Origin of the sequence: Escherichia sp. KTE96, assembly GCF_000408525.1 — a bacterium.
GTDB classification, from domain to species: domain Bacteria; phylum Pseudomonadota; class Gammaproteobacteria; order Enterobacterales; family Enterobacteriaceae; genus Escherichia; species Escherichia marmotae.
In genome coordinates, this window is sequence record NZ_KE137147.1 from 246233 (window position 1) to 303903 (window position 57671).

The following is a 57671-nucleotide window of genomic DNA, read 5'->3' on the forward strand; positions in this document are numbered from 1 at the left end:
CTATACCAAAATCCCAACCTGGATCATGCAGGGCTACGCCACATTAGCGGATGAGGCTGTTGAGCAAATGCGTGAAATTGGCGTTACGCCAACTCACGTCCTGCTGCAGGCTGGCGTCGGCGCAATGGCCGGCGGCGTGCTGGGATATCTGGTGGATGTCTATAGTCCTCAAAATCTGCACAGCATCATTGTTGAACCTGACAAAGCTGACTGTATTTATCGCTCTGGCGTCAAAGGCGACATCGTTAACGTTGGCGGCGATATGGCCACCATCATGGCGGGCCTGGCCTGCGGCGAACCGAATCCGCTGGGTTGGGAAATCTTACGTAACTGTGCCACCCAATTCATCTCCTGCCAGGACAGCGTTGCCGCATTAGGTATGCGCGTGCTGGGTAATCCCTACGGCAACGATCCGCGCATCATCTCCGGTGAATCTGGCGCTGTCGGTTTAGGCGTTCTTGCGGCTGTTCATTATCACCCGCAACGTCAAAGTCTGATGGAAAAACTGGCGCTGAACAAAGATGCCGTGGTGCTGGTTATCAGCACTGAAGGCGACACTGACGTGAAGCACTACCGCGAAGTTGTCTGGGAAGGCAAACACTCTGTAGCACCATAATCACCCTATTGGAAATAGCTCCCCGCCAAACGGGGAGTCAAAAATCTGGAGAAAAATAATGGCTAAGAATATTCCATTCAAACTGATTCTTGAAAAAGCAAAAGATTACCAGGCAGACATGACCCGCTTCCTGCGCGATATGGTTGCGATTCCCAGCGAAAGTTGCGATGAAAAACGCGTAGTGCATCGTATTAAAGAAGAGATGGAAAAAGTAGGTTTCGATAAAGTTGAAATCGACCCGATGGGCAACGTTCTCGGTTATATCGGCCACGGCCCGCGTCTGGTTGCAATGGATGCTCACATCGACACCGTCGGTATTGGCAACATCAAAAACTGGGAATTCGACCCGTACGAAGGTATGGAAACTGATGAACTGATCGGCGGTCGCGGTACTTCTGACCAGGAAGGCGGCATGGCGTCTATGGTTTATGCCGGTAAAATCATCAAAGATCTGGGGCTGGAAGATGAATACACCCTGCTGGTAACGGGGACAGTGCAGGAAGAAGACTGCGACGGTCTGTGCTGGCAGTACATTATTGAACAATCCGGTATTCGTCCGGAATTTGTGGTCAGTACTGAACCGACCGACTGCCAGGTCTACCGTGGTCAACGCGGTCGTATGGAAATCCGTGTTGATGTTCAGGGTGTTAGCTGCCACGGTTCTGCACCAGAACGCGGAGATAACGCCATTTTCAAAATGGGCCCAATTCTTGGCGAATTACAAGAACTGTCCCAACGTCTGGGCTATGACGAATTTCTCGGTAAAGGTACGCTGACCGTTTCCGAAATCTTCTTTACCTCCCCAAGTCGTTGCGCTGTCGCAGACAGTTGCGCAGTTTCTATTGACCGTCGTCTGACCTGGGGCGAAACATGGGAAGGTGCACTGGATGAAATCCGCGCGCTGCCTGCGGTACAGAAAGCCAACGCAGTCGTTTCTATGTACAACTACGACCGTCCGTCCTGGACTGGTCTGGTTTACCCAACCGAATGCTACTTCCCGACCTGGAAAGTAGAAGAAGATCACTTCACCGTTAAAGCGCTGGTGAATGCCTACGAAGGGCTGTTCGGCAAAGCACCGGTCGTTGATAAGTGGACATTCTCAACTAACGGCGTCTCCATCATGGGCCGTCACGGTATTCCGGTTATCGGCTTTGGCCCCGGTAAAGAACCTGAAGCGCACGCGCCAAACGAAAAAACCTGGAAATCTCACCTGGTAACCTGTGCCGCTATGTATGCGGCAATCCCATTAAGCTGGCTGGCAACCGAATAATTATTCATCACTTATTCCCCTCCGGTTCGCCGGAGGGTTTCTGGAGTTTGCTATGCGTGTATTGATCAAAAACGGCACTGTTGTTAACGCTGATGGGCAAGCAAAGCAGGATTTGCTGATTGAAAGCGGGATTGTTCGCCAGTTAGGTAACGATATTTCGCCGCAGCTCCCTTATGAAGAAATTGATGCCACTGGCTGTTACGTTTTCCCAGGCGGCGTGGATGTCCATACGCATTTTAATATTGATGTCGGCATTGCGCGCAGTTGTGATGATTTTTTTACCGGCACCCGCGCGGCTGCGTGTGGCGGTACAACAACCATTATTGACCATATGGGATTTGGCCCAAACGGCTGCCGGTTACGCCATCAACTGGAAGTTTATCGTGGTTATGCCGCCCATAAAGCGGTCATCGACTACAGCTTTCACGGTGTTATCCAGCATATCAATCACGCTATCCTCGATGAAATTCCGATGATGGTCGAAGAAGGGCTGACTAGTTTTAAACTCTATTTAACCTATCAATACAAACTCAACGATGACGAAGTGTTACAGGCGTTACGCCGTTTGAATGAGTCCGGCGCGCTAACCACCGTACACCCGGAAAATGATGCTGCTATCGCCAGTAAGCGGGCGGAGTTTATCGCTGCCGGGCTAACCGCGCCGCGCTATCACGCATTGAGTCGACCGCTGGAGTGCGAAGCGGAAGCCATCGCCCGAATGATCAACCTGGCAAAACTTGCCGGTAACGTACCGCTCTATATCGTCCACCTGTCTAACGGCTTAGGCCTGGATTATCTGCGCCTTGCCCGCGCGAACCGCCAGCCTGTCTGGGTTGAAACTTGTCCGCAATATCTTCTGCTCGACGAACGTAGTTATGACGCAGAAGACGGCATGAAATTTATTCTTAGCCCACCGCTACGCAACGTTCGCGAGCAGGACAAGCTGTGGTGCGGCATCAGCGATGGTGCGATTGACGTGGTGGCGACCGATCACTGCACCTTCTCAATGGCTCAGCGCCAGCAGATTTCAAAAGGCGATTTCAGCCGTTGCCCAAATGGCTTACCCGGCGTGGAAAATCGCATGCAGTTACTGTTCTCCAGCGGCGTAATGAGCGGTCGTATTTCACCGGAGCGTTTTGTCGAATTAACCAGCGCGATGCCTTCACGACTGTTTGGTCTGTGGCCACAAAAAGGGTTACTGGCACCCGGTTCAGATGGCGACGTGGTGATTATCGACCCCAATAAACGCCAGCAAATTCACCATCGTCATCTTCATGACAACGCCGACTACTCTCCCTGGGAAGGATTTACCTGCCAGGGTGCAATTGTCAGAACCCTATCCCGTGGTGAAACGATTTTCTGTGACGGCACCTTTACAGGCAAAGCCGGACGGGGACGTTTCCTGCGACGCAAACCGTTTGTCCCTCCCGTGTTCTAACCACTGCCAGGGATCTATACACAATCAAGAATGATGAGTGAGGAAAAATGAGTAAGAAAATTGTTCTCGCCCTGGGCGGGAATGCGCTGGGCGATGATCTGGCCGGACAAATGAAAGCGGTAAAAATTACGTCTCAGGCAATTGTTGATTTAATTGCCCAGGGGCATGAAGTTATCGTCACTCATGGTAATGGGCCACAGGTGGGCATGATTAACCAGGCATTCGAAGCTGCCGCAAAAACGGAAGCGCATTCGCCTATGCTGCCGATGTCTGTCTGTGTCGCCTTAAGCCAGGGATATATTGGTTACGATCTGCAAAACGCCTTACGGGAAGAACTGCTTTCTCGTGGCATTAATAAACCCGTTGCAACGCTGGTTACCCAAGTTGAAGTCGACGCTAACGATCCGGCATTCCTCAATCCGACCAAACCGATCGGCTCATTCTTTACCGAGCAGGAAGCAGAACAACTGACAAAACAGGGTTACACCCTGAAAGAAGATGCGGGTCGTGGCTATCGTCGTGTCGTCGCTTCGCCAAAACCAGTTGATATTATTGAAAAAGAGACGGTAAAAGCTCTGGTAGATGCCGGACAGGTCGTAATCACCGTTGGCGGTGGCGGTATTCCGGTGATTCGTGAAGGTAACCATCTGCGCGGTGCCAGCGCGGTTATCGATAAAGACTGGGCCAGCTCCCGTTTAGCAGAAATGATCGATGCCGATATGCTGATCATTCTTACTGCGGTAGAGAAAGTAGCAATTAATTTTGGTAAAGAGAATGAACAGTGGCTCGACCGCCTGTCATTGGCCGATGCAGAACGCTTTATTGATGAGGGGCATTTTGCTAAAGGTTCGATGCTGCCGAAAGTGGAAGCCGCCGCGTCATTTGCTCGCTCTCGCGCAGGCCGCGAAGCGCTGATTACCGTGTTAAGCAAAGCGAAAGAAGGGATTGAAGGTAAAACCGGAACGGTGATTTGCCAGTAAGTTAAAGGCCGGGTGGCGATGCCATCCGGCCGTTTTCATTTAAGCCACTTCCAGTACTTCTTTCGTCGCTTTAACGCCCTGGTGCATCAACATCATTAACGCCTCAAGTACACCACCACCAATCGCCCGGGCTTTATCAGAAACGCTGGTGAAATCAGCCGTTTCGCCACGAGGGTCGATATCACCGATTTTAAAACCGCCGACGACAGCCAGCCCATCGTTCAGCAAGCCTCTCACCATACCGGCCAACGGCGCTTTAATTTCATGATCGCCAACACAGGCAATAACATCACCCTCTTCTACCAGATCGCCTAATTTCACATTCGAGCGCATGATACCCGCCGCCGGAGCGCGAATAACCCGCCGGGTGGTATGCCCCATAATATTACCTGGAACACCGGTATTCTCCTGCGCACAACCGGAGTAGATCACCTGTCCCAGCCAGTGCCCACGGTTTGTTTCAATAACCGCATGGCAATCTTTTCCTGCGGTAAAACCAGGCCCGAGCGCAATTGTTACCGGTGCCATGTCCACACGCGTACCCAAATTCTGTTTCGCCAGAATGGCATCTACCACGCACAGCGGTTTCAGTTCATCAAGCAGCGAACAGGAAGGGTCCACCATTACCGGGATATATCCTCGCTCAGTCAGTTTCATCGCCTCCGCAGGGGTCGAAGCCAAATGAGCAGTAACACCTTCAACTGTCATTTCACCGTCGAACACGGCCTGGGCAAACGCTACGGTACAACGAATCACCGTCGGCTTTTCAACTTCCAGCATGATCACTTTAAAACCCGCATGATACAGACGTAACGCCACTCCACTGGCAATGTCTCCCGCGCCACGAATCACCACCAGTTGATGCCCGGAAGGATGCGAAGGTTTCATCATCAACCCGCCCGGCGCGTTATTTTTCACCTGTAATATTTCTGCCAACACGCTGATGGCGATCTCCTGCGGCGTTTCCGCACCAATGTTATAACCAACTGGTGCATGTAAACGGGCAATATGTTCTTCAGCCACGCCTTTCTCACGCAATTGACGCAGGAAAAGCTGAACCTTGCGGCGACTTGCCAGTAACCCCAACCATGCAATGGGCTGTTCAATGAGTTTATCGAGAGCTTCACGATCCTGATTATTCGTGGCAATGAGAACAAAATTATCAGGTCGAATTTCCAGCGCCTCTACCGCTGCACCAAACGAATCGGCATGTAGAAGCGTGGTTGCTGGCGGGAAAAGTTCAGGATTGAGGCTCTCGCGATAAATATCGGCAACAGCAATATCAAACCCTAATAGCGCAGCACTCTGGGCAATCGCCCGGTTAACATGCCCCGCGCCGATCAACACCAGACGTGGCCGCATACCATGCACGCTGATAAACACTGACATTGCGCCTCCACAGTCTGATCCGACGGCATCCGCGCCGTTACGGGCCATTCGTCCATGAAATAATCGCGGCTTACGTTCCTGCAATGCCTGTAGCGACTCTTCAATCACCTTACGCTCAACCATTCCTCCACCAATCGTACCAACGATGGAACCATCGGCACGCACTAACATTTGTGCAGAATGGCGGGGAGTAGAGCCTCGGCTATCCACAATTTGCGCCATAGCAAACGGACAATTTTGATCTTCGAGTTTTGCAGCCTCTGTGAAAATATTCATACCAACCTCAATCGATATCCTTTCAGTAACCCGGAATACCCAGGTCGCTAATTCACAAATCTGCGCGCGATTGCAGGATACTCTTGTATATCGCCCAGCCAGATTGCCTCTACGTCGTGGTGTTGCAGTGGTTTGAGTAGTTCGCTTTGCGCAATCGCATTCTCACATTGAGAAAAACGGTTAATAAACCAGACCCGCCGACACCCTGATGGCACGTTTTTAAACGCACCTTGCGGATGGCGAACCAGGGCAACAAGATCGCTAAGTTGCAAGGTCGCCCCCGGCGTCAGGCCAGTAATGTCGGCAAACTGCGGCCAGCGATGGACATTTTCCGCGCCAACTTTTGCGCCTAAAACATGCCCCCCCATCACAGCAATCACGCAACAACTGCTTCGTGGTATGCAAGGTTCGTGCTCATCCGGCGCTTTTAACGGCATTCCACGCGAGCCATCAGCCTCAATGAGAATTACGTCACATTCCGACCGTTGCGCCAGTGCATCAATGGCATCTGGCGAAAATCCCTGTGCTTTCCCCTGTATCGCTTTCCAACGATGAAAACAAAATAAAATGGGAGATGTGAGAGACGCATGAGGAAGTGTTGCAGGATCACGGCAAAAAACTACAGGCCAATGAGAAACTGGCATAAACATATGCGTAGTCGTAGTAATTAACACACGTCTGCCACTAGCCCGGAGTACCTCTGCCAGCCCAAAAAGCAGACTGGTTTTCCCCCCTGCGCCAACAACTGAAATCACAGCAGGACGTTTCTGCACGTCTAAGTCAATGAATAACGCTGATGGGTCAATTATACTTTTCACAAATCTTTATAGTCCTCTCAGGGATAAATTAACCCCACAAATTCATTAACCAGGAAGTAACGTAATCCCCAGACGTTATTACCCAATATAAATAATGGAACGACTATGCCAGCTATCGACTGTATAATTACCGCTGCCGGATTATCATCAAGAATGGGACAATGGAAAATGATGTTACCCTGGCAGCAAGGAACAATTCTTGATGCAAGTATCAAAAATGCGTTGCAGTTTTGTAGCCGAATTATTTTAGTCACAGGTTTTCGCGCCAATGAACTGCATCATCGCTACGCACATACTGCCAATATTACTCTTATTTATAATCCAGATTATGAGCAGGGTTTACTGACCTCGGTGAAGGCAGCGGCCCACGAAGTGCAAACAGAGCATTGCTTTATTACCCATGGTGACATGCCAACTCTAAATAGAGATATTTTCCTAAAAATCTGGCAGTTACGTAACAGCGGCGCAATACTCCCGCTACACAATGGTATCCCTGGCCATCCCATTTTAATCTCAAAATCGAGCCTGATGCAGGCAATACAACGCCCCAATGTAATCAATATGCGTCAGGCATTACGCATGGGTGAACATTATTCCGTCGAGATGGAAAATGAAGAAATAATTTTAGATATTGATACTCCGGATGACTTTATTAATGCGCAAAAATGGCATACTTAATTTTAGAAAATCAAGCTAAACGATTGCGTTCAAATATTTAACCCACCCTCCACTCCTTTATCATAATGATAAGGAACCACTGTTTTTGAGAAATGAGAAAAGATGATAAAAGCCATAAGAATAATAACGTTCAGGAGTGATTTTAATTCTCATTTGGCACCTGTGAGATCATTCACAAAAAACCATTAAGTTTCGAGGCGCTTCACATTTTTTTATATTTCCGGGCAAACCGGGCAAGAGTGGTGCGATTGTTGCTCTATCCCCTTAAACCACCGGATTTATCAATACCGGTCACTCAATGATATCTGTATAAGCTAAGGAGAGGGTTATGGGGGATATTATGCGTCCCATTCCGTTTGAGGAACTTTTGACGCGCATATTTGATGAGTACCAACAACAACGCTCAATCTTTGGTATTCCCGAACAACAGTTTTACTCACCCGTAAAAGGTAAATCTGTTAGCGTCTTCGGTGAAACCTGTGCTACCCCCGTCGGCCCAGCCGCCGGACCGCACACACAGCTCGCGCAAAACATCGTCACCTCCTGGCTGACCGGCGGACGATTCATCGAACTAAAAACTGTACAAATTCTTGACCGTCTGGAGCTGGAAAAACCCTGTATCGATGCCGAAGACGAGTGTTTTAACACCGAATGGTCTACCGAATTCACTCTGCTTAAAGCGTGGGATGAATACCTTAAAGCCTGGTTTGCCTTGCATCTGCTTGAAGCCCTGTTCCAGCCTTCAGAATCAGGCAAGTCGTTCATCTTTAATATGAGCGTCGGTTACAACCTCGACGGTATTAAGCAGCCGCCAATGCAGCAGTTCATCGATAATATGATGGACGCATCTGACCATCCGAAATTCGCTCAATACCGCGATACGCTTAATAAACTGCTTCAGGATGACGCGTTTTTGGCTCGTCACGATTTGCAGGATAAACGCGAACATTTACAGGCATTACCGGCACGCATCCCCACCAGCATGGTACAAGGCGTTACTCTCTCCACCATGCACGGTTGCCCTCCGCATGAAATCGAAGCCATTTGCCGCTACATGCTGGAAGAAAAAGAGCTGAATACCTTTGTAAAACTCAACCCAACTTTATTAGGTTACGCTCGTGTTCGCGAGATTCTCGATAGCTGCGGCTTCGATTACATCGGCTTAAAAGAAGAATCATTTGATCATGATCTCAAGCTGGCGCAGGCACTGGAAATGCTGGAACGCCTGATGGCGCTGGCAAAAGAGAAATCACTCGGCTTTGGCGTCAAACTGACTAACACCCTCGGCACCATCAACAATAAAGGCGCACTGCCTGGTGAAGAGATGTATATGTCGGGTCGCGCGCTGTTCCCACTCTCTATCAATGTTGCAGCCGTTCTGTCTCGTGCCTTTGACGGCAAACTGCCAATTTCTTACTCCGGTGGTGCGAGCCAACTGACGATCCGCGATATTTTCGATACCGGTATTCGCCCGATCACTATGGCAACCGACCTGCTGAAACCTGGCGGCTATCTGCGTTTAAGCGCCTGTATGCGCGAACTGGAAGGGTCAGACGCCTGGGGGCTTAACCACGTTGACGTTGAACGACTGAGCAAGCTGGCAGCAGATGCATTAACCATGGAATACACTCAAAAACACTGGAAGCCAGAAGAGCGTATTGAAGTGGCAGAAGATCTACCGCTGACCGATTGCTACGTTGCTCCATGTGTCACTGCCTGTGCCATCAAACAAGATATTCCGGAATACATTCGACTGTTGGGCGAACATCGCTATGCCGATGCGCTGGAACTCATCTACCAACGTAATGCGCTGCCCGCCATTACCGGCCACATTTGCGATCATCAGTGCCAGTACAACTGTACCCGCCTCGATTACGACAGCGCACTGAATATCCGCGAACTGAAAAAAGTCGCCCTGGAAAAAGGCTGGGATGAGTATAAGCAACGCTGGCACAAACCTGCCGGTTCCGGTTCACGTCATCCGGTTGCCGTGATTGGCGCGGGTCCAGCAGGTCTGGCTGCCGGTTACTTCCTTGCCAGAGCGGGTCATCCGGTTACGTTATTTGAACGCGAAGCCAACGCAGGCGGCGTGGTGAAAAATATCATTCCTCAGTTCCGTATTCCGGCAGAGTTAATTCAGCACGATATCGATTTTGTTGCCGATCACGGTGTGAAATTTGAGTATGGCTGCTCACCGGAACTGACCGTCGAGCAGTTAAAGAATCAGGGCTACCACTACGTTCTGATTGCTACCGGCACCGATAAAAACAGCGGTGTGAAACTGGCAGGCGACAACCAGAATATCTGGAAATCACTCCCCTTCCTGCGCGAGTACAATAAAGGTACGGCGCTCAACCTTGGCAAACATGTAGTGGTTGTCGGTGCGGGCAACACCGCAATGGACTGCGCGCGAGCAGCGTTACGCGTTCCGGGCGTAGAAAAAGCAACTGTGGTTTACCGTCGTTCACTGCAAGAGATGCCCGCGTGGCGCGAAGAGTATGAAGAAGCGTTGCACGATGGCGTGGAGTTCCGTTTCCTGAACAATCCGCAACGTTTCGATGCTGATGGCACCTTAACATTGCGCGTCATGTCACTTGGCGAACCTGATGAGAAAGGTCGCCGCCGTCCGGTTGAAACCAACGAAACGGTAACGCTGCATGTAGACAGCCTGATTACTGCCATTGGCGAACAGCAGGATACCGAAGCCCTGAATGCGATGGGTGTGCCACTGGACAAAAACGGCTGGCCTGACGTCGACCATAACGGCGAAACCCGTCTGACTGACGTCTTTATGATCGGTGACGTACAACGCGGGCCGTCCTCGATCGTTGCCGCTGTCAGCACCGCTCGTCGGGCAGCCGATGCCATCCTTAGCCGGGAAAATATCCGTTCCCACCAGCGCGATAAATACTGGAACAACGTTAACCCGGCAGAAATCTACCAACGTAAAGGCGACATCTCTGTCACCCTGGTGAACAGCGATGATCGTGACGCATTTGTCGCTCAGGAATCCGCGCGCTGCCTTGAATGTAACTACGTTTGCAGCAAGTGTGTGGATGTCTGCCCGAACCGCGCCAACATCTCAATTGCGGTTCCTGGCTTCCAGAACCGTTTCCAGACGCTGCACCTTGATGCCTACTGCAACGAATGCGGTAACTGTGCTCAGTTCTGTCCATGGAACGGTAAACCGTACAAAGACAAAATCACCGTCTTCAGTCTGTCGCAAGACTTTGATAACAGCAGCAACCCTGGCTTCCTGGTGGAAGATGATCGGGTAAGCGTACGTCTAAATAACCAAAGCTGGGTGTTGAACATTAATAGCGAAGGCCAGTTCAACAACGTACCGCCAGAGCTGAACGATATGTGCCGCATTATCAGCCATATTCACCAGCATCATCATTATCTGCTGGGCCGCGTGGAGGTGTAATCATGTTGATTCTGAAGAATGTCACTGCAGTACAGCTACACCCGGCGAAAGTGCAGGAAGGCGTCGATATCGCCATCGAAAATGATGTCATTATCGCTATCGGCAACGCCCTGACACACCGCTACCCTGAAGCCAGCTACAAAGAGATGCATGGCCGGATTGTGATGCCAGGGATCGTATGCTCGCACAACCATTTTTACTCGGGGCTTTCCCGCGGAATTATGGCGAATATTGCCCCCTGCCCGGACTTCATCTCAACGCTAAAAAATCTCTGGTGGCGACTCGATCGCGCCCTTGATGAAGAGTCGCTCTATTACAGCGGGCTGATTTGTTCACTGGAAGCGATTAAGAGCGGATGTACATCGGTTATCGATCACCATGCCTCTCCGGCTTATATCGGCGGATCGCTCTCGACGTTGCGCAACGCATTTCTAAAAGTTGGTCTACGTGCGGTGACCTGTTTTGAAACAACAGATCGTAATAACGGTATTAAAGAGTTGCAGGATGGGGTAGAGGAAAACATCCGTTTCGCCCGTCAGATTGACGACGCGAAGAAAGCGGCAAGCGAGCCGTATCTGGTAGAAGCGCATATCGGTGCTCACGCGCCGTTTACCGTGCCAGATGTTGGTCTGGAAATGCTGCGCGAAGCAGTGAAAGCCACAGGCCGTGGTTTACACATACACGCTGCGGAAGACCTTTACGACGTTTCTTACAGTCACCACAGGTACGGAAAAGATCTGCTGGCACGCCTGGCGCAATTCGATCTCATCGATAGCAAAACGCTGGTCGCTCATGGGCTGTATCTGTCGAAAGAGGATATTGCCCTGCTTAACCAACGTGACGCGTTCCTGGTACATAACGCCCGTTCAAACATGAACAACCATGTTGGTTACAACCATCATCTTAGCGACATTCGCAATCTGGCACTGGGAACTGACGGCATCGGTTCAGACATGTTTGAAGAGATGAAATTCGCCTTCTTTAAACATCGTGACTCTGGTGGCCCACTGTGGCCAGACAGTTTTGCCAGAGCGCTGACTAACGGCAACGAACTGATGAGCCGCAACTTTGGTGCGAAATTTGGCCTTCTGGAAGCCGGTTATAAAGCAGATTTAACCATTTGCGATTACAACTCGCCAACGCCGCTGCTGGCAGACAATATTGCAGGCCACATCGCCTTCGGTATGGGTTCAGGCAGCGTTAACAGCGTGATGGTTAACGGCGTGATGGTCTACGAAGATCGTCAGTTTAACTTCGATTGCGATTCCATTTATGCGCAAGCCAGAAAAGCCGCCGCCAGTATGTGGCGTCGGATGGATGCGCTGGCATAAATGACCTATACCCTCTTCCTTCAGGGAAGAGGGTTAAATAAGGAAAGAAGATGATTGAACAATTTTTCAGGCCCGACTCTGTAGAACAGGCGCTGGAACTGAAGCGCCGCTACCAGGATGAAGCCGTCTGGTTTGCCGGGGGCAGCAAACTCAACGCCACGCCAACCCGTACCAATAAAAAAATTGCTATTTCCTTGCAGGATCTGGAACTGGACTGGATTGACTGGGATAACGGCGCACTGCGTATTGGCGCAATGTCGCGCTTACAACCACTGCGCGATGCGCGATTTATTCCAGTGGCACTGCGTGAAGCTCTCGGTTTTGTCTACTCTCGTCATGTACGAAATCAGTCGACTATCGGCGGCGAAATAGCGGCCCGGCAGGAAGAGTCCGTTCTTCTTCCGGTTCTGTTAGCACTGGATGCAGAACTGGTCTTTGGCAATGGCGAAACGTTGTCGATTGAGAGCTATCTGGCCGATCCGGGCGATCGCCTGCTAACCGAAATCATCATTAAAGATCCGTATCGCACCTGTGCGACCCGTAAAATTAGCCGTTCCCGGGCGGGGTTAACAGTGGTGACTGCAGCCGTTGCATTAACTGACCACGACGGACTGCGAATTGCGCTGGATGGCGTTGCCAGTAAAGCCCTGCGCCTGCACGATGTCGAAAAACAAAACCTGGAAGGCAATGCACTTGAACAGGCCGTCGCCAACGCCATTTTCCCCCAGGAAGATTTGCGGGGGAGCGTAGCGTATAAACGCTATATCACGGGAGTTCTGGTGGCCGACCTTTATGCCGACTGCCAACAGGCTGGGGAGGAAGCCGTATGATCATCCACTTTACTTTAAATGGCGCACCCCAGGGGCTAACCGTTAACCCTGGCGAAAACGTGCAAAAGCTGTTGTTTGGTATGGGTATGCACTCCGTGCGCAACAGTGATGATGGTTTCGGTTTCGCCGGTTCTGATGCGATTCTTTTTAACGGCAACATCGTTAATGCCTCCTTGCTGATTGCAGCACAGTTAGAAAAAGCAAACATTCGCACCGCAGAATCCTTAGGCAAATGGAACGAATTAAGCCTGGTTCAACAGGCAATGGTTGATGTTGGCGTGGTGCAGTCCGGTTATAACGATCCGGCAGCATCTTTGATTATTACCGATCTACTCGATCGCATTGCCGAGCCAACCCGCGAAGAGATCGACGACGCGCTTTCTGGTCTGTTCAGCCGCGATGCGGGTTGGCAGCAATACTATCAAGTCATTGAACTGGCTATTGCGCGTAAAAATAACCCGCGTGCCACGATTGACATCGCCCCCACTTTCCGTAACGACCTTGAAGTTATTGGCAAGCACTACCCCAAAACCGATGCTGCTAAAATGGTGCAGGCGAAACCCTGCTATGTTGAAGACCGCGTAACGGCTGACGCCTGCGTCATTAAAATGTTACGCAGCCCACATGCTCACGCACTGATTACTCATCTGGATGTCAGCAAAGCCGAAGCCTTACCGGGCGTCGTTCACGTTATCACTCATCTCAACTGCCCGGATATTTACTACACTCCTGGTGGTCAAAGCGCGCCAGAACCTTCACCGCTCGACCGTCGCATGTTCGGCAAAAAAATGCGTCACGTTGGCGATCGCGTTGCTGCGATCGTTGCCGAAAGTGAAGAAATTGCGCTCGAAGCACTGAAGCTCATTGACGTTGAATATGAAGTGCTTAAACCGGTAATGTCGATTGACGAAGCAATGGCGGAAGATGCCCCTGTCGTTCACGATGAACCGGTGGTGTATGTCGCTGGTGCGCCAGAGACGCTGGAAGAAGACAATAGCCACGCGGCCCAGCGCGGCGAGCATATGATCATTAACTTCCCTATCGGTTCTCGCCCACGTAAAAATATTGCCGCCAGCATTCATGGTCATATCGGTGATATGGACAAAGGCTTCGCTGATGCTGATGTGATCATTGAGCGAACCTATAATTCAACTCAGGCACAACAATGCCCGACTGAAACACATATCTGCTTTACCCGTATGGATGGCGATCGGCTGGTGATCCACGCCTCCACCCAAGTACCGTGGCACCTGCGCCGTCAGGTAGCGCGTCTCGTTGGTATGAAACAGCATAAAGTTCATGTCATTAAAGAACGCGTGGGCGGCGGTTTCGGCTCCAAACAGGACATCCTGCTGGAGGAAGTGTGCGCCTGGGCAACCTGTGTGACCGGGCGTCCGGTACTGTTCCACTACACCCGTGAAGAAGAGTTTATTGCTAACACCTCTCGTCACGTCGCGAAAGTCACTGTCAAACTGGGGGCAAAAAAAGATGGTCGCCTGACGGCAGTGAAAATGGATTTCCGCGCCAACACGGGCCCTTATGGCAACCACTCACTCACCGTACCGTGTAACGGACCGGCGCTGTCGTTGCCGCTGTACCCGTGCGATAACGTCGATTTTCAGGTCACCACCTACTACAGCAACATTTGTCCAAATGGTGCTTATCAGGGCTATGGCGCGCCAAAAGGTAACTTTGCTATCACCATGGCGTTAGCAGAACTTGCTGAACAATTACAGATTGATCAACTGGAAATTATCGAACGTAACCGGGTACATGAAGGGCAAGAGCTGAAGATCCTCGGTGCGATTGGTGAAGGTAAAGCGCCAACCTCCGTTCCTTCTGCTGCCAGTTGCGCACTGGAAGAGATCCTGCGTCAGGGTCGTGAAATGATCCAATGGTCTTCACCGAAATCACAGGAAGGTGACTGGCGCACAGGTCGTGGCGTCGCCATTATCATGCAGAAATCGGGGATCCCGGATATCGATCAGGCTAACTGCATGATCAAACTGGAATCTGATGGCACCTTTATTGTCCATTCTGGTGGTGCTGATATCGGAACCGGCCTGGATACCGTAGTGACAAAACTGGCAGCAGAAGTGCTGCACTGTCCACCTCAGGATGTGCATGTTATCTCCGGTGATACTGACCATGCATTGTTTGACAAAGGCGCTTATGCCTCGTCTGGTACTTGCTTCTCAGGCAACGCGGCGCGTATGGCGGCAGAAAATCTGCGCGAGAAAATTCTCTTTCATGGCGCACAAATGCTTGATGAACCACTGGAAGATGTCCAACTGGCAACGCCAGGTGTCGTTCGTGGCAAGAAAGGCGAAGTCAGTTTCGGGGATATTGCCCATAAAGGCGAAACCGGTACTGGTTTTGGTTCGCTGGTGGGAACAGCCTGCTACATCACGCCTGATTTCGCCTTTCCGTATGGCGCAAACTTTGCTGAAGTTGCCGTCAACACGCGTACCGGTGAAATCCGCCTGGACAAATTCTACGCATTGCTGGATTGCGGTACGCCAGTTAACCCAGAGTTAGCGTTGGGACAGATCTATGGAGCTACCCTGCGTGCTATCGGACACAGTATGAGCGAAGAAATCATTTATGACGCCGAAGGACACCCGTTAACACGTGATTTACGTAGCTACGGTGCTCCCAAAATTGGTGACATCCCGCGTGATTTCCGTGCCGTGTTGGTGCCGAGCGACGATAAAGTCGGTCCATTCGGAGCAAAATCGATCTCAGAAATTGGCGTAAATGGTGCAGCACCAGCAATTGCCACCGCAATTCACGATGCCTGCGGCATCTGGCTACGCGAATGGCATTTCACACCGGAGAAAATACTTACCGCGCTGAAAAAAATATAAGTAATTAATGGCCGCTTCGGCGGCCTGTTTCCCTTGTATTAAAGATAACTAATTAGTAACTGCGAAAATGAGATAAGCCGTTCTCAAGGCGTCCTGCGCCCCAAATTCGTGGGTATTTATTTTACTGATTCAGATGATCAAATTTACTTTAAAAGGAGTGAAGGGATGTCTGATATAAACCATGCAGGCTCCGACCTTATATTTGAACTGGAGGATCGCCCTCCCTTTCATCAGGCTATTGTTGGTGCCATTACCCATCTGTTGGCAATTTTTGTTCCGATGGTGACCCCCGCATTAATTGTTGGTGCGGCTTTACAGCTTTCTGCAGAAACGACCGCCTATCTGGTTTCTATGGCGATGATTGCCTCTGGCATTGGCACCTGGTTACAGGTAAACCGTTACGGTATTGTGGGTTCCGGTTTGCTCTCAATTCAATCCGTTAATTTTTCATTTGTTACGGTCATGATTGCGCTAGGCAGCAGCATGAAAAGTGACGGTTTTCACGAAGAATTAATCATGTCGTCGCTACTCGGCGTCTCCTTCGTTGGCGCATTTCTGGTTGTCGGTTCTTCTTTTATCCTGCCCTACTTACGTCGGGTTATCTCCCCCACCGTCAGCGGTATTGTGGTGCTGATGATCGGCTTAAGTCTGATTAAAGTCGGCATTATTGATTTTGGTGGTGGATTTGCAGCCAAAAGCAGCGGTACGTTCGGCAATTACGAACACCTCGGCGTTGGATTATTGGTTCTGATTGTGGTGATCGGCTTTAACTGCTGCCGCAGTCCGTTGTTACGCATGGGCGGGATCGCCATTGGGCTATGTGTCGGCTATATCGCATCCTTATGCCTGGGAATGGTAGATTTCAGCAGTATGCGCAATCTGCCGTTAATCACCGTCCCGCATCCCTTCAAATACGGATTTAGTTTCAACTTTCATCAGTTCCTGGTGGTCGGCACGATTTATCTACTTAGCGTACTGGAAGCAGTAGGCGATATCACCGCCACGGCAATGGTTTCCCGCCGCCCCATTCAGGGGGAAGAATATCAATCACGTTTGAAAGGCGGCGTGTTGGCTGATGGTCTGGTTTCTGTTATCGCCTCCGCAGTCGGCTCATTACCATTAACTACCTTTGCGCAAAATAACGGTGTTATTCAGATGACCGGCGTCGCCTCACGTTATGTCGGGCGAACCATCGCGGTAATGTTGGTTATCCTCGGGTTATTTCCGATGATCGGCGGCTTCTTCACTACCATTCCCTCAGCAGTTCTGGGTGGGGCAATGACGCTGATGTTTTCCATGATTGCCATCGCCGGTATCCGCATCATTATCACCAACGGATTAAAACGCCGTGAAACACTTATTGTCGCCACTTCTTTAGGTTTAGGACTTGGCGTCTCCTACGACCCCGAAATTTTTAAAATATTACCTGCCTCAATTTATGTATTAGTTGAAAACCCTATTTGTGCAGGCGGGTTAACTGCGATTTTATTAAATATTATCCTCCCTGGTGGCTACCGACAGGAAAGCGTTCTGCCGGGTATTACCTCAGCGGAAGAGATGGATTAACAATAAAGGAGTCAATGATGTCAGGAGAACACACGTTAAAAGCAGTACGAGGCAGTTTTATTGATGTCACCCGTACAGTCGATAACCCGGAAGAGATTGCCTCTGCGCTGCGTTTTATTGAGGACGGTTTATTACTCATTAAACAGGGGAAGGTGGAATGGTTTGGCGAATGGGAAGACGGCAAGCATCAAATTCCTGACACCATTCGCGTTCGCGACTATCGCGGCAAACTGATAGTACCGGGCTTTGTCGATACGCATATCCATTACCCGCAAAGTGAAATGGTCGGTGCCTATGGCGAACAATTGCTGGAATGGTTGAATAAACACACCTTCCCTACTGAACGTCGCTATGAGGATTTAGAGTACGCCCGTGAAATGTCGGCGTTCTTCATCAAGCAACTTTTACGTAACGGCACAACCACGGCACTGGTGTTTGGTACGGTTCATCCGCAATCCGTTGATGCACTGTTTGAAGCCGCCAGTCATATCAATATGCGCATGATTGCCGGTAAGGTGATGATGGATCGCAACGCGCCGGATTATCTGCTTGATACCGCCGAAAGCAGCTACCTGCAAAGCAAAGACCTGATCAAACGCTGGCACAAAAATGGTCGTCTGTTGTACGCCATTACGCCACGCTTCGCCCCCACTTCATCGCCCGAACAGATGGCAATGGCGCAACGCCTGAAAAAAGAGTACCCCGATACGTGGGTACATACCCATCTCTGTGAAAACAAAGATGAAATTGCCTGGGTGAAATCACTTTATCCTGAACATGATGGTTATCTGGATGTTTACCACCAGTACGGTCTGACCGGTAAAAACTGCGTCTTTGCTCACTGCGTCCATCTGGAAGAAAAAGAGTGGGATCGCCTTAGCGAAACTCAATCCAGCATCGCTTTCTGTCCGACCTCCAACCTTTATCTCGGTAGCGGCTTATTCAATCTGCAAAAAGCATGGCAGAAGAAAGTTAAAGTGGGCATGGGAACCGATATCGGTGCCGGAACCACCTTCAACATGCTGCAAACACTGAACGAAGCCTACAAAGTGTTGCAATTACAGGGCTATCGTCTCTCAGCCTATGAAGCGTTTTACCTTGCCACGCTCGGCGGCGCGAAATCTCTGGGCCTTGACAACCTGATTGGCAATTTTTTACCAGGCAAAGAGGCTGATTTTGTGGTTATGGAACCCACTGCCACACCGCTACAGCAACTGCGCTATGACAACTCTGTATCTTTAGTCGATAAATTGTTCGTGATGATGACGCTGGGCGATGATCGTTCGATCTACCGCACCTACGTTGATGGTCGTCTGGTGTACGAACGTAACTAATAATAAACCTCGTGAGGACATCATTATGTCTGGAGACATCCTACAAACACCGGACGCATCAAAGCCACAGGGCGCCCTGGATAATTATTTTAAAATTACCGCTCGTGGCAGTACCGTTCGCCAGGAAGTTCTGGCAGGCCTGACCACATTCCTGGCGATGGTTTACTCCGTTATCGTAGTGCCAGGAATGCTGGGTAAAGCAGGTTTTCCTCCCGCAGCGGTCTTTGTTGCCACCTGTCTGGTCGCAGGCTTTGGCTCCCTGCTGATGGGGTTATGGGCTAACCTGCCAATGGCGATTGGTTGCGCCATTTCCTTAACGGCATTTACCGCATTCAGTCTGGTGCTCGGGCAACAAATTAGCGTTCCGGTAGCACTGGGTGCGGTCTTTCTGATGGGGTTGATATTCACCGCCATCTCCGTAACAGGTATTCGTACCTGGATCTTGCGTAATTTACCGATGGGTATTGCACACGGTACAGGTATCGGTATTGGTCTTTTCCTGCTACTGATTGCCGCTAACGGTGTTGGTATGGTTATCAAAAACCCGATTGAAGGCTTACCGGTTGCGCTCGGCGCGTTTACCTCCTTCCCGGTGCTGATGAGCTTGCTGGGATTAGCGGTGATTTTCGGTCTGGAAAAATGCCGCATACCAGGCGGGATCTTGTTGGTCATTATCGCCATCTCGATCATCGGCTTAATCTTTGATCCGGCGGTGAAATACCACGGTCTGGTGGCAATGCCGAGCCTGACTGGCGAAGATGGTAAGTCTCTGATTTTCAGTCTGGATATTATGGGAGCGCTCCAGCCAACCGTACTTCCGAGTGTACTGGCGCTGGTGATGACCGCCGTGTTTGACGCCACTGGCACCATCCGTGCCGTAGCCGGCCAGGCGAATCTGCTGGATAAAGACAACCAGATTATCAACGGGGGCAAAGCCCTGACCAGTGACTCGGTAAGTTCAATATTCTCCGGTTTGGTGGGTGCAGCACCTGCGGCAGTTTATATCGAATCAGCGGCCGGGACCGCAGCCGGGGGTAAAACCGGTTTAACCGCAACCGTGGTTGGCGTTCTGTTTCTGTTGATTCTGTTTTTATCTCCGCTGTCGTTTCTGATCCCCGGTTATGCCACCGCCCCCGCGCTGATGTACGTTGGGCTACTGATGTTGAGCAACGTCTCAAAGCTGGACTTCAATGACTTTATTGATGCAATGGCAGGGCTGGTTTGCGCGGTATTCATCGTCCTGACTTGTAATATCGTCACCGGTATTATGCTGGGGTTTGTGACGCTGGTCGTAGGTCGCGTCTTTGCTCGCGAATGGCACAAGCTGAATATCGGCACTGTTATCATTACCGCCGCGCTGGTCGCGTTTTACGCGGGTGGTTGGGCAATCTAAACGATTCTCCGCGCCTTTCAGCGCGGAGGTTTTTATCAAAGAGGATTCGCACCGCTGGCTGCAATACGCTGCTGGCGAACTCGCTTGAGTTCTCTCTCGGTCAGCAACTGCAAAGCCTGCGTCGGGCAAGATTCAACGCAGGCTGGCCCCTCTTCCCGCTGTTCACAGAGATCACATTTCACGATTTGTTGCCGGGTATGACCGGACAACGACTGAATAGTGATCATCCCAAATGGGCATGCACTAACACAACTCTGACAACCAATGCAGCGGGCAGAGTTTGCCTGCACCATCAGCTCCCCTATGCTCAACGCCTGCACGGGACAAGCGCCAACACAAGGAGCGTTTTCGCACTGGTGGCACATCACTGGCGTACTAATGCTGTCCAGCCGCTGTACCTTCAGCCGGGGTAAAAAGACATCGGCATTCAACTCCTGTTCAGACGGATGAGCGACTACACAGGCAACTTCACAGGTACGGCAGCCAATACAGTCAGCCGGATTAACGATAATTAACGATTTCATCACGATACCTTTGTATCAAACAGAGTTAACATATCGCGCGCCGCCTGCCTTCCTGCGGCCATTGCGGTAACAACCAGATCCGCGCCGTGAACGGCATCACCACCCGCAAAGACTTTTTTCAGATGCGTCTGAGTAGATAAGTATCCCGCGTCGCCGGTTTTAATCAGGCCCCATTTATCAAGTTTAATTCCGCTGCCCTGCAACCACGGCATCGCATGTGCCTGGAAACCAAAGGCCATAATCAGAACATCGGCGGGCAGCTCAAACTCCGACCCCGCCACCGGACGTGGACGACGGCGACCATCTGGCCCAGGCTCCCCCATTGCAGTACGAATCAGACCCACCGCAGTTAAACGCCCATCGTCATCACAGGCGATATATTGCGGCTGAACATTGAACTGAAACTCAACGCCTTCCTCGCGCGCATTGACCACCTCTTTGCGAGAACCTGGCATACTGACTTCATCACGACGATAAGCACAGGTCACACTGGCGGCATTCAGACGGATGGAAGTACGCAAACAATCCATAGTCGTATCGCCCCCGCCCAATACCACGACTCGCTTACCTTCAACTTCCGTCAGCGGATACTCTCCAGACTCCGGCAATCCCATAAGCTGGCGGGTATGGGCGGTCAGGAACGGTAGCGCCTGAATAACACCGGGAGCGTCTTCATGCGGCAGATCTGCACGCATCATCCCGTAAGTCCCCACACCGAGGAAAACTGCGTCATAATCCACCGTTAACTCGTTGAAAGAGATATCGCGGCCAATTTCACAGTTGAGATGAAAGTCGATTCCCATTGCGGTGAATATCTCACGCCGCTGGCTTAATACCCTTTTATCGAGCTTGAACGGAGGAATGCCAAACGTTAGCATACCGCCAATTTCTGGATGACGATCAAAGACATCAACGTGAACGCCCGCGCGTGCCAGAATATCAGCACACCCCAGCCCCGCTGGCCCTGCGCCAATCACCGCCACTTTTTCCACGCGGGGAGCAACCAGGCTGACATCGGGACGCCAGCCCATCGCCAGCGCGGTATCGGTGATGTAGCGTTCCAGATTCCCGATCGATACAGCGCCAGAGTGATCTTTTAACGTACATGCGCCTTCACAAAGCCTGTCCTGTGGACATATCCGGCCGCAAATTTCTGGTAAGGAGCTGGTCTGGTGACAGAGTTCTGCCGCTTCAATAATCTTCCCTTCCTGTACCAGATGAACATAGTCGGGAATCGCATTATGCAGTGGGCAAAACCAGTTACAGTTGGCTTTCCCGGCACAATAAACACATCGCTCGCTTTCATAAGCCGCTTGTTGATGATCCAGCCCGCAATAAATTTCGCCAAAATGTTTTTTCCGCTCATTCGCTGGAATTTTATCTGCGCCTTTGCGTGGGTTAACAGGGAGCAACGCCGCGTGGCGGGATGGAGGAGTTCCCTCTGACGCTTTTCCTTCTGCCGTTTTGCGCTGGCGGGTCATTTTTATCTGCTGTAACCCTTTATCATCCATCAGCCGTAACGCCTGTGTTGGACAACTCTCAATACAAGCTTGCGTGCCGGAACTGCGCTGGTTACAAAGGTCACATTTCTGCGCAATAGTATCGGCCATCTCAATGACCCCAAAGGGGCAAGCGATTGCGCATCTTTTACAACCAATACATTTTTGTTCGTCCAGTTGTACGCTATCGGGCTGAAAAGTCAGAGCGTTTACCGGACAAGCCGTAACGCAGGGAGCATTGTTGCAATGATGGCAGGCCACCGGATTAGCCGCCAGCCCTTTCCCAACAACGTGGATACGGGGTCGAAAGTCACGATGACTCAGCGGCCAGAGTTCTTGATTGTGTGCCACCGCACAGGCAATTTCACAGGCATGGCAGCCTATACATTCCGCAGCATCAGCAGCGATAAACTTATTCATTTGCATCCCTTTCATTTGATGAGTTATGTCTTCTCAAATGTCGCGATGCAATAAACGGGCATATATTATAGAACATGCCCGATTTAATAATCATTTTGCTACTGAGATCAAATTATTGCCCCCCAATATATGCTGCTTTCATTCATTAAACATCATTACCAAAAACAGAAGTATCCGACTCAAAAACATTAAATGCGAGAGTCCGACATGCCAGAATGATTAAAGAAATATCAATATGAGAAAATTAGAGATAATTTCACTGCCCATTTATTTTCTCACTTTTTCGGTTTAACCGCGATTATGTGATTGCCTCCGCATTTCCATTCTATAACTCCCTCTCATCGCTAAAACTGGCATCCCACGAGCATGTCATTAGACAGTTTTATTAACGTAAACGGTTGCTTTTTACTCTGGCGAGCGAAAGGAGAATGACTGATGAGCGCCATAGATTCCCAATTACCCTCATCTTCAGGGCAAGACTGCCCCACTGATGAGGTTGACCGTATATTATCACCAGGAAAGTTGATCATACTCGGTCTGCAACACGTCCTTGTTATGTACGCAGGCGCGGTCGCTGTACCACTGATGATTGGTGACAGACTCGGCCTCTCCAAAGAAGCAATAGCAATGCTTATTAGCTCGGATCTCTTTTGCTGCGGGATCGTCACGTTATTGCAATGTATCGGTGTCGGCCGCTTTATGGGGATCCGCCTGCCGGTGATTATGTCGGTGACCTTTGCGGCTGTAACGCCAATGATTGCCATTGGGATGAACCCCGATATCGGCCTGCTGGGGATTTTTGGCGCGACTATCGCAGCAGGGTTTATCACAACATTATTAGCACCACTTATTGGTCGCTTAATGCCTTTGTTCCCACCGCTGGTTACCGGTGTAGTTATTACCTCTATCGGGCTGAGTATTATTCAGGTTGGTATTGACTGGGCTGCTGGTGGTAAGGGCAATCCGCAATATGGCAATCCCGTTTATTTAGGCATCTCTTTCGCAGTCTTAATTTTTATCTTGCTCATTACTCGCTATGCGAAAGGATTTATGTCCAACGTCGCCGTATTACTGGGGATTGTATTTGGCTTCTTCCTTTCATGGATGATGAACGAAGTAAATCTGTCCGGATTATATGATGCATCGTGGTTTGCCATTGTCACGCCAATGTCGTTTGGTATGCCAGTTTTCGATCCTGTTTCCATTCTGACCATGACCGCCGTGTTAATCATCGTGTTTATTGAGTCGATGGGGATGTTCCTGGCTTTGGGGGAAATTGTTGGTCGAAAACTTTCTTCACAAGACATTATTCGCGGGCTGCGCGTAGATGGTGTCGGAACAATGATTGGCGGTACATTTAACAGCTTCCCGCATACCTCATTTTCGCAGAACGTCGGTCTGGTCAGCGTAACACGCGTTCACAGTCGCTGGGTGTGTATCTCTTCCGGGATCATTCTTATTCTGTTCGGTATGGTGCCCAAAATGGCAGTGTTGGTAGCTTCCATTCCGCAATTTGTACTTGGTGGTGCAGGGCTTGTCATGTTCGGCATGGTGCTGGCGACAGGGATCCGTATTCTGTCGCGTTGTAACTACACCACCAACCGTTACAACCTCTATATTGTGGCAATCAGCCTTGGCGTGGGCATGACCCCAACGCTTTCTCACGATTTCTTTTCTAAGTTACCAGCCGTACTACAACCATTGCTGCATAGCGGCATTATGTTGGCAACCCTTAGCGCTGTTGTGCTGAACGTTTTCTTTAATGGCTATCAGCATCATGCCGATTTGGTGAAAGAATCTGTCTCTGATAAAGATTTAAAAGTCAGGACAGTACGCATGTGGCTTCTGATGCGCAAGCTGAAGAAAAATGAGCATGGTGAATAATATGAATCTTGTAATGCGCGCTATATTCAGCCTGTTATTGCTCTTTATGATCTCCATTCCTGTCATTTCTGACTGTGTTGCAATGGCTATTGAAAGTCGCTTCAAATATATGATGCTGCTTTTTTAGCTGACATTCCTCTGTCGGCATCCGCTCAAAACGGGCGGTTGCCGATAACACTCACTTGGTTAATCATTTAACATTTTAGTTATCTATAATGACGAATGATTAGAATTACATGTGAGAAATTATGCCAACGGAACACGTCATTTTACTGAATACACAGGGAGTCCCTTCGGGAACACTGGAAAAATATGCTGCACACACGGCTGATACCCCCTTACATCTCGCGTTCTCCTGTTGGCTATTTAACGCCAAAGGACAATTGCTGGTTACTCGCCGTGCACTAAACAAAAAAGCGTGGCCAGGTGTGTGGACCAACTCGGTATGCGGACATCCGCAACTGGGTGAAAGCAATGAAGAGGCGGTGATCCGCCGTTGCCACTATGAACTGGGCGTAGAAATAACACCACCCGAACCGGTTTATCCAGACTTCCACTATCGCGCCACTGACCCGAATGGCATTGTCGAAAATGAAGTATGCCCGGTATTTGCCGCACGAATTACCAGTACGTTACAGCTCAACGATGATGAAGTGATCGATTATCAATGGTGTGATTTAGCGGAAGTATTACGCAGTATTGATGCCACACCGTGGGCGTTCAGTCCGTGGATGGTCATGCAGGCGACAAACAGCGAAGCCAGAAAAATGTTGTCAGCCTTCGCGCAACAAAAATAAAAAACCCCGACAAATGCCGGGGCTGTGTGCTTACGCGTAAGGCTTATTTTACCGGACGCATCGCCGGGAACAGAATCACGTCACGGATAGTGTGGCTGTTGGTGAACAGCATAACCATACGGTCGATACCAATACCCAGGCCTGCTGTCGGCGGCAGACCATGTTCCAGTGCAGTAACGTAATCTTCATCGTAGAACATTGCTTCATCGTCGCCTGCATCTTTTGCTGCAACCTGATCGAGGAAACGCTGTGCCTGATCTTCAGCATCATTCAGTTCGCTAAAGCCGTTACCGATTTCACGACCACCAATGAAGAACTCAAAGCGATCGGTGATTTCCGGGTTGACGTCGTTACGGCGCGCCAACGGAGAAACTTCTGCCGGATATTCAGTAATGAAGGTCGGTTGAATCAGATTCGCTTCTGCCACTTCGTCGAAGATCTCAGTGACGATACGACCCAGACCCCAGCTCTTCTCCACGTGAATGCCGAGAGATTCAGCAATCGCCTTCGCAGAGTCGAAGTTATCCAGATCCGCCATATCAGTTTCCGGACGATATTTCTTAATCGCTTCACGCATGGTCAGTTTTTCGAACGGCTTACCGAAGTCCAGCTTCACATCACCGTAAGTCACTTCAGTCTTACCGAGAATATCCTGCGCCAGAGTGCGGAACAGCGATTCGGTCAGTTCAATCAGATCTTTGTAATCCGCGTAAGCCATATAGAGTTCCATCATGGTGAACTCTGGGTTATGACGCACGGAAATACCTTCGTTACGGAAGTTACGGTTGATTTCGAACACACGTTCAAAGCCACCAACCACCAGACGCTTGAGGTACAGTTCCGGCGCAATACGCAGGTACATGTCGAGATCCAACGCATTGTGATGGGTAATAAACGGACGCGCTGCCGCACCGCCAGGGATCACCTGCATCATCGGGGTTTCAACTTCCATAAAGCCGCGGTTCACCATGAACTGACGGATGCCAGCGAGGATCTGCGAGCGAACTTTAAAGGTGTTGCGGGATTCATCGTTAGAGATGAGGTCCAGATAACGCTGACGATAACGCGCTTCCTGATCCTGCAAACCGTGGAATTTGTCCGGCAGTGGACGCAGTGCTTTGGTCAGCAGACGCAGCTCGGTGCAGTGGATCGACAGTTCGCCGGTCTTGGTTTTAAACAGCTTACCTTTTGCGCCGATAATATCGCCAAGATCCCATTTCTTAAATTGATCGTTATAAACGCCTTCCGGCAGATCATCACGAGCGACATATAACTGAATGCGGCCACCGACGTCCTGCAGGGTAACGAAGGAGGCTTTACCCATGATTCGACGAGTCATCATGCGACCAGCAACAGCCACTTCGATGTTCAACTCCTCCAGCTCTTCGTTCTCTTTGTCGTCGAAGTCTGTATGCAGTTGGTCAGAAGTATGGTCGCGACGAAAATCGTTCGGAAAAGCAACCCCCTGCTCACGCAGGTTCGCCAGCTTTTCGCGACGGGTTTTCAGTTCATTGTTAAGATCGGTTACCGCGTCAGTGCCTTGTACGTGTTGTTCAGACATGTTGGTTCCTTATAACCCAGCTTTCAAACTTGCTTCGATAAATTGATCCAGGCTGCCATCCAGCACTGCCTGCGTATTGCGGGTTTCCACCCCGGTGCGCAGATCTTTAATGCGGGAGTCATCAAGGACATAAGAACGAATCTGGCTGCCCCAGCCGATGTCAGATTTATTGTCTTCCATCGCCTGTTTCTCAGCGTTCTTCTTCTGCATCTCCAGCTCATAAAGCTTCGCTTTCATCTGCTTCATGGCCTGGTCTTTGTTCTTGTGCTGGGAACGGTCGTTCTGGCACTGAGTCACAATCCCTGTCGGGATGTGGGTAATACGCACCGCAGATTCGGTACGGTTAACGTGCTGACCGCCCGCACCGGATGCGCGATAAACATCAATGCGCAGATCCGCTGGGTTGATTTCGATATCGATATCGTCATCTACTTCTGGATAAACAAATGCGGAACTAAAGGACGTGTGGCGACGGCCACCGGAGTCAAACGGGCTCTTACGCACCAGACGGTGAACGCCGGTTTCTGTGCGCAGCCAACCGTAAGCGTAATCACCGGAGATCTTGATAGTCACGGATTTAATACCCGCCACTTCACCTTCCGACTCTTCGATAATTTCAGTTTTAAAACCACGTGATTCTGCCCAGCGCAGATACATACGCTCAAGCATGCTCGCCCAATCCTGCGCTTCTGTACCGCCGGAGCCCGCCTGGATATCGAGGTAGCAATCGGCGCTGTCATATTCGCCGGAGAACATGCGGCGGAACTCAAGCTGCGCCAGTTTTTCTTCCAGGGCGTCGAGTTCAGCAACGGCTTCGTTAAAGGTTTCTTCGTCGTCGGCTTCTACTGCCAGTTCCAGCAGACCGGAAACATCTTCCAGCCCTTGTTTCATTTGGTCGAGAGTATCGACAACAGCCTCGAGGGAGGAACGCTCTTTACCCAGCGCCTGCGCACGCTCAGGCTCGTTCCAGACATCCGGCTGTTCCAGCTCGGCGTTTACTTCTTCCAGACGCTCTTTCTTGGCGTCGTAGTCAAAGATACCCCCTAAGAACGTCGGAGCGTTCCGTGAGGTCCTGAATGCGATTCTTTACCGGATTAATTTCAAACATGGTCTGATTTCTTTTATTGAGCTAGTCAAAATGCGGTGATAAGAGCGGGATTGTACCCAATCCACACTCTTTTTTATAGAGAAGATGACGCTAAATTGGCCAGATATTGTCGATGATAATCTGTAGATTGCGGTTGCCGCGAAACTCGTTGATATCCAGTTTGTAAGCCAGTTGCACTTCGCGCACGCCGTTATCTGGCCAAAGAGCCGTATCAACGTTAAACGCAATACCATCCAGTAGCGGGCCGCCGCCGACCGGTTCAACCATAACCTTCAGATGGCGCTCCCCCACCAGGCGCTGTTGCAGCAGGCGGAAATGGCCGTCAAACAGCGGTTCCGGGAACATCTGCCCCCACGGACCGGCATCACGCAGCAGTTGCGCGACTTCCATTGTCATCTCCGCTGCACTTAACGGGCCGTCTGACACAACTTCGCCTTGCAATAAAGAAGGATCAAGCCACTCGGTAACCAGCTCGCCAAAGCGTTGCTGAAAGAGTTCAAATTTATCCTCTTCCAGCGACAATCCTGCCGCCATCGCATGACCGCCAAACTTGAGCATCATGCCAGGGTAGAGCGTGTCTAACCGCTCCAGCGCATCGCGCATATGCAGTCCCTGAATGGAGCGACCGGAACCTTTCAGCGTACCATCACCTGCAGGCGCAAAGGCGATAACCGGACGATGAAAACGCTCTTTGATGCGCGAAGCCAGAATACCAACGACGCCCTGATGCCATTCAGGGTGATACATTGCCAGCCCGCCGGGCAGTGTATCGCGACTACGCTCCAGTTGCTCACACAGGGTCAATGCTTCGACCTGCATTCCCTGTTCGATCTCTTTACGTGTCTGGTTTAACGCATCAAGCTCATTGGCCAGAACGCGCGCTTCACCGATGTTGTCGCAAAGCAGCAACGCCACGCCAACGGACATATCATCCAGTCGCCCGGCAGCATTGAGACGCGGCCCCAGCGCAAAACCTAAATCGCTGGCAGCGAGTTTTTGCGGATCGCGATTTGCCACTTCCAGCAGAGCTTTAATCCCCGGTCGGCACTTCCCGGCACGAATACGGCTCATCCCTTGCCAGGTCAGGATGCGGTTATTGGCGTCCAGTGGCACAACATCCGCCACAGTCCCCAGAGCGACCAGATCCAGCAATTCCGCCAAATTGGGGATTGCGATGCCACGCTCATCAAACCATCCCTGATCACGCAAAAAGGTGCGTAACGCCAGCATCAGATAAAAGGCCACACCAACGCCTGCCAGTGATTTTGACGGGAACTCGCAGTCACGCAAATTGGGATTAATAATGGCTTCCGCCGCGGGTAACGTTTCGCCGGGTAAATGGTGATCGGTAACAATAACCGGAATGCCCAGCGAGCGAGCGTGTTCAACACCTGCGTGGGAAGAAATACCGTTATCAACCGTTACAATCAACTGCGCACCACGCGCATAAGCTTGATCGACCACTTCCGGACTTAAACCATAACCGTCTTCAAAACGGTTTGGCACCAGATAGTCGATGTTGTCACAGCCGAGAGAACGCATCGCCAGCACGCTAAGGGCTGTGCTGGTGGCTCCGTCGGCGTCGAAATCCCCGACCACAATAATCCGCGTTCCTTCACGAAAAGCGTTGTAAAGGATCTCAACAGCCTTTTCGACACCGCTCAGTTGCTGCCAGGGCAACATACCTTTAACACTGCGCTCCAGTTCCTGCGCGCTGCGCACGCCCCGACTGGCGTATAAACGGCGCAGCAAGGGGGGCAGGTCAGCGGGCAAGTCTGCCGTTTCGTCGACTTCACGACGACGAAGTTGTATCTGTTGTTTCACGCGAATTATTTACCGCTGGTCATTTTTTGATGTTCGTCGAGGAATGCTTTCATCTCTTTCGGCGGCTGGTAGCCCGGCACCAGAGTACCGTTATTCAGCACAACCGCCGGAGTACCACTAACACCAAGCTGTACGCCAAGTGCGTAATGGTCGGCAATATCGATATCGCAACTTGCCGGAGTAACGGCTTTGCCTGCCATTACGTCATCAAAGGCTTTGTTTTTATCTTTTGCACACCAAATGGCTTTCATTTGTTGCTCCGCCTGGCTTTCCAGCCCCTGACGCGGGAACGCGAGATAACGCACGGTGATCCCCAGCGCGTTGTAGTCAGCCATCTGCTCATGCAGTTTGTGGCAGTAACCGCAGGTAATGTCGGTAAACACGGTGATGACGTGCTTTTCTTGCGGCGCTTTGTAGATAATCATCTCTTTTTCCAGCGCATTCAGTTGCTTTAACAGCATCTGGTTGGTGACGTTGACCGGTGCCACGCCGCTAACATCATACATTGGCCCCTGAATGATGTGTTTACCGTCATCGGTGATATACAGCACGCCGCTGTTAGTTAGCACTGTTTTCATACCAGCAACGGGCGCGGGCTGAATATCGCTGCTTTTGATGCCCATTTTAGCTAACGTTTGTTGTATTGCCGCGTCATCCGCCTGAACAAAGCCAGAAAACGTCGCCAACAAAGTAAACAACATAAAACCTTTCTTCATAAATCATCCTGTTCTTTTCAGCTATCACGCCCGCGGGTGATGCTGTTGATGAAGTTGCCGCAGACGCTCAGTGGCGACATGCGTATAAATTTGAGTCGTGGAGAGATCACTGTGACCCAGCAACATCTGCACCACACGTAAATCCGCACCATGATTTAACAAATGGGTGGCAAAGGCGTGACGCAGCACGTGCGGCGATAACTTTTCGCTGTCGATCCCCGCCAGCACAGCATAGTGTTTAATGCGATGCCAGAAAGTCTGCCGCGTCATTTGCTGCGCGCGCTGGCTGGGAAACAGTACGTCAATCGACACACCGTTTAACAACCACGGTCGCCCATGTTCCAGATAGGTTTCCAGCCAGTAGACCGCCTCTTCACCTAACGGCACCAGTCGCTCTTTATTGCCTTTACCTATTACCCGCACCACCCCCTGACGCAAGCTGATATCACTCATCGTCAGACCGACAAGTTCAGAAACGCGCAACCCGGTAGCATACAACACTTCGAGCATCGCTTTGTCACGCAGTTCCAGTGGCTGATCCACCAGCGGTGCCTGCAATAACCTTTCGACCTGCGCTTCACTTAAATCTTTCGGTAAGCGCTGGGGTATTTTCGGTGAAGCAAGATGCGTACTGGGATCGTCTTCACGAAACTTTTCGCGGTAAAGATACTGGAACAATCGGCGCACCGCACTCAATAAACGGGCTGAACTGGTGGCTTTATACCCGCCCTCCAGCCGTTCTGCCAATAATGCCTGTAAGTCACCGCTTTGCGCCGTTGCCAGCGTTAGCCCACGATGATGCAACCACTCCACCATCATTGACAGATCGCGGCGATATGCGTTCAACGTATTTTCTGCCAGATTTTTTTCCAGCCACAGGGCATCAAGAAATTGCTCGATGCGTGCCAAATCTTGTTTCACTTGCGCCCCTTACATTTCTCGTTTGATGCATTATGCCTTATTGTGCCGTGACTAAAACGATTCTGATACACTAGCCGCAAAAGCCACAGCAGAATCGAGAAGCTTACGTTATGAATATGGGTCTTTTTTACGGTTCCAGCACCTGTTACACCGAAATGGCGGCGGAAAAAATCCGCGATATTATCGGTCCAGAACTGGTGACCTTACATAACCTCAAGGACGACTCCCCTAAATTAATGGAGCAATACGATGTGCTCATTCTGGGAATTCCGACCTGGGATTTTGGTGAAATCCAGGAGGATTGGGAGGCCGTCTGGGATCAGCTCGACGACCTGAACCTCGAAGGTAAAATTGTTGCGCTGTATGGGCTGGGCGATCAACTCGGGTATGGCGAGTGGTTCCTCGATGCGCTCGGAATGCTGCATGACAAACTCTCAACCAAAGGCGTGAAGTTCGTCGGTTACTGGCCAACGGAAGGATATGAATTCACCAGCCCGAAACCCGTTATTGCTGACGGACAACTGTTTGTCGGCCTGGCGCTGGATGAAACCAACCAGTATGACCTCAGCGATGAGCGTATTCAGAGCTGGTGCGAGCAAATTCTTAATGAAATGGCGGAACACTACGCCTGATTTCCCTGACGGCTTAGCGTATTTGCTTCGCCGTCATCGTATCTCTTGCTGTAACAAAATTCGCCGTAAATCACGCCATTCGGCTTCGTCCATGCTGTCTGCTGCCAGCCACAAATGCTGACGTTTGCCGCAATCAGAACGTAAACGTAACATCATGCCGCTTTTAATCATCCACGGCGTTTTGACGATGCTCCATTCCTGTCCTTGCCAACGTAAACGCCCATCCATCAGCAGGCGAATCTCTCCCTGACGGGAATTAATGCGTCGCTGGCTGCGAACGCAATCAAACACCACCAGCGAAAGCAACACCAGCCATAGCGGGGTGTAACTAAGTGGCCATGGCATGAGTAAAATAACTGCGGCAACCAGCCCATGAATCAGCAGGGAAAGCCACTGCGCGCGCCAGGAGACGCGTAATTCAGATTGCCACAGGACCACGATCCCGGTTCCGTGTCTGAATGAGTCTGACCATCATTTCCAGTTCTGCATCGGCAGGTTTACCATGATTCATCAGCCAGTTGAACAGGTCCGGATCGTCGCATTCCAGCAGACGAATAAAGATGCGTTTTTCGTCATCGCTTAAGCTGTCGTACTCATGTTCGAAAAACGGCATGATTGAAATATCGAGTTCACGCATACCGCGGCGGCATGCCCAATGAATGCGGGCTTTGTTGTTAATATCCATTTTCTTCCTGTCTCACGAAAATCCAGTACCAGGATATTGTAACGTGTTTTTCGACTTCTTTTGCGGGAATATCGGTAAACACAATCGCGATCGCGAAATTAATCCACAACAATTCAATGGCTTCATTTTTTTGGAAGTCATCTCGCAAAGCGAATCAGAAGGCACGGATCGCGTAGTGAAAGCACTTGCAATGCCCCATAGCTCTTTTACCATTAGTCATTAATTACGCCGTTTGTAAAACAGGACTCCATTATGGCTTTTACACCTTTTCCTCCCCGTCAGCCCACGGCTTCTGCCCGTTTACCGCTGACGTTGATGACGCTTGATGATTGGGCGCTTGCCACCATTACCGGCGCAGATAGCGAAAAATATATGCAGGGCCAGGTAACGGCAGATGTCAGCCAGATGACCGAAGACCAGCATCTGCTTGCCGCGCACTGCGATGCCAAAGGTAAGATGTGGAGCAATTTACGTCTGTTCCGCGACGGCGACGGTTTTGCCTGGATTGAACGTCGCAGCGTGCGCGACAACCAGCTTACCGAACTGAAAAAATATGCGGTCTTCTCTAAAGTGACTATCGTCCCGGACGATGAACGTGTACTGCTCGGTGTTGCCGGGTTCCAGGCGCGCGCCGCGTTAGCGAATCTTTTCAGTGAGCTGCCGACTCAGGAAAAACAGGTAGTCAGAGAAGGCGCGACAACCCTACTTTGGTTTGAACATCCGGCAGAGCGTTTTCTGATCGTCACCGATGAAGCCACCGCCAATATGCTGACCGATAAACTTCGCGGTGAAGCGGAGTTGAACAATAGCCAACAGTGGCTGGCGTTGAATATTGAAGCGGGTTTCCCGGTGATTGACGCGGCCAACAGTGGGCAGTTTATCCCACAAGCGACGAATATTCAGGCGCTGGGTGGGATCAGCTTTAAGAAGGGTTGCTACACCGGACAAGAGATGGTGGCACGAGCTAAATTCCGCGGGGCCAACAAACGTGCACTCTGGTTGCTGGCGGGTAGTGCCAGTCGTGTGCCGGAAGTGGGTGAAGACTTAGAACTGAAAATGGGCGAGAACTGGCGTCGTACCGGAACCGTACTGGCGGCGGTAAAACTGGACGATGGTCATGTCGTGGTTCAGGTAGTCATGAATAACGATATGGAGCCGGACAGCATCTTCCGCGTTCGTGACGATGCGAATACGCTGCATATCGAGCCGCTACCTTATTCGCTGGAAGAGTAAATCTCTGTATCGCTCCTGGCATCTATTGCCTGATGCGGCGCTGACACGTCTTATCAGGCATGGGAGTGGGTATCTGTTTTCACAATGGGCACGCTACCCGTAAGCCGGATAAGGCGTTTTCGCCGTATCCGGCGGTTGTGCGCCAATTACGCCTGCCCAATATACAAATAGATCGCCAGGAAATGGCACACGCTGCCGCCGAGCACAAATCCGTGCCAGATGGCATGGTTGTATGGGATGCGTTTGCAGACGTAGAAAATTACGCCAAGCGAGTAAACCACGCCGCCTACCGCCAGTAAGGTAACGCTGCCCGCCGCGAGCTTCACTGCCATTTCATAAATAACCACCAGCGACAACCAGCCCATAGCCAGATAGGTCACCAGCGATAATATTTTAAATCGGTGCGCGATGGTCAGCTTGAACAGAATCCCCAGCAGCGCCATGCTCCAGATAACAATCATCAGCCCGCGCGCCAGCGGTGAATCCAGCCCCACCAGCAAAAAAGGTGTGTAAGTTCCGGCAATCAACAGATAAATGGCGCAGTGGTCAAATTTCTTCAGCCACATTTTTGCCCGTTGATGGGGAATAGCGTGATACAGCGTCGAGGCCAGAAACAGCAGGATCATACTACCGCCATAGAGGCTATAACTGGTTATCGCCGTGGCGCTGGCGTTGAGATCAACAGCCTGAACCAGTAGTAACACCAGCCCGACAATGCCAAACACCAGTCCGATACCATGACTGACACTATTGGCAATTTCCTCTGCCAGCGAATATCCCTGTTTAGAGAGGGGCTTCTGAACCATAACTTACTCCGGAGAACGTCCACGCGCGTGATTGCAACTCCAGCGTAACTGAGAATAGTTCCAGTGAACACCTGTTAGCTAAAATAAATTCTGATTTGAGAGTAATCTCCGAAAAATCATGAAATTAAATATAAAGTTTCAGCTAACAGGCGTTAGTTCAACTTAAAGGCATTTAAATTCAATTACATAAAACTGCGTCTGACCGGGATAGATGTCAGCAATGACCTTTTTCAGTTCAGCCAGAGTCATATTTTCCTGTTGCGCATGTTTTTCTGTGAGAGTATCCAGCGTCACTGTTGAAGTTGCGGTGACTTCAATAGTGCAAAAATAGCCATCATCTTCAAAGCGCCCGACGCGAAGTACATCGCCCGTTTTAAAGTGCGATTCAGATTCGTCACGGATGGTGATGGTTTTACGCCCAGCCAGAATGTCATCCTGGAAACGTTGAAAAAAAGTGATGTCGTTTGGCTGCATGGTAATATTTCCTGTAAGAATTGACTCATTTGGAGCCTATGATAGTGAAAAAACTCACCTTACCGAAAGATTTCTTATGGGGCGGCGCAGTTGCCGCCCATCAGGTCGAAGGCGGCTGGAACAAAGGCGGCAAAGGGCCAAGCATTTGTGACGTTCTGACCGGCGGCGCACACGGCGTACCGCGCGAAATCACCAAAGAAGTCTTGCCAGGCAAATACTATCCGAACCATGAAGCGGTAGATTTTTATGGTCACTATAAGGAAGACATCAAGCTGTTTGCCGAAATGGGCTTCAAATGTTTTCGTACTTCCATCGCCTGGACGCGCATTTTCCCGAAAGGCGATGAAGCCCAGCCTAATGAAGAAGGGCTGAAGTTTTACGACGCCCTGTTCGATGAACTGCTGAAATACAACATTGAACCGGTGATCACCCTTTCTCACTTTGAAATGCCGCTACATCTGGTGCAGCAATACGGCAGTTGGACCAACCGTAAGGTGGTTGATTTCTTTGTACGTTTTGCTGAAGTGGTGTTTGAACGCTATAAGCACAAAGTCAAATACTGGATGACCTTCAACGAGATTAACAACCAGCGTAACTGGCGCGCACCGCTGTTTGGCTATTGCTGCTCTGGCGTGGTTTATACCGAACATGAAAATCCAGAAGAGACGATGTACCAGGTGCTGCATCATCAGTTTGTTGCCAGCGCCCTGGCGGTGAAAGCGGCACGTCGCATCAACCCGGAGATGAAAGTCGGTTGTATGCTGGCAATGGTGCCACTTTATCCTTACTCCTGTAACCCGGACGATGTGATGTTCGCCCAGGAATCGATGCGCGAACGTTATGTCTTTACCGATGTGCAACTGCGCGGCTATTACCCGTCCTATGTGTTGAACGAGTGGGAGCGTCGCGGATTTAACATCAAAATGGAAGATGGCGATCTGAATGTACTGCGCGAAGGCACCTGCGATTATCTCGGCTTCAGCTATTACATGACCAACGCGGTAAAAGCCGAAGGCGGCACCGGTGATGCGATTTCTGGTTTCGAAGGCAGCGTGCCGAACCCATATGTGAAAGCCTCTGACTGGGGCTGGCAGATTGATCCGGTGGGTCTGCGTTACGCGCTCTGCGAACTGTATGAGCGTTATCAGAAGCCTCTATTTATCGTCGAAAACGGTTTTGGCGCTTACGATAAAGTAGAAGAGGACGGCAGCATCAACGATGACTACCGCATTGATTACCTGCGCGCCCACATTGAAGAGATGAAAAAAGCGGTGACTTACGATGGCGTCGATCTGATGGGCTACACGCCGTGGGGCTGCATCGACTGCGTATCATTCACCACCGGGCAGTACAGCAAACGCTACGGTTTTATCTATGTGAATAAGCATGACGACGGTACTGGTGATATGTCGCGTTCACGTAAGAAGAGCTTTAACTGGTACAAAGAGGTGATCGCCAGCAACGGCGAGAAACTTTAATTAGCCGATGTGCCTGATGCGCCCCGCTCATCAGGCCTGGAGCTCCTGTCATATATTGAACTCCAAGATTTTGTATTTACGCTTCATCCGACACACAAAGCGCACCTTATTAACAAACTAAAAAGGCGCCGAAGCGCCTTTAGAAGATAGTCAAATCAGTTAATTACTGATATTCGCTAATCGGTACGCAGGAACAGAACAGGTTACGGTCACCGTAAACATCGTCCAGACGTTTCACCGTCGGCCAGTATTTGTCTGCCACGCCTGCCGGGAACACCGCAATTTCACGGCTGTACGGATGCCCCCACTCAGCAACCAGTTCGTTCTGAATGTGCGGCGCGTTTACCAACGGGTTATCTTCCAGCGGCCAGACTCCGGCTTTCACCTGGTCAATTTCCGCACGGATAGCCAGCATCGCGTCAATAAAGCGATCCAGTTCCACTTTGCTTTCGGATTCAGTCGGTTCCACCATCAGCGTCCCCGCAACCGGGAATGACATTGTCGGCGCGTGGAAACCGTAGTCGATCAGACGTTTGGCTATATCCAGCTCACTGATGCCGGTTTCTTCTTTCAGCTGACGAATATCGAGAATACATTCGTGCGCCACGCGACCATCGCGACCGGTATACAGCACCGGGAAGGCATCCTGCAGGCGGCTGGCAATATAGTTGGCGTTAAGAATTGCTACCTGGCTTGCTTTTTTAAGCCCTTCTGCGCCCATCATGCGAATGTACATCCAACTGATTGGCAGAATGGATGCACTACCGAACGGTGCCGCAGAAACCGCGCCCTGACGGGTTAACATGCCTTCGATTTGTACCACGCTATGACCCGGCACAAACGGTGCCAGATGCGATTTCACGCCGATCGGCCCCATACCCGGGCCGCCACCGCCGTGCGGAATACAGAAAGTTTTATGCAGGTTGAGGTGCGAAACGTCCGCACCAATAAAGCCCGGTGAAGTGATGCCGACCTGGGCGTTCATGTTTGCGCCATCAAGGTAAACCTGACCGCCAAACTGATGCACGATTTCACACACTTCACGGATTGTTTCTTCGTACACACCGTGGGTGGATGGATAAGTCACCATGATGCAGGAGAGATTATCGCCAGCCTGTTCCGCTTTCGCGCGCAGGTCAGTCAAATCGATATTGCCGTTTTTATCACATGCCACGACCACCACCTGCATTCCCGCCATATGCGCAGAAGCTGGGTTAGTCCCGTGGGCAGATGCCGGGATCAGGCAGATATCACGATGCCCTTCGTTGCGGCTTTCATGGTAATGACGAATCGCCAGCAGGCCCGCGTATTCACCCTGAGCACCGGAGTTCGGCTGCATACAGACGGTGTCATAACCAGTCAGTTTGACCAGCCAGTCAGCCAGTTGCGCAATCATCTGCTGATAACCTTCGGCCTGCTCCGGTGGGCAGAACGGGTGCAGTTCAGCAAACTCCGGCCAGGTGATCGGGATCATCTCGGCGGCGGCGTTCAGTTTCATGGTGCAGGAACCCAGCGGGATCATCGCCTGATTCAGCGCCAGATCTTTACGCTCCAGCGAATGCATATAGCGCATCATTTCGGTTTCGCTGTGGTAGCGATTAAATACCGGGTGCGTCAGGATTTCATCGTCGCGCAACATTACAGGCTGGATAGAGCGGCTGTCGTGAGCCACGTCTTTGTCCAGCGTGTCGATATCCAGCCCGTGATTATCGCCCAGCAGCACGCTGAAAAGCTGCATCACGTTTTCACGCGTCGTGGTTTCATCAAGGGTGATCCCCACGGCGTTCAGAATGTCGCTACGCAGGTTGATTTCAGCCGCTTCGGCACGCGCCAGCACGCCTGCTTTGTCGGCTACGTCTACACACAACGTGTCGAAATAGTACGCATGGCGCAGCTTCAGACCTTTTTGTTGCAAGCCAGCAGCCAGAATATCGGTCAGACGATGAATGCGGTTAGCGATGCGTTTCAGGCCAACCGGACCGTGATAAACGGCATACAGGCTGGCGATGTTTGCCAGCAGTACCTGGGAAGTACAAATGTTGGAGTTCGCTTTCTCGCGGCGAATATGTTGTTCGCGAGTCTGCATCGCCATTCGCAGCGCGGTATTGCCTGCGGCATCTTTCGATACACCAATAATACGGCCCGGCATAGAACGTTTATATTCATCTTTCGCCGCAAAGAAGGCCGCGTGCGGGCCACCGTAGCCCATCGGCACACCGAAGCGTTGCGCCGAACCAAAGACAATATCCGCGCCCTGTTTGCCCGGTGCAGTAAGCAGCACCAGTGCCATAATGTCAGCGGCAACACTGACCACAATTTTGCGTGATTTCAGTTCGCTGATAAGCGTTGTGTAATCGTGGATTTCACCGGTAGTGCCAACCTGCTGTAACAGCACGCCGAACACTTCCTGATGATCGAGCACTTTTTGCGCGTCATCGACAATCACTTCAAAACCAAAGGTTTCTGCACGGGTGCGAACCACATCCAGCGTTTGCGGATGAACGTCAGAAGCAACGAAGAAGCGATTGGCATTTTTCAGTTTGCTGACGCGTTTAGCCATCGCCATTGCTTCAGCGGCAGCGGTAGCTTCGTCCAGCAGAGACGCCGAAGCCATATCCAGCCCGGTCAGATCCAACGTTACCTGCTGGAAGTTGAGCAGGGCTTCGAGGCGGCCCTGGGAGACTTCAGGCTGATACGGGGTATACGCGGTATACCAGCCCGGATTTTCCAGCATGTTGCGCAGAATAACCGGCGGCAACTGCACGGCGGTGTAACCCATGCCGATGTAAGACGTGAAGCGTTTATTGCGACTGGCAATAGCCTTGAGTTCCACCAGCGCGGCGTATTCGGTCGCCGGTGCGCCAACCTGCGGCGGGGTCGCAAGCTGAATATCTTTCGGCACAATCTGGCCGATCAGCGCGTTTAACGATTGTGCGCCAACGGCATTCAGCATTTCTTGCTGTTGCGCGGCGTCCGGTCCGATATGGCGTTCAATAAAAGCGCCGCTGTTTTCAAGCTGGCTTAACGTCTGTGTCATGAGCGATGGTTCCTGAAACGTGCAGTGAATTGTGAACCTCCCTTCTTGCGAAGAGAGTAAGGGTGAGGCGTAAATTTTCCTCACCCTGCCCCTCTCCCAAAGAAGAGGGATAAAGCCGTTACTCGTCTTCTAACAATGCTTCGTATGCGGTGGCGTCCAGCAGTGATTCCAGTTCGCTTTCATCGCTGGCTTTGATTTTAAAGATCCAGCCGCCAGTGTATGGCTCGCTGTTTACCAGTTCCGGGGAGTCGCTCAGTGCGTCGTTCACCGCTACGATTTCACCACTTACTGGCGCATAAATGTCTGACGCCGCTTTTACTGATTCGGCAACCGCGCAGTCATCGCCCGCGCTTACCGTTGCGCCCACTTCCGGCAGGTCAACAAACACCATATCGCCTAACAGTTCCTGAGCATGCTCGGTGATGCCAACGGTGTAAGTGCCGTCAGCTTCTTTACGCAGCCATTCGTGTTCTTTGCTGTATTTCAGTTCTGCTGGTACGTTGCTCATCAATCAATCTCCAAAAAAGTAAATCACGCGACGGCTTTGCCGTTACGCACAAAAACAGGTTTAGTCACTTTTACCGGCATTTCACGGTTGCGAATTTGCACAATCGCCGTTTCGCCAATGCCTTCCGGCACACGCGCCAGCGCAATGCTGTAACCCAGCGTTGGGGAGAAAGTCCCGCTGGTAATAATGCCTTCATGCTGATTACCCTGCGCGTCGGTAAAACGCACCGGCAGTTCATTACGCAGCACACCTTTTTCGGTCATCACCAGACCAACCAGTTTCTCTGTGCCATGTTCACGCTGCACTTCCAGTGCTTCACGACCGATGAAGTCACGGTCAGTCGGTTCCCAGGCGATGGTCCAGCCCATGTTGGCTGCCAGCGGCGAGATGGTTTCGTCCATCTCCTGACCATAAAGATTCATGCCCGCTTCCAGACGCAGCGTATCACGCGCACCCAGACCGCATGGCTTAACGCCCGCTTCCACCAGCGCACGCCAGAAATCTGCTGCTTTTTCATTTGGCAGCGCAATTTCATAGCCCGCTTCGCCGGTATAACCGGTGGTGGCAATAAACAGATCGCCCGCCTGCACGCCAAAGAACGGCTTCATGCCTTCCACCGCCTGACGCTGGGCGTCATTAAACAGTGTGGCAGCTTTTACCTGAGCATTCGGCCCTTGTACGGCAATCATGGAAAGGTCATCACGAACGGTAATTTCAATGCCGAAGGGTTCAGCGTGTTGGGTTATCCAGGAGAGGTCTTTTTCGCGGGTGGCGGAGTTAACAACGAGGCGGAAGAAATCTTCAGTGAAGTAGTAAACGATCAGGTCATCTATCACTCCGCCAGAGGCATTCAACATCCCGGAGTAGAGCGCTTTGCCACTTTTGGTGAGCTTCGCCACATCGTTCGCCAGCAGATAACGCAGAAACTCCCGGGTGCGGCTGCCGCGGAGATCGACGATGGTCATATGCGACACATCAAACATTCCGGCATCGGTTCGTACCGCATGATGTTCGTCGATTTGCGAACCGTAATGCAGCGGCATCATCCAGCCATGGAAATCCACCATGCGTGCGCCGCAAAGCGTGTGTTGTTCGTACAAAGGAGTCTGTTGTGCCATCTTGTCCTCATTGAATAAGCGGGGCTGACAACTTTTTCACAGTGAAATTATCACCACGAAACCCAGCATCGGAGCCACTCCCGGTCCCCAACGCAATCGTTCTCTTTTCTCTGAACTTACCACCGAAATAGACGGTTAACCATAAGGTAAAATTGATCATCACATTAGCTTATGGTTAAAAAACGCAAAAATCTCAACAGAATAAAAAACCAAAAAATGATTTTATTTTTATATAAATACAATGCATTAAGAAATTGAATTTGGATAAAGCAATATTAAGAACTGAAAATATGTCAAAAATCACTAAATCAAAAAATCGTAACATTAGAAAATATAATGCGAAATTGAAGGTGAAATTAGTTTATTTCAAATGAGGAAAATCTCCCGACAGAAAAACCGGGAGATTAAAGTGTGATGGGTATCAAATAAACAACAGAGGAGAAATTTTTAACGCAACCATTCAGGCAAATCATTTAACCCCATTGCCTGACGAATAAGCTGCGGCTTAACGCCAGGCAGCGTGTCGGCCAGTTTCAAACCAATATCGCGCAGCAGTTTTTTCGCCGGATTAGCTCCGGAAAAGAGATCGCGGAATCCTTGCATACTTGCCAGCATCAGCGCCGCACTGTGCTTGCGGCTGCGTTCATAGCGACGCAAGTAAATGTACTGCCCGATGTCTTTGCCCTGACGGTGCAGACGTTTCAGTTCGGCAATCAGCTCTGCGGCATCCATAAAGCCGAGATTCACCCCCTGCCCCGCCAGCGGGTGAATGGTATGTGCGGCGTCGCCCACCAACGCCAGACGGTGAGCGGCAAACTGGCGGGCATAACGCCCCGTCAACGGGAACACCTGACGCTCGCTCTCAACCTTGCATAAGCCCAGGCGATTATCAAAAGCGATATTTAATGCGCGATTAAATTCATCTTCGCTCGCCTGCTGCATCCGCTGCGCCTCCTGAGGAGGTAATGACCAGACAATCGAGCAAAGATGCGGATCGCTCAGCGGCAAAAAAGCCAGAATGCCTTCACCGTGGAAAACCTGGCGCGCCACCGCTTCATGTGGTTCTTCAGTACGAATGGTCGCTACCAGCGCGTGATGCTGATAATCCCAGAAAGTCAGCGGGATATCGGCTTTGTTGCGCAGCCAGGAATTTGCCCCGTCCGCGCCAATCACCAGACGCGCCGTTAACATGCTGCCGTCTTTCAGCGTCAGGAAGGTTTCGTTTTCCCCCCAGGCGACCTGCTGTAATTCTGCAGGGGCAAACAGGGTGATCTCTGACGACTGTTGCGCTTTGTTCCACAGCGCGTAGTGAATCACTGCGTTTTCAACAATATGCCCAAGATGGCTATAGCCCATGCTTTGATCGTCAAAAGAGATGTGACCAAAACTGTCTTTATCCCACACTTCCATACCGTGATAGCAACTGGCTCTACGGGAGAGAATGTCCTGCCAGATGCCAAGACGGGTGAGTAATTTTTCGCTGGCGGCATTGATAGCCGAAACGCGCAGTTGTGGTGGTGCATCCGCCGCCAGAGGTTCCGGTACACGCTGTTCCAGTACGGCGACGCGTAAGCCGCTCCCCTGTAAGCCGCAGGCAACCGCCAGCCCCACCATGCCGCCGCCAACAATGGCTACATCAACACTTTGCATTGTTTATTCCTTAAAACCGCCTTCAACGCGCCACCCAACCGAGGGTGCGCTGCGTCAGCACATCGCGTGCCGGAGTGAATAATTCCATCGCCATCAGCCCGAGGTTGCGCCCGACAACCAGCGGCACCCAACGGTTGGCAAAAAGATGCACCAGACTGTCCGTAACGCCGATAGTCGCTTCGCGATCGCTCTGCCGACGCTGCTGGTAGCGGCACAATACGCCGTAATCACCAATGTCTTCACCACGTTCTTGCGCCTGAGTCAGGGTTTCTGCAAGGCTCATAACATCACGCATACCGAGGTTAAATCCTTGTCCGGCAATCGGATGCAGGGTTTGCGCTGCATTACCCACCAGCACGGTGCGATGGGTAATGGGTTTAGCGGCGCGGGTTAACGCCAGCGGATAAGCACTGCGTTTACCGGCGTGGGTAATTTGCCCCAGACGCCAGCCAAAAGCGGACTGGAGTTCACGGCAAAACGTCTCGTCGCTCCACGCCATGACCTCATCGCCCCGTTCCAGCGGGTGACACCAGACCAGCGAACAACGTCCGCCAGACATCGGCAACATCGCCAGCGGGCCATATTGCGTAAAGCGCTCAAAAGCACGACCTTCATGCGCAACAGAGGTAGCAACATTAGCAATCACTGCCAGTTGTTCGTAAGGCTCTTGCTGCCAGTCAACGCCGCTGGTGGTCGCTAATGCTGAATGCGTACCATCAGCCGCAACCAGCACACGCCCCGTCAGCGTCTCGCCACTCTCCAGCGTTACGGCAACGTTATCCTGAGTACGAGAAACGTTAGCAACGCGATCCGGACAGTGCAGCGTCACGCCAGGCGCTTTGCGCAACAATGTAAACAGCCGTTGCCCGACATTGTGCAACTCAACAACCTGCCCCAGTGCCGCCAGTTGATAATCTTCTGCGGCGAGGGTGACGAATCCAGCATGACCGCAATCGCTGACATGAACAGTGGTGATGGCAGTTGCGCAATCAGCCAGAGATTGCCAGACACCGATGCGCGCCAGTTGCTGGCAGGTGCCCGCCGCCAGCGCAATAGCTCGGCCATCAAAGCCAGGATGAACATGTGATTCCGGTGCCGTCGCTTCAATCAGATGTACCGGCAGCGCCCCGTGACTTAACCGGGAAATAGCCAGCGCCAGCGTCGCGCCAGCCATGCCGCCACCGACGATGATTACGCTCATTGCTTTCTCGCGGCCGCCATCAATGCTTCGATTTCTTCCGGCTTTTTCACCACGCTGGCGGTGAGGTTTTCGTTACCGGTTTCAGTAATCACAATATCGTCTTCAATACGAATGCCGATACCGCGATATTGTTCCGGCACATCTGCATCCGGCGCGATATACAGCCCCGGCTCTACGGTCAAAGCCATACCCGGTTCAAGAATGCGCGAGCGATCCTGACCATAAACACCCACATCATGAACATCCAGACCTAACCAGTGGCTAAGGCCATGCATAAAGAAAGGACGATGGGCATTTTGGGCGATCAGTTCATCGACGTCACCTTTCAGGATCCCCAGTTTTACCAGGCCGCTAATCATGATACGCACCACTTCACCCGTGACTTCCTGAATGGAGGTTCCCGGACGATACAGGCGCAAACTGGTTTCAAGAGACTCCAGCACAATGTCGTAGATTTCACGCTGTGCCTGAGTGAATTTGCCATTGACCGGGAAGGTGCGGGTAATATCGCCAGCGTAACCTTTATATTCACACCCCGCGTCAATCAACACCAGGTCGCCGTCGCGCAGTTCACACTCGTTTTCGGTGTAATGCAAAATGCAGCCATTTTCACCGCTGCCGACAATGGTGTTGTAGGAAGGATAACGTGCGCCGTGGCGGTTAAATTCGTGGTGAATTTCGCCTTCCAGATGGTACTCAAACATTCCTGGACGGCATTTTTCCATCGCCCGAGTGTGCGCCAGTGCGGTGATTTCACCAGCGCGGCGAAGTACGGCAATCTCTTCTGGCGATTTGAACAGGCGCATTTCATGAACAACAGGGCGCCAGTCGATCATCGTTGCCGGAGCGGTGAGATTTTGCCGCGAGCCTTTACGCAGTTTTTCCAGTGCACTGTTCACGATTTCATCAGCATACGCATATTCGCCCTGGGCATGGTAAACCACATCCAGACCGTTAAGTAGTTGATAAAGTTGCTGATTGATTTCGCTGAACGCCAGTGCGCGGTCAACGCCTAGTTTTTCCGGTGCGGCATCTTGCCCCAGGCGACGGCCAAACCAGATCTCTGCCGTCAGGTCGCGAACGCGGTTAAACAGAACGCTGTGGTTATGAGTGTCATCGCTTTTAATCAGCACCAGCACTGCTTCTGGCTCATTAAAGCCAGTGAAGTACCAGAAGTCGCTGTTTTGACGATAGGGATATTCGCTGTCGGCGCTACGGGTCACTTCTGGCGCTGCGAAAATCAGCGCGGCGCTGGCTGGTTGCATTTGCGCCAGTAAAGCCTGGCGGCGGCGCTGAAATTCTTGCTGAGATATCTCACTCATAACACTCTCCTTACGTTTTTTGTTTTTAGTGTAGAGTCGGCTTTTGTACTTCTGGCGCGGTCGGTTGCGGATGGGTAAAGGTGTCGTGACATAACAGCGCAGCAACACGAACGTATTCAATGATCTCTTCGAGGGACATTTCCAGCTCTTCCTGATCTTCGTCTTCGTCGTAGCCCAGTTGTGCAATGTTACGCAAATCGTCAATAGCTTCACCGGTTTCACCGGTCACTTTGTCGAGCTTCGGTTGTGTGACGCCAAGACCAAGCAGGAAGTGATTTACCCAGCCTGCCAGTGCATCAGCGCGATCGAAAACGCTGACATCATCGCCATCAGGCAGATAAAGCTGAAAAAGGAAGCCGTCATCTTGCAGGGCATCGCTGGTAGCAGAGTGCATTTTACGCAATGCCTGTGCCAGCTCATGACCGAAAGCCATGCCTTCGTTCGTCAGGTCATGAAGCAGCGGCAGCCATGAGCTGTCATCATTGCCACCGCAAAGCATCCCGCTGATTAAACCATGCATTTCAGCAGGGGTCAGACCTGTCCCTTGTTGGTTCAGATACTGGTTCATCTCGTTGTAACCAGGCATTTCGTTCTGTATAGACATAAGCATTCGACATCAAAGGGAGGAAGATTCATGATATGCTATCACTTTGGACCCTGGTGAACCAGAAAAGGGCTTGTCTCATTGCACCAGGGTAGCTATAGTTTCGCCCCTTCGCAGACCAAAGGTCTGAAGGCGAAGGCAGCGCAGTCAATCAGCAGGAAGGTGGCATGTCTGCACAACCCGTCGATATCCAAATTTTTGGCCGTTCACTGCGTGTGAACTGCCCGCCTGACCAAAGGGATGCGTTGAATCAGGCTGCGGACGATCTGAACCAACGGTTGCAAGATCTGAAAGAACGCACTAGAGTCACAAATACAGAACAGTTGGTTTTCATTGCTGCATTGAACATCAGCTATGAGTTAGCGCAAGAAAAAGCGAAGACTCGTGACTACGCGGCAAGTATGGAACAGCGTATTCGGATGCTGCAACAGACCATAGAACAAGCGTTACTTGAACAAGGTCGCATCACCGAAAAAACGAACCAAAACTTTGAATGACACTTTTCGGTTTACTGTGGTAGAGTAAACGTGAAGACAAAATTTCTCTGAGATGTTCGCAAGCGGGCCAGTCCCCTGAGCCGATATTTCATACCACAAGAATGTGGCGCTCCGTGGTTGGTGAGCATGCTCGGTTCGTCCGAGAAGCCTTAAAACTGCGACGACACATTCACCTTGAACCAAGGGTTCAAGGGTTACAGCCTGCGGCGGCATCTCGGAGATTCCCTTCTTATCTGGCACTAGCCATGACACAACTACCAGAACTTCCACTTACATTATCCCGACAAGAAATCCGTAAAATGATTCGGCATCGACGTCGTGCCTTAACGCCGGAGCAACAACGCGAAATGGGTCAGCAGGCCGCAACCCGGATGATGAACTACCCCCCTGTTGTAATGGCGCATACGGTTGCCGTTTTTCTCTCATTTGATGGCGAACTCGACACCCAACCGCTCATAGAACAGCTCTGGCATGCCGGTAAGCGCGTATATCTTCCAGTTTTGCATCCCTTTAGTGTCGGTAACTTACTGTTCCTGAATTACCATCCGCAAAGTGAACTGGTGGTGAACAGATTAAAAATCCACGAGCCGAAACTGGACGTGCGCGATGTACTTCCCCTTTCCCAATTAGATGTCCTCATAACGCCGCTGGTAGCCTTTGATAAGAACGGTCAACGCCTGGGAATGGGTGGCGGTTTTTATGATCGGACATTGCAAAACTGGCAGCACTATAAAATGCAGCCAGTTGGTTATGCACATGATTGTCAGTTAGTAGAAAAACTTCCTGTCGAAGAGTGGGATATTCCGCTACCTGCGGTGGTTACACCGTCAAAAGTCTGGGAGTGGTGAGGACGACACACCTGCATCGCCCTGATTGACATCGTTTATTCTTTAACCTAATTTAGTGAGTAAGGGTCCTGAGACTGACTGTTAATAAGCTGGCAAATTTATCAGTAACAGTACAATCAGTATGATGACAAGTCACATCATACCCCTTCTCCTTTAAGCCCTCGCTTCGGTGAGGGCTTTACCGTTACAGCGCCATGCTGCACCGCCATCGTAAATCTTCTTCGAGTAAACACAACGTATTGATCTGGCTTTGATTTCTTTCTTCGAGCAGGCTCACAAAGGCGATTGCACAACCCTGCAAATGTGGTGAGAAGCATGGGAAAAGGGACAAAAAAACGGGCAAGTCAGCGACCTGCCCGTTGTTTGTCAGAGAAGGGGAATCAGTACAGCAAACGGGCGCGAATGGTGCCAGGAATAGCTTTCATGGCCTGCAATGCTTTTTCGGCAACGTCTTCATCGGCTTCAATATCAATAACTACGTAGCCCATCTGAGCAGACGTTTGCAGGTACTGCGCGGCGATGTTAACGCCCTGCTCGGCAAATATTTTGTTCAGCGCAGTCAGCACGCCCGGACGGTTTTCATGGATGTGCATCAGACGACGACCACCGTGCAACGGCAGCGATACTTCCGGGAAGTTCACCGCAGAAAGCGTGGAGCCATTGTCAGAGTACTTGATCAATTTTCCTGCAACTTCCAGGCCGATATTCTCCTGCGCTTCCTGAGTCGAACCGCCAATGTGTGGCGTCAGCAGGACGTTGTCGAATTCGCACAGCGGAGAGGTAAACGGATCACTGTTGGTCGCCGGTTCCGTCGGGAATACGTCAATTGCCGCACCAGCAAGGTGTTTGCTCGCCAGCGCGTCACACAGTGCCGGAATATCGACTACAGTACCGCGCGAGGCGTTAATCAGTAGCGAACCGGGCTTCATCAGCGCAATCTCTTTCGCGCCCATCATATTTTTGGTGGACGGATTTTCTGGCACATGCAGACTTACCACGTCGCTCATATTCAGCAGGTCGGAAAGATGTTGCACTTGAGTCGCGTTGCCCAGTGGCAGTTTGTTTTCAATATCATAGAAGTAAACATACATCCCCAGCGACTCCGCGAGAATGCCAAGCTGCGTACCAATATGACCATAGCCAATGATACCCAGCTTTTTGCCGCGAGCTTCAAAAGAACCCGCCGCCAGTTTGTTCCACACGCCACGGTGCGCTTTAGCGTTGGCCTCCGGCACTCCGCGCAATAGCAGCAAAAGTTCGCCAATCACCAGCTCAGCAACGGAACGCGTATTCGAAAACGGTGCGTTAAATACCGGGATCCCACGTTTTGCCGCAGCATTTAAATCAACCTGGTTTGTGCCTATGCAGAAACAACCAATAGCGACCAGCTTTTCTGCGGCATTGATCACGTCTTCTGTCAGATGGGTACGGGATCGCAGGCCGATGAAGTGGGCATCGCGGATGGATTCTTTTAATTGTTCATCATCCAGCGCGCCTTTGTGAAATTCGATGTTGGTGTAACCCGCCGCGCGAAGGCTTTCCAGCGCCTTTTGGTGCACGCCTTCTACCAGCAGAAACTTAATCTTGTCTTTCTCCAGCGATACCTTTGCCATTTACCCAATCCTGTCTTTGAAATGTTGTGTGTGGATTTACATCCGCCTTTCAACATATCAAAAAATAATATTGCGGCAATATGAACGTTTGCGTCGCGATGTTGAGGAAATATCACGCAAGGTTGATTAACAGAAGAAAATGCTGGAGATAAGACTTTGTTTAGAGCGTTAGGTAACAGAGGGTTAAAAACGTGACAGATGTCACCAAATTTAACAATGAAAAAAATTTTTAACGGGGGAGAGAACTCCCCCGTCAGATCATTTCACAATGGTTTTGACGCCGTCAGGTGTGCCAATCAGCGCGACATCCGCACCACGGTTGGCAAACAGACCAACAGTAACCACGCCAGGGATAGCGTTAATTGCATTTTCCATCGCCACCGGGTCAAGAATTTCCATGCCGTGAACGTCGAGGATCACGTTGCCGTTATCAGTCACCACGTCCTGACGGTATTCCGGACGGCCGCCTAATTTCACCAACTGACGAGCTACTGCACTACGCGCCATCGGGATAACTTCTACCGGCAGTGGGAATTTACCCAGAATATCGACCTGCTTGGAAGCATCTGCAATACAGATAAACTTCTTCGCGACTGAAGCGATGATTTTTTCACGGGTCAGCGCCGCGCCGCCACCTTTGATCATCTGCATATGGCCGTTGATTTCATCTGCTCCGTCGACGTAAACTCCAAGGCTGTCCACTTCATTGAGGTCAAAAACGTGAATGCCAAGGCTTTTCAGTTTTTCAGTGGATGCATCGGAGCTGGAAACTGCCCCTTCAATCTGACCTTTCATCGTGCCGAGTGCATCAATAAAGTGTGCGGCGGTGGAACCTGTACCTACACCAACAATGGTCCCGGGCTGAACATACTGAAGTGCCGCCCATCCTACTGCTTTTTTCAATTCATCCTGCGTCATGATCGTTTCGCCTGTGGTATGAAATTTCACACGCATTATATACAAAAAACGCGGTTCAGACCCCGTCAGCAAGTCATGCGACTAACTCATCCATGAATAACAGGCAATAGGGGGAATTCTCTTTCGTCCCTGCAAGCCTGGATATCAGCAGGCATCGGGTGACCCCTTTTATCAACCAGCGTGCATATCTGAAGCTGCACCGATAAAAGTGAAGCTCTACAGAACTTTTCCCGGGTCTCCACAAAGACAAAAAGACACGGTAACGCCACCCAAAATTTCCATTATAGCTACTTTTTCATACGCTAAATGCTCTGTACCCAAAGCAAAATTATGTCATAGTTCGGCATAAGAAAATTTGAGGAGTAGGTTAAAGCAATGAAACGCCCGGACTACAGGACATTACAGGCACTGGATGCGGTGATACGTGAACGAGGATTTGAGCGTGCGGCACAGAAATTGTGCATTACGCAATCAGCCGTCTCACAGCGCATTAAGCAGCTAGAAAATATGTTCGGGCAGCCGTTACTGGTGCGCACTGTCCCGCCGCGGCCTACTGAGCAAGGGCAAAAACTGCTGGCACTGCTTCGCCAGGTTGAGTTGCTGGAAGAGGAGTGGCTGGGCGATGAACAAACCGGTTCAACCCCGCTACTGCTTTCGCTTGCAGTCAACGCCGACAGTCTGGCAACCTGGCTGCTTCCGGCGCTCGCTCCTGTGCTGGCTGACTCGCCTATCCGTCTGAATTTACAGGTGGAAGATGAAACCCGTACCCAGGAGCGCCTGCGTCGTGGCGAAGTGGTCGGCGCGGTGAGTATTCAACATCAGGCGCTACCAAGCTGTCTTGTCGATAAACTTGGCGCGCTTGACTATCTGTTCGTCAGCTCCAAACCGTTTGCTGAGAAATACTTCCCCAACGGAGTAAGCCGCTCCGCGCTGCTCAAGGCACCGGTGGTGGCGTTTGACCATCTTGACGATATGCACCAGGCATTTTTGCAGCAAAACTTCGATCTGCCGCCAGGTAGCGTACCGTGCCATATCGTTAACTCGTCAGAAGCCTTCGTTCAACTCGCTCGCCAGGGAACAACCTGCTGTATGATCCCACACCTACAAATTGAGAAAGAACTGGCTAGCGGCGAGTTAATAGACCTGACACCGGGGCTGTTTCAACGGCGAATGCTCTACTGGCATCGCTTTGCCCCAGAAAGCCGCATGATGCGTAAAGTCACTGATGCTTTGCTCGACTATGGTCACAAAGTACTTCGTCAGGATTAATCAATCACTTAATGCCTGATAGCACATATCAGGCATTTTCCTTCTTTCTTTTTACCTTCTTTGAACAACGTCACAAAAGAGACAAATCTCACACGGCAAAAAACGACGCCTCAATGCATTTTTTTTGCTGGCGACAAACCCGTTTAAAAAGCTCACCGTAAGCGCAAATCCCCTATTTTTATTGCGCTTTATGGAGCAAATAATGTCAAACGTGCAGGAGTGGCAACAGCTTGCCAACAAGGAGTTGAGCCGTCGGGAAAAAACCGTCGACTCACTGGTACGGCAAACGGCGGAAGGGATCGCCATCAAGCCGCTGTATACCGAAGTCGATCTCAACAATCTGGAAGTGACAGGCACCCTTCCTGGCTTGCCGCCCTACGTTCGTGGCCCCCGCGCCACCATGTACACAGCCCAGCCATGGACCATCCGCCAATATGCCGGTTTCTCAACGGCCAAAGAGTCTAACGCCTTTTATCGCCGTAACCTCGCGGCCGGGCAAAAAGGTCTTTCCGTTGCCTTTGACCTCGCCACCCACCGCGGTTACGACTCCGACAATCCGCGTGTTGCTGGCGATGTCGGAAAAGCGGGCGTTGCTATAGACACCGTAGAAGATATGAAGGTGCTGTTCGACCAAATTCCACTGGATAAAATGTCGGTGTCAATGACCATGAACGGCGCAGTCCTGCCAGTACTGGCGTTTTATATCGTGGCCGCTGAAGAGCAAGGAGTTCCCCCCGATAAACTTACTGGCACCATCCAGAACGACATCCTGAAAGAGTACCTCTGCCGCAATACCTATATTTACCCGCCGAAACCGTCTATGCGCATTATCGCTGATATCATCGCCTGGTGTTCCGGCAATATGCCGCGCTTTAATACCATCAGTATTAGCGGCTACCACATGGGCGAAGCGGGTGCAAATTGCGTGCAGCAGGTGGCATTCACCCTGGCTGATGGGATTGAATACATCAAAGCTGCACTCTCTGCTGGTCTGAAAATTGACGACTTTGCCCCACGTCTGTCGTTCTTCTTCGGTATTGGCATGGATCTGTTTATGAACATCGCCATGCTGCGTGCCGCACGTTATCTCTGGAGCGAAGCGGTAAGCGGATTTGGAGCCAAAGATCCGAAATCACTGGCGCTGCGTACCCATTGTCAAACCTCCGGCTGGAGTCTCACCGAGCAAGATCCCTATAACAACGTTATCCGCACCACCATTGAGGCACTGGCCGCGACTCTGGGCGGTACTCAGTCGCTGCATACCAACGCTTTTGATGAAGCTCTTGGTCTGCCGACCGATTTCTCGGCACGTATTGCCCGCAACACTCAGATCATTATTCAGGAAGAGTCAGAACTCTGCCGCACCGTCGATCCGCTAGCCGGTTCTTATTACGTTGAGTCACTAACTGATCAGATCGTGAAACAGGCCAGAGCCATCATTGATCAGATCGACGAAGCCGGTGGCATGGCGAAAGCGATCGAAGCGGGCTTGCCAAAACGAATGATCGAAGAAGCATCTGCGCGTGAACAATCGCTGATCGACCAGGGCAAACGGGTGATAGTTGGCGTGAACAAGTACAAACGGGATCACGAAGACAAAACCGATGTACTGGAGATCGACAATGTGATGGTTCGTAACGAGCAAATTGCTTCGCTGAAACGCATTCGTGCCACCCGTGATGATGCAGCCGTAACCGCCGCGCTGAACACCCTGACTAACGCTGCGCTGCAAAACGAAAACCTGCTGGCTGCCGCTGTTAATGCAGCACGCGTTCGCGCGACATTGGGTGAGATTTCCGATGCACTGGAGGCCGCTTTTGACCGTTATCTGGTGCCGAGTCAGTGTGTTACCGGCGTGATTGCGCAAAGTTATCACCAGTCGGAAAAATCAGCCTGCGAATTTGATGCCATTGTTGCGCAAACGGAGCTGTTCCTCGCCAACAATGGTCGTCGCCCACGTATTCTGATCGCAAAAATGGGTCAGGATGGGCACGATCGCGGAGCGAAAGTCATTGCCAGCGCCTATTCCGATCTGGGTTTTGACGTTGATCTCAGCCCGATGTTCTCGACGCCAGAAGAGATCTCCAGACTGGCGGTAGAAAACGACGTTCATGTGGTGGGCGCATCCTCTCTCGCTGCTGGACACAAAACGCTGATCCCGGAACTGGTCGAAGCCCTTAAAAAATGGGGGCGCGAAGATATCTGTGTAGTCGCTGGCGGCGTTATTCCACCGCAAGATTATGCCTTCCTGCAAGAGCGTGGCGTGGCGGCGATTTATGGCCCGGGTACTCCCATGCTCGACAGTGTACGTGATGTGCTGAACCGAATTAGCCAGCATCATGATTAACGAAACCACACTAGCAGACAACATTCGCCGCTTACGTGAGGGTGAACGAGCCACACTTGCCCAAGCCATGACGCTGGTAGAAAGCCGCCATCCGCGTCATCAGGCGCTAAGTAACCTGTTGCTCGATGCCATCATGCCATTCTGTGGAAATGCGCTGCGGCTGGGCGTTACCGGTACACCCGGCGCGGGGAAAAGTACCTTTCTTGAAGTCTTCGGCATGCAGCTAATTCGCCAAGGGTTGAAGGTCGCGGTGATTGCCGTTGATCCCAGCAGCCCGGTAACCGGTGGCAGCATCCTTGGTGACAAGACACGTATGACCGAACTGGCTCGTGCCGATGCGGCGTTTATTCGCCCGGTTCCGTCATCTGGTCATCTGGGCGGTGCCAGCCAACGAGCACGGGAGTTAATGCTGTTATGCGAAGCGGCGGGTTATGACGTGGTGATCGTTGAAACCGTCGGCGTCGGACAGTCGGAAACGGAAGTAGCCCGCATGGTCGACTGTTTTATCTCACTACAAATTGCCGGTGGTGGTGATGATCTCCAGGGCATTAAAAAGGGGCTAATGGAGGTGGCAGATCTGGTTGTCATCAACAAAGACGATGGCGATAACCACACGAATGTCGCCATTGCCCGCCATATGTACGAAAGCGCCCTACATATTCTGCGTCGCAAATATGAAGAATGGCAACCACGAGTCCTCACCTGTAGCGCACTGGAAAAATGCGGTATCGATGAGATTTGGCACGCGATTATCGATTTCAAAACCGCGCTTACCGCCAGCGGTCGTTTGCCCCTGATGCGGCAGCAACAATCGGTGGAATGGCTGCGTAAGCAAACCGAGGAAGAAGTGCTGCACCACCTGTTCGCTAATGAAGATTTCGATCGCTATTACCGCCAGACGCTATTAGCAGTCAAAAACAACACGCTTTCGCCGCGCACCGGCCTGCGGCAACTCAGTGAATTTATCCAGACTCAATATTTTGATTAAAGGAATTTTTATGTCTTATCAGTATGTTAATGTTGTCACCATCAACAAAGTTGCGATAATTGAGTTTAACTATGGCCGCAAACTCAATGCATTAAGTAAAGTCTTTATTGATGACCTGCTCCAGGCATTAAGCGATCTCAACCGTCCGGAAATCCGTTGTATCATTCTGCGTGCCCCGAGTGGTTCCAAAGTGTTCTCCGCAGGTCACGATATTCATGAACTGCCATCAGGCGGCCGCGATCCACTCTCCTACGATGATCCGCTACGCCAAATCACCCGCATGATCCAAAAATGCCCCAAACCGGTAATTTCGATGGTTGAAGGGAGCGTCTGGGGAGGCGCATTTGAAATGATCATGAGTTCCGATCTGATCATCGCCGCCAGCACCTCCACCTTCTCAATGACGCCAGTTAACCTCGGCGTCCCATATAACCTGGTCGGCATTCACAACCTGACCCGTGACGCGGGTTTCCACATTGTCAAAGAGCTGATTTTTACCGCTTCGCCAATCACAGCCCAACGCGCGCTGGCTGTTGGCATTCTCAACCACGTTGTTGACATCAACGAGCTGGAAGATTTCACCTTACAAATGGCTCACCACATTTCCGAAAAAGCACCGCTGGCGATTGCGGTAATCAAGGAAGAACTGCGCGTGTTGGGCGAAGCACACACCATGAATTCAGATGAGTTTGAACGTATTCAGGGGATGCGCCGGGAGGTTTATGACAGCGAGGATTATCAGGAAGGTATGAACGCCTTCCTGGAAAAACGTAAACCTAATTTCGTCGGTCATTAATGATCTGCGAACAAAGGAGTAAAGGATGAGTATGACCTGGGCAAGGATGACCGCCGATGAAGCGGCGGAAATTATCCGGCACAACGATATGGTGGCATTCAGCGGCTTTACCCCTGCGGGTTCACCTAAAGCCCTGCCTGCTGCTATTGCCCGTCGTGCCAATGAACAGCATGAGGCGAAAAAACCGTACCAAATTCGCCTGCTAACCGGAGCGTCAATTAGCGCCGCCGCCGATGATGTACTCTCTGAAGCTGACGCTGTTTCGTGGCGCGCTCCGTATCAAACATCATCTGGATTACGCAAAAAGATCAATCAGGGTGCGGTCAGTTTTGTTGATCTACATTTGAGCGAAGTAGCGCAAATGGTCAACTACGGCTTCTTCGGTGACATTGATGTTGCGGTAATTGAAGCTTCAGAGATCGCACCGGATGGACGTGTCTGGTTGACCAGTGGGATCGGTAACGCGCCGACCTGGTTACTGCAGGCAAAGAAAGTGATCATTGAACTCAATCACTATCACGATCCGCGCGTTGCGGAACTGGCAGATATTGTGATTCCAGGAGCACCACCGCGGCGCAATAGCGTTTCGATCTTCCATGCAATGGATCGCGTCGGTACTCGTTATGTGCACATTGATCCGAAAAAGATTGTTGCGGTCGTGGAAACCAACTTACCTGATGCAGGTAATATCCTGGATAAGCAAAATCCCATGTGCCAGCAAATCGCTGACAATGTAGTCACCTTTCTGTTACGTGAAATGGCACAGGGGCGTATTCCACCGGAGTTTTTGCCATTGCAAAGTGGGGTTGGCAACATCAATAATGCGGTAATGGCACGTCTCGGAGATAACCCGGATATTCCACCGTTTATGATGTATTCGGAAGTGCTACAGGAATCGGTGGTTCATCTTCTGGAAACCGGCAAAATCACCGGTGCCAGCGCCTCCAGTCTGACAATCTCTGCCGATTCACTGCGTAAGATTTACGACAATATGGACTACTTCTCCAGCCGCATTGTGTTACGTCCGCAGGAGATTTCCAATAACCCGGAAATTATCCGCCGCCTTGGTGTTATCGCTCTGAACGTGGGTCTGGAGTTTGATATTTACGGACATGCCAACTCAACGCATGTTGCCGGAGTTAATTTGATGAACGGTATCGGCGGCAGCGGCGATTTTGAACGCAATGCTTACCTGTCGATCTTTATGGCACCGTCGATCGCCAAAGAAGGCAAGATATCAACTATCGTGCCAATGTGTAGCCATGTCGATCACAGCGAACACAGCGTGAAAGTGATCATCACTGAACAAGGGATTGCCGACCTGCGCGGCCTCTCCCCACTTCAGCGCGCACGCGCTATCATCGATAACTGTGCCCATCCCATGTACCGTGACTATCTGCATCACTATCTGGAAAATGCACCTGGTGGGCATATTCACCACGATCTTAGCCACGTTTTCGATCTGCATCGTAACTTGATCGAAACTGGCTCGATGCTGAGTTAATTGCTCGTACCGTCACGATCTTCAGAAATTTGCTGTAGCATCGTGGCGGTATAGCGATGGTTTTTCAGTGAATAGAGGTATTCCTGCATATACATTGGCGTATGCGGCGCATCAAAATATTTCAGCGTTGCCGGGTTCACCAACCGCCAGGCAAAATGTGGAATGACTGTCAGGAAATGTCCGCGCTCAACGGCGCTTATTTTGGCCATAAAACTGTAGGGACGATAAATGATTGTTGGATTAATCCCACAAGGACGCATGTTCGCATCAATCATCGCTTCATAGTTAGCGCGGTTCTGAAAGCGCATCTGTAACCACGGCAGCTCCTGTAATAACTCCTGCTCCTGGCGTTCTTCAAAACGGCGAGAAACGAGAAACCCCAGTCGCAGCGGCGAAAGTTCGCTGATAGTCAGGCTCTCCAACCCCTTTACACGCCCGGAGACATGCTGCGGAGAGATAATAAAATCAAACTGGTGGTGGAAGAGATTATCAATAACCCCATTCTCACTAAACTCAACCGGCTGGGCTGTCACCCCTTCATATTTATCACCAAGGCTGATTAGCTGATCAAAAATAATCGTCGGATAGGTATTATCTATACCAATTACAATTTCACGAGAACGACGCCCGGAATTATGAATTTCATTATCAATAGCAGAAATTCGTTGGTAAACCG

At 51.0% G+C, this 57671-nt stretch carries 50 protein-coding genes and 1 other RNA gene (2 of these 51 running past the window's edge); 27 read left to right on the top strand and 24 right to left on the bottom strand.

Going from position 1 to position 57671, the window contains the following annotated elements; all coding sequences use genetic code 11:
- The 4 genes in view from dpaL to arcC are tightly spaced (at most 58 nt apart) and all read left to right on the top strand, a layout consistent with a single transcriptional unit that may run on beyond the window.
- Nucleotides 1-616 carry the 3' portion of a diaminopropionate ammonia-lyase gene (gene dpaL / locus A1WG_RS17020; protein WP_001517014.1) on the top strand. The gene continues 581 nt to the left of window position 1, outside the view, so only the last 616 of its 1197 coding nucleotides appear in the window; the start codon falls outside the window, past its left edge; it ends in the stop codon at nt 614-616.
- A gap of 58 nt (nt 617-674) precedes the next feature.
- On the top strand, nt 675-1886 hold the full coding sequence (locus A1WG_RS17015; protein ID WP_001107131.1) for a YgeY family selenium metabolism-linked hydrolase: 1212 nt from the start codon (nt 675-677) through the stop codon (nt 1884-1886).
- A gap of 52 nt (nt 1887-1938) precedes the next feature.
- A complete protein-coding gene (gene hyuA, locus A1WG_RS17010; RefSeq protein ID WP_016242541.1) occupies nt 1939-3324 on the top strand; it encodes a D-phenylhydantoinase in 1386 nt (461 codons plus the stop codon).
- A 47-nt stretch (nt 3325-3371) separates the two neighbouring features.
- Nucleotides 3372-4304, top strand: coding sequence for a carbamate kinase (arcC, locus tag A1WG_RS17005; protein ID WP_001517016.1), 933 nt, complete (start codon nt 3372-3374; stop codon nt 4302-4304).
- A 39-nt stretch (nt 4305-4343) separates the two neighbouring features.
- Here the strand turns inward: arcC and yqeB are convergent, their stop codons facing one another.
- A complete protein-coding gene (gene yqeB, locus A1WG_RS17000) occupies nt 4344-5969 on the bottom strand; it encodes a selenium-dependent molybdenum cofactor biosynthesis protein YqeB (protein ID WP_001020352.1) in 1626 nt (541 codons plus the stop codon).
- 47 nt (nt 5970-6016) lie between these two features.
- Entirely contained in the window at nt 6017-6787 is a 771-nt protein-coding gene (yqeC, locus tag A1WG_RS16995) for a selenium cofactor biosynthesis protein YqeC (protein ID WP_001517017.1), read from the bottom strand.
- A gap of 105 nt (nt 6788-6892) precedes the next feature.
- On the opposite strand from yqeC, the gene mocA reads away from it, so the two are divergent.
- The 8 genes from mocA (at nt 6893) to ghxQ (ending at nt 20213) form a co-directional block, all read left to right on the top strand.
- Entirely contained in the window at nt 6893-7465 is a 573-nt protein-coding gene (mocA, locus tag A1WG_RS16990) for a molybdenum cofactor cytidylyltransferase (protein WP_001110887.1), read from the top strand.
- Nucleotides 7466-7793: 328 nt separating this feature from the next.
- Nucleotides 7794-10892 (top strand): putative selenate reductase subunit YgfK, encoded by a 3099-nt coding sequence (gene ygfK, locus A1WG_RS16985; RefSeq protein ID WP_001517018.1) that lies wholly within the window; start codon nt 7794-7796, stop codon nt 10890-10892.
- Between the two features lie 2 nt (nt 10893-10894).
- Nucleotides 10895-12223: a putative aminohydrolase SsnA gene (gene ssnA, locus A1WG_RS16980; RefSeq protein WP_001517019.1), complete on the top strand. Its 1329-nt coding sequence runs from the start codon at nt 10895-10897 to the stop codon at nt 12221-12223.
- A gap of 50 nt (nt 12224-12273) precedes the next feature.
- Entirely contained in the window at nt 12274-13053 is a 780-nt protein-coding gene (gene ygfM, locus A1WG_RS16975) for a molybdopterin-dependent oxidoreductase FAD-binding subunit (protein WP_000572480.1), read from the top strand.
- Nucleotides 13050-15920, top strand: a complete 2871-nt coding sequence (locus tag A1WG_RS16970) for a molybdopterin-dependent oxidoreductase Mo/Fe-S-binding subunit (RefSeq protein ID WP_000583667.1) — start codon at nt 13050-13052, stop codon at nt 15918-15920. The genes ygfM and A1WG_RS16970 overlap by 4 nt, the downstream gene beginning before the upstream one ends.
- A 165-nt stretch (nt 15921-16085) precedes the next feature.
- The gene (gene xanQ, locus A1WG_RS16965) at nt 16086-17486 is read left to right on the top strand and encodes a xanthine/proton symporter XanQ (RefSeq protein ID WP_001517020.1); all 1401 of its coding nucleotides are present in this window, start codon (nt 16086-16088) and stop codon (nt 17484-17486) included.
- 17 nt (nt 17487-17503) lie between these two features.
- Nucleotides 17504-18820 carry a guanine deaminase gene (gene guaD / locus A1WG_RS16960; protein WP_001517021.1) on the top strand — a complete coding sequence of 439 codons (1317 nt, stop codon included), beginning with the start codon at nt 17504-17506 and terminating at the stop codon, nt 18818-18820.
- A 25-nt stretch (nt 18821-18845) separates the two neighbouring features.
- On the top strand, nt 18846-20213 hold the full coding sequence (ghxQ, locus tag A1WG_RS16955) for a guanine/hypoxanthine transporter GhxQ (protein WP_000012179.1): 1368 nt from the start codon (nt 18846-18848) through the stop codon (nt 20211-20213).
- Nucleotides 20214-20248: 35 nt separating this feature from the next.
- Here the strand turns inward: ghxQ and A1WG_RS16950 are convergent, their stop codons facing one another.
- Both A1WG_RS16950 and ygfT read right to left on the bottom strand, forming a co-directional pair.
- Nucleotides 20249-20737 carry a 4Fe-4S dicluster domain-containing protein gene (locus tag A1WG_RS16950; RefSeq protein ID WP_001517022.1) on the bottom strand — a complete coding sequence of 163 codons (489 nt, stop codon included), beginning with the start codon at nt 20735-20737 and terminating at the stop codon, nt 20249-20251.
- Nucleotides 20737-22656, bottom strand: a complete 1920-nt coding sequence (gene ygfT / locus A1WG_RS16945) for a formate-dependent uric acid utilization protein YgfT (RefSeq protein WP_001517023.1) — start codon at nt 22654-22656, stop codon at nt 20737-20739. The genes A1WG_RS16950 and ygfT overlap by 1 nt, the downstream gene beginning before the upstream one ends.
- A 435-nt stretch (nt 22657-23091) precedes the next feature.
- On the opposite strand from ygfT, the gene uacT reads away from it, so the two are divergent.
- The 3 genes from uacT to idi all read left to right on the top strand — a co-directional run bounded on the left by uacT (nt 23092) and on the right by idi (nt 25337).
- The gene (uacT, locus tag A1WG_RS16940; protein ID WP_001517024.1) at nt 23092-24540 is read left to right on the top strand and encodes a urate/proton symporter UacT; all 1449 of its coding nucleotides are present in this window, start codon (nt 23092-23094) and stop codon (nt 24538-24540) included.
- A 1-nt stretch (nt 24541) separates the two neighbouring features.
- On the top strand, nt 24542-24667 hold the full coding sequence (gene yqfG, locus A1WG_RS0121475; protein WP_010378596.1) for a protein YqfG: 126 nt from the start codon (nt 24542-24544) through the stop codon (nt 24665-24667).
- A 121-nt stretch (nt 24668-24788) separates the two neighbouring features.
- Nucleotides 24789-25337, top strand: a complete 549-nt coding sequence (gene idi, locus A1WG_RS16935; RefSeq protein ID WP_001517025.1) for an isopentenyl-diphosphate Delta-isomerase — start codon at nt 24789-24791, stop codon at nt 25335-25337.
- 43 nt (nt 25338-25380) lie between these two features.
- Here the strand turns inward: idi and lysS are convergent, their stop codons facing one another.
- The 5 genes from lysS to xerD form a co-directional block, all read right to left on the bottom strand.
- A complete protein-coding gene (gene lysS / locus A1WG_RS16930) occupies nt 25381-26898 on the bottom strand; it encodes a lysine--tRNA ligase (RefSeq protein ID WP_001517026.1) in 1518 nt (505 codons plus the stop codon).
- Nucleotides 26899-26907: 9 nt separating this feature from the next.
- Nucleotides 26908-28006, bottom strand: a protein-coding gene (prfB, locus tag A1WG_RS16925; protein WP_098729101.1) for a peptide chain release factor 2 whose coding sequence is annotated in 2 segments (ribosomal slippage) — nt 26908-27930 and nt 27932-28006 — 1098 coding nt in all. Because the reading frame shifts where the segments join, the coding sequence is not laid out codon by codon here.
- A 90-nt stretch (nt 28007-28096) separates the two neighbouring features.
- On the bottom strand, nt 28097-29830 hold the full coding sequence (recJ, locus tag A1WG_RS16920; protein ID WP_000813173.1) for a single-stranded-DNA-specific exonuclease RecJ: 1734 nt from the start codon (nt 29828-29830) through the stop codon (nt 28097-28099).
- 5 nt (nt 29831-29835) lie between these two features.
- Nucleotides 29836-30546 carry a bifunctional protein-disulfide isomerase/oxidoreductase DsbC gene (gene dsbC / locus A1WG_RS16915; protein WP_000715232.1) on the bottom strand — a complete coding sequence of 237 codons (711 nt, stop codon included), beginning with the start codon at nt 30544-30546 and terminating at the stop codon, nt 29836-29838.
- A 24-nt stretch (nt 30547-30570) separates the two neighbouring features.
- The gene (gene xerD / locus A1WG_RS16910; protein ID WP_001517027.1) at nt 30571-31467 is read right to left on the bottom strand and encodes a site-specific tyrosine recombinase XerD; all 897 of its coding nucleotides are present in this window, start codon (nt 31465-31467) and stop codon (nt 30571-30573) included.
- Nucleotides 31468-31577: 110 nt separating this feature from the next.
- Between xerD and fldB the strand changes: the two genes are divergently transcribed.
- On the top strand, nt 31578-32099 hold the full coding sequence (gene fldB / locus A1WG_RS16905; protein ID WP_001055874.1) for a flavodoxin FldB: 522 nt from the start codon (nt 31578-31580) through the stop codon (nt 32097-32099).
- Nucleotides 32100-32132: 33 nt separating this feature from the next.
- Here fldB and A1WG_RS16900 read toward each other — a convergent pair whose 3' ends face one another.
- Together A1WG_RS16900 and sdhE are read right to left on the bottom strand one after the other, a co-directional pair.
- Complete coding sequence (locus A1WG_RS16900) at nt 32133-32537, bottom strand: protein YgfX (protein ID WP_001517028.1); 405 nt, start codon at nt 32535-32537, stop codon at nt 32133-32135.
- Entirely contained in the window at nt 32518-32784 is a 267-nt protein-coding gene (gene sdhE, locus A1WG_RS16895) for an FAD assembly factor SdhE (protein ID WP_000354045.1), read from the bottom strand. The genes A1WG_RS16900 and sdhE overlap by 20 nt, the downstream gene beginning before the upstream one ends.
- 252 nt (nt 32785-33036) lie before the next feature.
- Between sdhE and ygfZ the strand changes: the two genes are divergently transcribed.
- Complete coding sequence (gene ygfZ, locus A1WG_RS16885; RefSeq protein ID WP_000886070.1) at nt 33037-34017, top strand: tRNA-modifying protein YgfZ; 981 nt, start codon at nt 33037-33039, stop codon at nt 34015-34017.
- A gap of 146 nt (nt 34018-34163) precedes the next feature.
- Here the strand turns inward: ygfZ and trhA are convergent, their stop codons facing one another.
- Both trhA and yqfB read right to left on the bottom strand, forming a co-directional pair.
- Nucleotides 34164-34823 (bottom strand): PAQR family membrane homeostasis protein TrhA, encoded by a 660-nt coding sequence (gene trhA / locus A1WG_RS16880; protein WP_001517030.1) that lies wholly within the window; start codon nt 34821-34823, stop codon nt 34164-34166.
- 162 nt (nt 34824-34985) lie between these two features.
- A complete protein-coding gene (gene yqfB, locus A1WG_RS16875; RefSeq protein WP_001182960.1) occupies nt 34986-35297 on the bottom strand; it encodes a N(4)-acetylcytidine aminohydrolase in 312 nt (103 codons plus the stop codon).
- A gap of 44 nt (nt 35298-35341) precedes the next feature.
- Here yqfB and bglA point away from each other — a divergent pair, with 44 nt between their 5' ends.
- Nucleotides 35342-36775 (top strand): 6-phospho-beta-glucosidase BglA, encoded by a 1434-nt coding sequence (bglA, locus tag A1WG_RS16870; protein WP_001517031.1) that lies wholly within the window; start codon nt 35342-35344, stop codon nt 36773-36775.
- Nucleotides 36776-36938: 163 nt separating this feature from the next.
- Here bglA and gcvP read toward each other — a convergent pair whose 3' ends face one another.
- The 3 genes from gcvP to gcvT all read right to left on the bottom strand — a co-directional run bounded on the left by gcvP (nt 36939) and on the right by gcvT (nt 41438).
- Nucleotides 36939-39812 (bottom strand): aminomethyl-transferring glycine dehydrogenase, encoded by a 2874-nt coding sequence (gene gcvP / locus A1WG_RS16865; RefSeq protein ID WP_001517032.1) that lies wholly within the window; start codon nt 39810-39812, stop codon nt 36939-36941.
- 118 nt (nt 39813-39930) lie between these two features.
- Complete coding sequence (gcvH, locus tag A1WG_RS16860; RefSeq protein ID WP_000073211.1) at nt 39931-40320, bottom strand: glycine cleavage system protein GcvH; 390 nt, start codon at nt 40318-40320, stop codon at nt 39931-39933.
- A gap of 23 nt (nt 40321-40343) precedes the next feature.
- Nucleotides 40344-41438: a glycine cleavage system aminomethyltransferase GcvT gene (gene gcvT, locus A1WG_RS16855; RefSeq protein ID WP_001517033.1), complete on the bottom strand. Its 1095-nt coding sequence runs from the start codon at nt 41436-41438 to the stop codon at nt 40344-40346.
- A 290-nt stretch (nt 41439-41728) separates the two neighbouring features.
- Between gcvT and A1WG_RS24485 the strand changes: the two genes are divergently transcribed.
- Nucleotides 41729-41812, top strand: coding sequence for a hypothetical protein (locus A1WG_RS24485; protein WP_122983120.1), 84 nt, complete (start codon nt 41729-41731; stop codon nt 41810-41812).
- 73 nt (nt 41813-41885) lie between these two features.
- Here A1WG_RS24485 and ubiI read toward each other — a convergent pair whose 3' ends face one another.
- Genes ubiI through ygfB form a run of 4 tightly spaced genes read right to left on the bottom strand, consistent with a single transcriptional unit; the run spans nt 41886 to nt 46215 of the window.
- Entirely contained in the window at nt 41886-43088 is a 1203-nt protein-coding gene (gene ubiI, locus A1WG_RS16850; RefSeq protein ID WP_001517034.1) for an FAD-dependent 2-octaprenylphenol hydroxylase, read from the bottom strand.
- Nucleotides 43089-43110: 22 nt separating this feature from the next.
- Entirely contained in the window at nt 43111-44289 is a 1179-nt protein-coding gene (ubiH, locus tag A1WG_RS16845) for a 2-octaprenyl-6-methoxyphenyl hydroxylase (RefSeq protein ID WP_001517035.1), read from the bottom strand.
- On the bottom strand, nt 44286-45611 hold the full coding sequence (pepP, locus tag A1WG_RS16840) for a Xaa-Pro aminopeptidase (protein WP_001290085.1): 1326 nt from the start codon (nt 45609-45611) through the stop codon (nt 44286-44288). Before pepP ends, ubiH begins: the two co-directional genes overlap by 4 nt.
- A gap of 25 nt (nt 45612-45636) precedes the next feature.
- Nucleotides 45637-46215 carry a UPF0149 family protein YgfB gene (ygfB, locus tag A1WG_RS16835; protein ID WP_001517036.1) on the bottom strand — a complete coding sequence of 193 codons (579 nt, stop codon included), beginning with the start codon at nt 46213-46215 and terminating at the stop codon, nt 45637-45639.
- Between the two features lie 167 nt (nt 46216-46382).
- On the opposite strand from ygfB, the gene zapA reads away from it, so the two are divergent.
- The 3 genes from zapA (at nt 46383) to A1WG_RS16825 (ending at nt 47560) form a co-directional block, all read left to right on the top strand.
- Nucleotides 46383-46712 (top strand): cell division protein ZapA, encoded by a 330-nt coding sequence (zapA, locus tag A1WG_RS16830; RefSeq protein WP_001276008.1) that lies wholly within the window; start codon nt 46383-46385, stop codon nt 46710-46712.
- Nucleotides 46713-46753: 41 nt separating this feature from the next.
- Nucleotides 46754-46937: non-coding RNA, 6S RNA (ssrS, locus tag A1WG_RS22945), on the top strand.
- A gap of 20 nt (nt 46938-46957) precedes the next feature.
- Nucleotides 46958-47560, top strand: a complete 603-nt coding sequence (locus tag A1WG_RS16825) for a 5-formyltetrahydrofolate cyclo-ligase (RefSeq protein ID WP_024191906.1) — start codon at nt 46958-46960, stop codon at nt 47558-47560.
- 81 nt (nt 47561-47641) lie between these two features.
- Here A1WG_RS16825 and A1WG_RS25360 read toward each other — a convergent pair whose 3' ends face one another.
- The 3 genes from A1WG_RS25360 to rpiA all read right to left on the bottom strand — a co-directional run bounded on the left by A1WG_RS25360 (nt 47642) and on the right by rpiA (nt 50091).
- Nucleotides 47642-47686, bottom strand: a complete 45-nt coding sequence (locus A1WG_RS25360; RefSeq protein WP_370567170.1) for a hypothetical protein — start codon at nt 47684-47686, stop codon at nt 47642-47644.
- Nucleotides 47687-47940: 254 nt separating this feature from the next.
- Nucleotides 47941-49173 carry a phosphoglycerate dehydrogenase gene (gene serA, locus A1WG_RS16820; protein ID WP_001151616.1) on the bottom strand — a complete coding sequence of 411 codons (1233 nt, stop codon included), beginning with the start codon at nt 49171-49173 and terminating at the stop codon, nt 47941-47943.
- Nucleotides 49174-49431: 258 nt separating this feature from the next.
- Entirely contained in the window at nt 49432-50091 is a 660-nt protein-coding gene (gene rpiA, locus A1WG_RS16815; protein WP_001517038.1) for a ribose-5-phosphate isomerase RpiA, read from the bottom strand.
- Nucleotides 50092-50466: 375 nt separating this feature from the next.
- Between rpiA and argP the strand changes: the two genes are divergently transcribed.
- From argP to scpC, 5 genes are all read left to right on the top strand, one after another.
- Nucleotides 50467-51360, top strand: a complete 894-nt coding sequence (gene argP, locus A1WG_RS16810; protein ID WP_000828349.1) for a DNA-binding transcriptional regulator ArgP — start codon at nt 50467-50469, stop codon at nt 51358-51360.
- A gap of 202 nt (nt 51361-51562) precedes the next feature.
- The gene (scpA, locus tag A1WG_RS16805; RefSeq protein WP_001517039.1) at nt 51563-53707 is read left to right on the top strand and encodes a methylmalonyl-CoA mutase; all 2145 of its coding nucleotides are present in this window, start codon (nt 51563-51565) and stop codon (nt 53705-53707) included.
- Nucleotides 53700-54695 carry a methylmalonyl Co-A mutase-associated GTPase MeaB gene (meaB, locus tag A1WG_RS16800; RefSeq protein ID WP_000606737.1) on the top strand — a complete coding sequence of 332 codons (996 nt, stop codon included), beginning with the start codon at nt 53700-53702 and terminating at the stop codon, nt 54693-54695. Before scpA ends, meaB begins: the two co-directional genes overlap by 8 nt.
- 10 nt (nt 54696-54705) lie before the next feature.
- Complete coding sequence (gene scpB / locus A1WG_RS16795; protein WP_001517040.1) at nt 54706-55491, top strand: methylmalonyl-CoA decarboxylase; 786 nt, start codon at nt 54706-54708, stop codon at nt 55489-55491.
- A gap of 25 nt (nt 55492-55516) precedes the next feature.
- Nucleotides 55517-56995 carry a propionyl-CoA:succinate CoA transferase gene (gene scpC / locus A1WG_RS16790; protein WP_000063070.1) on the top strand — a complete coding sequence of 493 codons (1479 nt, stop codon included), beginning with the start codon at nt 55517-55519 and terminating at the stop codon, nt 56993-56995.
- On the opposite strand, the gene srsR is transcribed toward scpC, so the two are convergent.
- Nucleotides 56992-57671, bottom strand: the 3' portion of a protein-coding gene (gene srsR / locus A1WG_RS16785; protein WP_000350787.1) for a LysR family transcriptional regulator SrsR. The gene runs 217 nt beyond the window's last position; 680 of the gene's 897 nt are visible here — the last part of the coding sequence; the start codon falls outside the window, past its right edge — the gene reads right to left on this strand; it ends in the stop codon at nt 56992-56994. The two genes, scpC and srsR, sit on opposite strands and share 4 nt — an antisense overlap.

Excerpts from the sequence above, each read along its gene's own strand:
- A1WG_RS17015 (WP_001107131.1), top strand. The coding sequence starts at position 675 with ATGGCTAAGAATATTCCATTCAAACTGATTCTTGAAAAAGCAAAAGAT.
- hyuA (WP_016242541.1), top strand. The coding sequence starts at position 1,939 with ATGCGTGTATTGATCAAAAACGGCACTGTTGTTAACGCTGATGGGCAA.
- arcC (WP_001517016.1), top strand. The coding sequence starts at position 3,372 with ATGAGTAAGAAAATTGTTCTCGCCCTGGGCGGGAATGCGCTGGGCGAT.
- yqeB (WP_001020352.1), bottom strand. The coding sequence starts at position 5,969 with ATGAATATTTTCACAGAGGCTGCAAAACTCGAAGATCAAAATTGTCCG.
- mocA (WP_001110887.1), top strand. The coding sequence starts at position 6,893 with ATGCCAGCTATCGACTGTATAATTACCGCTGCCGGATTATCATCAAGA.
- ygfK (WP_001517018.1), top strand. The coding sequence starts at position 7,794 with ATGGGGGATATTATGCGTCCCATTCCGTTTGAGGAACTTTTGACGCGC.
- ssnA (WP_001517019.1), top strand. The coding sequence starts at position 10,895 with ATGTTGATTCTGAAGAATGTCACTGCAGTACAGCTACACCCGGCGAAA.
- ygfM (WP_000572480.1), top strand. The coding sequence starts at position 12,274 with ATGATTGAACAATTTTTCAGGCCCGACTCTGTAGAACAGGCGCTGGAA.
- A1WG_RS16970 (WP_000583667.1), top strand. The coding sequence starts at position 13,050 with ATGATCATCCACTTTACTTTAAATGGCGCACCCCAGGGGCTAACCGTT.
- xanQ (WP_001517020.1), top strand. The coding sequence starts at position 16,086 with ATGTCTGATATAAACCATGCAGGCTCCGACCTTATATTTGAACTGGAG.
- guaD (WP_001517021.1), top strand. The coding sequence starts at position 17,504 with ATGTCAGGAGAACACACGTTAAAAGCAGTACGAGGCAGTTTTATTGAT.
- ghxQ (WP_000012179.1), top strand. The coding sequence starts at position 18,846 with ATGTCTGGAGACATCCTACAAACACCGGACGCATCAAAGCCACAGGGC.
- A1WG_RS16950 (WP_001517022.1), bottom strand. The coding sequence starts at position 20,737 with ATGAAATCGTTAATTATCGTTAATCCGGCTGACTGTATTGGCTGCCGT.
- ygfT (WP_001517023.1), bottom strand. The coding sequence starts at position 22,656 with ATGAATAAGTTTATCGCTGCTGATGCTGCGGAATGTATAGGCTGCCAT.
- uacT (WP_001517024.1), top strand. The coding sequence starts at position 23,092 with ATGAGCGCCATAGATTCCCAATTACCCTCATCTTCAGGGCAAGACTGC.
- yqfG (WP_010378596.1), top strand. The coding sequence starts at position 24,542 with ATGAATCTTGTAATGCGCGCTATATTCAGCCTGTTATTGCTCTTTATG.
- idi (WP_001517025.1), top strand. The coding sequence starts at position 24,789 with ATGCCAACGGAACACGTCATTTTACTGAATACACAGGGAGTCCCTTCG.
- lysS (WP_001517026.1), bottom strand. The coding sequence starts at position 26,898 with ATGTCTGAACAACACGTACAAGGCACTGACGCGGTAACCGATCTTAAC.
- dsbC (WP_000715232.1), bottom strand. The coding sequence starts at position 30,546 with ATGAAGAAAGGTTTTATGTTGTTTACTTTGTTGGCGACGTTTTCTGGC.
- fldB (WP_001055874.1), top strand. The coding sequence starts at position 31,578 with ATGAATATGGGTCTTTTTTACGGTTCCAGCACCTGTTACACCGAAATG.
- sdhE (WP_000354045.1), bottom strand. The coding sequence starts at position 32,784 with ATGGATATTAACAACAAAGCCCGCATTCATTGGGCATGCCGCCGCGGT.
- ygfZ (WP_000886070.1), top strand. The coding sequence starts at position 33,037 with ATGGCTTTTACACCTTTTCCTCCCCGTCAGCCCACGGCTTCTGCCCGT.
- trhA (WP_001517030.1), bottom strand. The coding sequence starts at position 34,823 with ATGGTTCAGAAGCCCCTCTCTAAACAGGGATATTCGCTGGCAGAGGAA.
- yqfB (WP_001182960.1), bottom strand. The coding sequence starts at position 35,297 with ATGCAGCCAAACGACATCACTTTTTTTCAACGTTTCCAGGATGACATT.
- gcvP (WP_001517032.1), bottom strand. The coding sequence starts at position 39,812 with ATGACACAGACGTTAAGCCAGCTTGAAAACAGCGGCGCTTTTATTGAA.
- gcvH (WP_000073211.1), bottom strand. The coding sequence starts at position 40,320 with ATGAGCAACGTACCAGCAGAACTGAAATACAGCAAAGAACACGAATGG.
- gcvT (WP_001517033.1), bottom strand. The coding sequence starts at position 41,438 with ATGGCACAACAGACTCCTTTGTACGAACAACACACGCTTTGCGGCGCA.
- A1WG_RS24485 (WP_122983120.1), top strand. The coding sequence starts at position 41,729 with ATGTCAAAAATCACTAAATCAAAAAATCGTAACATTAGAAAATATAAT.
- ubiI (WP_001517034.1), bottom strand. The coding sequence starts at position 43,088 with ATGCAAAGTGTTGATGTAGCCATTGTTGGCGGCGGCATGGTGGGGCTG.
- ubiH (WP_001517035.1), bottom strand. The coding sequence starts at position 44,289 with ATGAGCGTAATCATCGTCGGTGGCGGCATGGCTGGCGCGACGCTGGCG.
- pepP (WP_001290085.1), bottom strand. The coding sequence starts at position 45,611 with ATGAGTGAGATATCTCAGCAAGAATTTCAGCGCCGCCGCCAGGCTTTA.
- ygfB (WP_001517036.1), bottom strand. The coding sequence starts at position 46,215 with ATGTCTATACAGAACGAAATGCCTGGTTACAACGAGATGAACCAGTAT.
- zapA (WP_001276008.1), top strand. The coding sequence starts at position 46,383 with ATGTCTGCACAACCCGTCGATATCCAAATTTTTGGCCGTTCACTGCGT.
- A1WG_RS16825 (WP_024191906.1), top strand. The coding sequence starts at position 46,958 with ATGACACAACTACCAGAACTTCCACTTACATTATCCCGACAAGAAATC.
- serA (WP_001151616.1), bottom strand. The coding sequence starts at position 49,173 with ATGGCAAAGGTATCGCTGGAGAAAGACAAGATTAAGTTTCTGCTGGTA.
- rpiA (WP_001517038.1), bottom strand. The coding sequence starts at position 50,091 with ATGACGCAGGATGAATTGAAAAAAGCAGTAGGATGGGCGGCACTTCAG.
- argP (WP_000828349.1), top strand. The coding sequence starts at position 50,467 with ATGAAACGCCCGGACTACAGGACATTACAGGCACTGGATGCGGTGATA.
- scpA (WP_001517039.1), top strand. The coding sequence starts at position 51,563 with ATGTCAAACGTGCAGGAGTGGCAACAGCTTGCCAACAAGGAGTTGAGC.
- meaB (WP_000606737.1), top strand. The coding sequence starts at position 53,700 with ATGATTAACGAAACCACACTAGCAGACAACATTCGCCGCTTACGTGAG.
- scpB (WP_001517040.1), top strand. The coding sequence starts at position 54,706 with ATGTCTTATCAGTATGTTAATGTTGTCACCATCAACAAAGTTGCGATA.
- scpC (WP_000063070.1), top strand. The coding sequence starts at position 55,517 with ATGAGTATGACCTGGGCAAGGATGACCGCCGATGAAGCGGCGGAAATT.